The sequence below is a fragment of the Porphyromonas sp. COT-108 OH1349 genome, from assembly GCF_000768755.1.
Taxonomy (GTDB): domain Bacteria; phylum Bacteroidota; class Bacteroidia; order Bacteroidales; family Porphyromonadaceae; genus Porphyromonas_A; species Porphyromonas_A canoris.
Genome location: NZ_JRAH01000019.1, coordinates 1 through 57,671, shown reverse-complemented (window position 1 = coordinate 57,671; position 57,671 = coordinate 1). Strand labels below are relative to the sequence as shown.

Here is a 57,671-nt window from a genome sequence, read left to right as displayed (position 1 = left end):
CTCTTGTCGGCAGTGTCTCGTCCTGCTCCATACCCTTTTATGCTTTTGATGAGATAGTGGAGAGTCTGCCGGAAGATACGCCTGAGAGAGAGGTGCGAGTAGGGCAGTTTCTGTTTCGTCTTCTGGCTCATGCTCCGAAAGGAGAGGTTTTTTACCTCACGGACAATGCCTCCACCGGAATGCCTCTATGGGGAAAGCGTGCAGCCCCCGACAGCATACACACTGAAGTGAAGCGTCCCGAAGAGATAGCACCGACCGCTTCTCCGCTGCTGGTTTATGCGCCCACCCCCTCTCTTGCTGCGGATCTTCTTGAGACCAACGAGGGATTGCTGCACAGAAGTGAAGCGTCTATTCATCGTCCCATGCTCCTTATCGACGGCATCCGTCGTAACAAAGAGGAGTATCGGATATGGAGAGAGTGTCTCAGGAAGCGGGTCTCTCACTGCATTGTCCTGGATCTCTACCATTGCGCATTGGTCATTGGCGGACACCGAGCGGAAACACAGCTTTTTCGAGGCTATCTGAATCTGACCTGAAACCGGATTTTCTCCCTGTCTAAATATAGAAAACTCTCTTTTGAGAGCCTCTGTTTTGGAGCTCTTGAAAGGGAGTTTTTATATAAAAACAGAGCATCGGTCGGAGGGCGAAAAAGCTCTTTTTGGATCGCTTTTTCTACTCCGGATTTTTGCTTGACCCTTGCAATCTTTTTGTAATCAGACTCTTATGGGAAATCGCGAATTTGGAAAAATTTTTTTCTCAGTCCATTTCATGGGGCTTTTTCGCGTTAATTGGTGTGAATTTTAACGCCTGTCTCTGTAAACGTTTCTTAATAAAGAAATCTGCCTTTTTAGGTGCATTTTGGGGTGGAGATATGTATGTGATTGATTATTAGCGTTTTAATGGTTTTGGCTAAATGCTTTAATCGAATCCGGTAAACGTATTAAATGAAATCGGTAAACGTGTTCGTTGAAAAATTAAACACGTTAAGCCGAAACAATATGCTCGTTTACTGTTTTGGATGAACAGGTATCGGAATTTGTGTTAATAAAACAGCCCGAATTTAACAATTCTCTCGTGCTCTGAAAACTACCCCTCCGATCAAAATAGAGAACAAGAAAAAAGGGAGCATTTTTCGGGGCGGAATGTATAAAAATCTCTTTTGAAAAGAGGCGCGGTATGGGGAGAAAAAGGGGATAAAAAGAGTAAAAGAGAAGAGCAGTAAAAGTATCTCATATCTTAAAAAAAATCAATTTCTTCGGCAAATGTGGCAGAGATAAATGCAATTTCTTGTATGTTTGCACTGTGAAACCTTTCCACAGCTTAGAACCTGTAGCGCATCACATCGACAGAATAATGAGAAAACATATCTTAATTACCTTACTTTTAGCTGCTTCTCTCTTCTCTTTTTCCTTATACGGACAGGAAGTTTACGATGTGGAAGATGTCCCCAATGTTCATCTTCAAGATAAAGATCAGTATGTCAGCGATCCGTTGGAGACGATGTCCTCATCTATGAGAGAGCGCCTCAATGCTGCCATTGCAAAAGTAATGAAGGAAAGAGACGTTGAGATAGCTGTCGTGGTGATACCGCGGATAGATACTTCAAAGTATCCGTCCGAAAGAGATTTTGCAAACAAGCTGTTCAATACCTGGAAGATTGGGAACAAAGAGACCGATAGAGGATTGCTGATGGTTTATATCACCGATAAAAGCCAGAGGAGTATCACCTTCGAGGTGGGGTACGGATTGGAAGCCGACCTCCCGGACGGACTCTGTTATCTCATTCAGCAAGAGGCTATGATCCCTCTACTGAAAGAGGGTAACACAGCCGAAGGGCTTATTGCCGGTGTGGAAGAGGTGGATAAGGTCTTTGGCGGGGAGTCATCCCTGAAAAAAGAGTACGAGGAGTCTGCCGGGGATGACTGGATCGGAGAGGTTATGATGTGGGCTTTTATTGTCATTTTACTGCTTGTCGGAGGGGTTCTTCTTTATGGTATGAGCATCGAATTGGTACTTCGAGAGATGAAAAAATCTGTTCACGATCCTTACCTTACGATGGTCAAGCTCAGAGAGTCGCCATTTTACTTCTCCACAATAGTTTGGAGCATTATTTTGTGTTGTTCTATTCCGGCTCTGATTGTAATGGTGGTATGGTTTTGGGTCATTAAGATCCGCTTCCGAAGAGCTTTTGTCTGTGAGGCTTGCGGAAAAGCAGGAACAACCAAGTATGTGGGCAATTCCGTCCCGAAAGAACCCTCTGCTGCCTCTTCGGGAATAAAGATACACGAGTTCAGGTGTACCGCTTGCGGACACAATCATATAGAGCAAACCGCCATCAGACTCTCGGATAAAAAACTCTTTGGAGGAGGGTATCGGGACGGAGTGGTGGATTACCGCAGGCAGATTTCTGCTGTTAGAAGCTCTTATAGAGATGGTTGGAGCGGAGGCGGAAGCTCAAGCAGTGGAGGCTCTTGGGGGGGCGGCAGCTCCGGAGGAGGCGGTTCTTCGAGCAGGTTTTAAGCCGGGACATAAAATATTAACTTCTAAAATCATAATGAAAAATGAGACATTCAATTTACATCTTTATTGTTGGCATACTGCTCTGTTTGGCTATGCCTCTGTGTGCTAATGGTCAGATCCTTCGCGGAAACAGCAATGAGCAGATCGGAAGTATCAGCTCAAGCGGAGAGATAAGAAGTAAAAACGGAGCCTATGCAGGGAAGATTGCTTCCGACGGGAATATCTATGATCGTAGCAATAAGCAGATCGGCAAGATAGGGTCTGACGGTACAGTGAGAGATCGCAGTGGCTCCAATATAGGGAGGATCAACTCTGACGGAACAGTGAGAGACTCCGGAAACAGATATTTAGGCAAGATAGAGTCGGATGGTACTGTACGCAACAGTAGCAACTCCAGCATTGGTCGTGCATCGGGAGTGAAGAAAGAGTGGGCTGCGGTCGCTTTCTTCTTTTTCTCGTTCTAAGGAGACCATATTAGTGTAGCACAGAAGTAAAACGGAAACAGATATGCTAAAGAGATACATTGGCTTGGCTATCGTATTTTTATTGATAGCATCCTGCGGTAAAACCAATAAGAGTCATGAATCCGAGCAAACGACTCAAGAAGAGGTCGTGAAGGAGGATTCTATTCAAGTCTATACGGAGGAAGATCATACTCCTACCAATGAATACATGGTAACCATGGCGGTTGGGAGCGATGACGGAAAGCAGTTCATTGCACAGAATAACGGTAAAGGTTCTTCGTTCTTTAAGCATTTTACCCACTCGATATATGAGGGTAAAACTTATCCGATACGCTTCGTCAAAATGAAACGGCAGCATCCGGGAGATAACGGAAGGGAAACGACCCAGAACTTCTACTATATGAGTGGAGCTTTGTTCGAGACTACAAAAAACTTCATAAAGGTAGATGAGTACGAGTGGGTCTATGCTCTGCTTTGTAATGATGCTTTTATGAGAGACTTTGAGCTGGTTAATGTGAAAACAGAAGAGCGAGAAGGATCTTCTTCATTGGCTGAAGTGCGGGAAGATTTGACTTCTGCCGAAAGAAAGGTAAAGAACGTATTTGAAGAAGAGTACGAACGCCGCATCAAAGGAATCTCCTGCTATCAATCCATTCGGGAGAAAGGAATTTACTTTTATGCGATGCAGTTTGAAGTGGAAATGGGACAAGCACTCGGCGTCATTGCAATAGAGACCCCCGATGGCTTCGCTGTCTTGGAAGAACACAGATCTTACGATGAAGTCTCTACTTGGCGTGTGGATGATGAAGGATGCTACTATCCTAAATATGTAGTAGAATGTTTTTTGAAAAAAAGTGATAACACCCTTGTCTTTCTTCTGAAGGATGGTGGCGCTGAGGGTATAAACTTTGATATGTGGACCATAGAAGGAGATGAAATTGTCCCATACGTTTTGAATAAAAAAGCCGTAGATCCGAACCGCTCAAAAGCCAATGAGGATGAGGAGGAGCAGGAAAATAGAGCTTCTTGGAGCTTTTATACTGCTCCATTATAACCACTAAAAGTTTTTAACAATAAAAATATTATGCTTATGACAACTCTTTTTTTATCCATAGCCTTAGTGCTTCTAAATCCTTTTGTACAGGATAACAACAATGGGGAAAACTCTTCCAATGCGGAACGTAATGCCCGAAAGGCGCAGACAGAACGAGTAGTATCTGACATAAAAGTCTCGATGGAGGGGACAATAGACCATAATACCTACACGGAAGGACAACGTGCATCTGTTACTTTCAGCAGATTTCCTCGAACAGTGGAGGAGTTTCAAAAGGTTAGAGAGGTGCTCGCAGTAGAACCTCATGGTGCCGTTGCTCTCCAGATCATGGCATACGAAATGTACCGGAGAAACCCGGAAACAGGATTGGAGTGCATACGTTTGAACAACACACTATCCAACTCAGGGAAAAACAGTAGTGCCGTAAGGCAGTTGGACCAAATCTTTAGCAAGGACAACTCTTCACGTCCTTATCAGATGGCAGCCTACCTAAAGGGCGCAACACACGAGAATGGGTACAATCCCACAGAGCCTTATACCGTAGAAGTAACAGTAGACAAAGGACGCCGATACGGTTATTCCAACGACTATCAAACCACTGTTCTCTATCTTTATGTGCTTACAAAAGGTAAGAGCAGTCCGGATGTCCTCTATGTTCTTAAAACCAAGAAACCCGATGAGACGAGCGAACGCGGAAAGTATTTCATCGTAAACAATTCGCCCGGACTCTATTCTCGTGTTCGTGAGATCTCTTTTGATGCAACATTTAACGGACTGAAGTAGTAAAAGATGCTTATGATACATAGAATAACATACATTTTTATGCTCCTCCTTTTGGTTTCAAGCTGTGGCAAAAAGGCAGGAAACGGATCCGATAATGAGGGCGGAATAGATAGTGTAATGGTGTCTCACGATACGAAGGTTTCGGTACTGAAAGAGCTGTATTACTCTGAAGATATTACAACTCCTCCTACGGACAGAGTGTTGGAGATGAAAAATGCTCTCCTTTCCAATATGGACAAACTTATACCAACGGATGCAATCCATTGTCTTTACTTCTTGGAAGGGTGTGTCGAAGGAGAGCTGTTCTCTGTTTCTGAACGTGAAGCTTCTTTTCTTGAAGCCTATTCCAATGCAATGTATGATCAGAAAGAGAATGGAATAGCACCTCAAGACTCTATCTTGCAAAAGGAGAAGCATTACAAAGAGATGGGGCTGGAGATTGTCTATACCGGAGAAGGCAACTATGAGATCTCTGCCGGTGAGAAGTTCTATGAGGAGATCGTGAAACATCTGCCCGAAGAATACCGGGAGATTTGGTCTCTTTCATTGAAGTCGAGAACCTTTTTCAACGATGCCGGAGTGATGGTTCCATGGAAAGAACTTGGAGAACTTCTTGCAAAGTATGAAGCTTATGCCGCCGAAAATAAAGATCTCTTTGATGTGATTGTTTCCATGAGTAGAAGTTATGCTCTTGTTCAGGCCGCTTATATTTATGGTTTGGATAACAGCCCTATTACAGAATTTGAAAACAACGAACGGTTGAACTCCGAAGTGAAAGCAGAGTACGAACGCTTCGTCAGCAGCTATCCCGATAGTCCGACAGCGAGTTTGGTACGTATATTACTTGCCGAACCGAAAATCACGGAAGAGACTTTTGAAAAGGTGAAAAAGGCAAGACAGGAACTGACTTATCCTCTTCTTACCGCGGATATGATGCAGTACAGCCAAGAGTAGACGGCACTGCTTGTCGGACGAATAATCTGAATAATTTACTTTCAAACGATAATGGTATGAAGAAATTGACTTTTACACTATCACTTTTGCTCGTTCTGCTGACCGGCTGTTCCGGAGCAGGCAAAAAGAAGATCGAGCTACCTCCTCTTGAAGATGGACAGACAATCTGTCTTGAAAACGAAGACGTGCGTCTTTTGGATCATGAAACCGATAATACATTCTATATTATAGTACAATCCAAATACAAGGACGGAAAGAGTTTTGAGACTCCGGAGGGTACAATATTTGAGACCATCATGGGAAATTCTCTTGTCGTAAGTCAGGGAACAGGCAATATCCGAACTCTTTTGGTCTATAATCTTCAAACAGGAGAGGAGAAAGCAAGAATAGAAAATTTCTTTAGTGGAATTGCCCCTGTACCGGAAGGAGATTCGGCAATGACATTCTATATCTACAATGAAGATACTGCAGGGATGGCATGGGACGCTTCCTCGGAAGAGTGGGTACTGTATGGCGATCTTGAAGAGGGTATGCAGAATAGTACGATAGACGAGGCAAAACGCTCTTGTGAAGAACATCTATTCCCCGGTCTATGCATTGTTCCTCTACAAAAGCACCGAATGGATTTGGCTTCTTGGATCGTAACTCCGTTGAAAGAGTATCACTGGAGCTACTCGGAATAATCTTAAGAGTCTCTTTTATAGCTTTTATAATATCTCTCAAGCGTATTGGAATACCACTCCGATACGCTTGATTTTTTTTGATCAATGTGGTACTCCTCTCGCTTTGTCGATCTGTTTTGATGGATCTGATCCGTCACGAGCAAAAGAGGAGCAAGCATAACTTTAAGTCGGATAGGAGAAGAGAGACTGCGATGAATTGTAAAGTATCTGTATTCTCCTTGAAAATGTGTAACTTTGGCATCTAAAAAGAACAACAGAAGCAGAGACGGCATAGTGAACGAAATGGAACAAAAGCAGCAGCTCCCTGAGATATTTTGCTCAAGAGTCTGTTCTGTAACCGATGGCTTCGGGCAAGATAAAGGTCTTGCTCTTATTGAGGCTATTCTCCATAAACCTTCTCCTGTTTCCGTGAGACTGCATAGAAGCAAAGGTGTGGCTCTATCTTCTATGGGAGATATACGTAGAGTGCCGTGGTGTTCCGATAACGCTTTTTATCTTGAATCTCGTCCGGTCTTTACGGCAGACCCGTGGTGGCACTCCGGTGCGTACTATGTTCAGGAGGCCGGAAGCATGATGCTCAGCCGGTATATCGGACACATTGAGCCGGTTAGCGGTGTCGTGGTGGATCTTTGTGCCGCTCCGGGTGGGAAAAGCACTCTGCTTAGGGATGCGCTTCCTGCCGATACGCTACTTATCTCGAACGAGTGGGATGCTTCCCGTGTTCAGGTTCTGAAAGAAAACATGACCCGTCTCGGACATGAGAATGTAATCATCACTCATGGAAGTGTCCCAGCTTTGGCAGATTCGGGGATAGTGGCAGATGCAGTTGTCGTAGACGCTCCATGCAGTGGAGAAGGGATGTTTCGGAAAGAGCCGGAGAGTGTATCTCAATGGAGTCTGCAACTTATAGCTCACTGCTCGGAACTGCAACGAGAGATTTTGGATGCTGCCTGGAAGATGCTCAGAGAGGGTGGAGTGTTGATTTATAGTACTTGCACCTACAACAGGGAAGAGAATGAACAGATTCTCTCATACCTTTTATCCGAGTATGATGCCGAGGTTTTAGAGCCTTTTGAACCCCATTCGGCGAATGGAATCTTTACTTCCGGTGATGGCATTTATAGGGCTTTACCGTCTGAAACAGACTCTGAGGGATTCAGCATCTTTGCGGTTAGAAAATGTGGAGGAACAGAGCAAGACAACTCATTTTCTAAGGCTAAGAAAAGAGCAGCAACTTTTCGACACCCGAAAGCAGAAGTGGAAAAAGCGACATCCATACCATTGGAGATGATCTGGGAAGCAGCATCGGGAGAGATTTTTGCCCTGCCTTTGACTTCCGCCCCAATCCTTCAACAGCTTCATTCAAGAAGCAAAAGTCGGATCGTTCAAGCAGGAATACCTGTTGCGGAGTTCAAGGGTAAGGATCTTATCCCTCAGCACTCATGGGCACTGTCTTCTCGCTTGTCTCATCCTTATCCTATGGTAGATATAGGAGAGGAACAGGCATTGGACTATCTTAAAAGAGAGAATATCTCCGTAGATGCTCCTAAAGGAATGGTGCTTCTTACCTATAAAGGTCTTCCTTTGGGCTGGATAAAGCAGTTGGGTAATCGTGCCAACTCTCTTCTGCCAAAAGGGATGGCTATTTTTAATAAGTCTCTGCAACCGGAAGCTTGGAAGTGGAGCAATTTTTTAGTAAAGCTGTAATGAAGAGTATCATAATGCAATATCCGGGCGTTGATGCAAGGTGGAGAGTGTGGCTCTTGGCTGTATTTTTTCTGCTTTTGCTCTCTTTCCCCTCTTTGGTGAAAGCGCAGACAGAGGAGACTATGGGTGAAGAACTCCCTGCCATACCGAGGTATGAGATTTCTGTGATCACTGTATCTCCAAGTCCGGAAGCTCCTTATACACTCTACGGACACACTGCGGTAAGAGTGATAGACCATATTGCCGGAACGGATGCGGTGTATAACTACGGTGTCTTTGACTTCAATGACCCCAATTTTACGCTCAACTTCATTCAGGGGAAGCCGGAATATTGGGTGGATAAAAGGAGTTATGGCGATTTTTTCTACGAATATACCTACTTCAACAGAGGCTTTGGTCAGCAGATCTTGAACCTTACAGATGCTGAGGCAGAACTTATTGTGGCAGCTTTGGAAGAGAATATCTTGCCTGAAAATTGCCGGTATCTCTACAACTTCATTTTTGATAACTGTGCCAATAGACCCATGATGCTGTTCGAGTCAGTATTGGGAAAGATAGAGCTGGTTCCATTAAAAAATAATGGAACCTTTAGAGAGTGGATAGAGGAGTGTACTAAAAATAACCCTTGGCAGATTTTTGGGATCAATCTTGCACTTGGTGCAGGTACGGATAGTTACCCTGATACTTTAGCAGATCGCTTTTTGCCGGTAATGGTAGAAGAAACTCTTAGAAACGGGAGGTGGATGGATCGTGGAGAGAAACCTCTTATCGTTCGGGAGGAAGTCCTTTTTACTCCCGATCCATTGTTTCAAAATGCCACCCCGAAGACGTGGACAGATATCGTTACACCCACTGCTCTCTTCTCTTTGCTGTTGCTTCTGCATCTTGTTATTCTTGTGGTAAGCTATCGTAAAAACTCTTTTACGGTGGTGAAAAGTGTAGAAACTCTCTTGCTTATCGTTGCCGGTATAGCTGGTTGTGTTATTTGGTATATCTCTTTGTTATCAAATCATCCGTTTACTTTTCCCAACTACAATATGCTTCTGTTGCATCCGTTCCATTTTATAACCGTTTGGATGATTTGGAAAAAGGATAACGGCTCACAACTTGTTCGGAGGTGGACTATTCTCCTTGCCGGTCTCATCCTTCTCTGCATACTTATCACTCTCCTCCTTAGAGTACAATCTCTATCCGTTCCCATATATTTATTGGCATTTCTGTTGCTTTTGTGCTACTCTCACAGAGAATTGGCACAGAATATGCGGAGACTATACAAGAAAGCTAAAGCATAGATTACTCCCGGAATGAAGAAAGCAATAGTCCCTCTCATAGCCTTTTTGACGCTTTGTCAGGCACAGGCACAAGTCTCGCTGCCTCGCTTAGTTGTCTGGCTTACAGTAGAAGATCTCCGAACAGATTATTTGGAAACTCTTCTACCGGAAATGCGTGAGGATGGTTTGACAAAGCTGATCAAAGGAGGGGTCTATTACCAACAGCTGAAGTCTCCCCTTGCTGAAAGCAATGTCTTAAGTGCTATGGCTATGCTTCAGACCGGGCATACTCCGGCGGATCATCACATAACACATCGCTATCCGACTACTATTGTCGGCAACGGAAGAGAGCGTAGCAGATCTGTCTTTTACGACGATAAATATATCGGATATGCAACCAATGACAAACTCTCGCCATTGGCTCTGAATGTCTCCACGCTTGGGGATAAACTGAAAGAGAATTGGAGTGGAAAGAGTCTTGTCTATGCTGTCGGCATTCAGCCGGAAGAAGCACTTGTAATGGGCGGGAGGCGAGCAGATGCTTCCTATTGGCTGGATGGCAATTCCGGGAAATGGGCTTCCACAACCTACTATAAACCGGGCTCTCATACGGTGCAGAATGCCGTAGATCGGTACAATAACGGAACATCATCCCTGAATAGCAGGCTTTCCGGACTCAAATGGGAGTTGCTCTACAACGCTTATCCCACAACGTACAGGCATCTTCCGGCGAAGAATAAGAGTGGAGAGGTCAAGCTCGCTGTTGGCTTCGGATCGGATGTAGATGCTGTTAGGAGGTTCAAAGCATCTCCCATGATCAATGAGGAGATTGCAATGCTGACCAATGTTATACTGCGAAGTAGTGAATTGGGAGCAGATGAAATTCCCGATCTTCTCAATATCCAACTTTCCGTTGCACACGATTACGAAGACAATCCTCTCCTTGCCACACAGGACGCATACTTCCGATTGGATAAGGCGGTTGCCGACATCCTAAGGGCGGTCGAGTATAAGCTGGGTTACCATAAAGATCAGGTGGTTTATATGCTTTCGGGTACCGGAGTGGCAAGAGACAGAGAGAGCCTCAGACATTCCGTAGGAACATTCTTCATAGACCGCTGCAAGACACTTCTTAACCTCTATCTCAATCCGAAGTATGGGCGTGCAGATTGGGTTTTGGATGTATCCGACAGGGGAGAAGTTTATCTTAATCTGCAAGCGGCAAAGCAGTACAATGTTTCAGTAAAAGATTTGGAAGAAGATGCCGCAGACTTTTTGAGAGAGTTTTCGGGCATTAAAGATGTCGTTACATCCACTCAGATAAAAAACGGACAGCTCTCTTCCCGTCAATCTTATCTCTATCACCACTCCGTATCAAAGAACAGACCGCAGCTGTTATACTCCCTTTTGCAAGGATGGGCATGCGGTACGGAAAATGGCAGACAGCGCAATGCGTCGGATCACGAAAGGGTTACAGCCGTTGCCTCTCCGCTCATTTTAGTATGGAGAGATATTAAGAAACCGGAGGTTATAGGCGATGCCATTTCTACCCTGTCCGTCTCTTCTGTTTTGGCTTATGTGCTCCGCATAAGACCTCCGAATGCCGAACCGGACATTCCCAAGCAGATACCACTATTATTACACACGAACAAAAAAGAAAAATAACAAAAACATAATATTCAATGGCACTGGTAAACATATTGTCCAAGATATTCGGCAACAAAGCACAACGGGACAGAAAAGAGATAGAGCCCTATGTAAAGCAGATTCTTGAAGCACACAAGGGGATGGAGAAGCTATCCCATGATGAGCTGCGAGCCATTTCGCAGGAGATGATGAACGATCTGCAAGCACATGTGGCAGCAGAAAGAGCAGAGATAGAAGCTCTTAAAGCAAAGATCGAGGAGCTTGAAATAGATGCTCGGAAAGAGGCATGGGAAAAGGTGGATAAGATTAACGATACCATCCTGTCCAAGCTGGAAGATAAGCTTAATGAGCTTCTTCCCAAAGCTTTTGCCCTCATGAAAGAGACAGCAACTCGCTTTACACGCAATGAAGAGATTGTTGTAACGGCAACCGATTTTGATAGAGATCTTGCCGTATCGCACGATTTTATTCGCATAGAAGGAGACAAAGCAATCTATCTGAACCGCTGGATCGCCGGTGGAAACGAGATTGTCTGGGACATGATTCACTACGATGTGCAGCTCTTTGGCGGTGTCGTTCTTCATAAAGGTAAGATTGCCGAGATGGCTACGGGGGAAGGAAAGACACTTGTAGCTACCTTGCCGGTCTTCTTGAATGCGCTTACCCACAACGGGGTGCACGTTGTTACCGTGAACGATTACCTCTCCAAGCGTGACTCGGAGTGGATGGGGCCTTTGTATATGTTCCACGGACTTTCGGTGGACTGTATCGACAAGCATGAGCCTAACTCTGCCGCCAGAAAGCGTGCCTATAACTGCGACATCACATTTGGTACCAATAACGAGTTTGGTTTCGACTATTTGAGAGATAACATGGCTTCTTCGCCTGACGACTTGGTGCAACGCATGCACAACTACGCTATTGTCGACGAGGTGGACTCTGTTCTCATCGACGATGCACGTACTCCTCTCATCATCTCCGGACCGATAGAGTCTTCCGGCGATAAGCTCTTTGAAGAGTACAGAGGTTTTGTGGAAGCTATTGTCGAAGCACAAAAGAAGTTGGCATCAGAGCTTTTGTTGGAAGCAAAACAGAAGATCAAGAGCGAAGACAAGAAAGAACAGGAAGAGGGCTTCCTACTGCTTTATCGCAGCTTTAAGGCACTTCCGAGAAACAAACCTCTCATCAAGTTCCTTAGCGAAGAGGGCATGAAGGCGGGCATGATCAAGACCGAAGAGTTTTACATGCAGGACAACAACCGTCAGATGTATATCGTTACCGATCCGCTTTACTTTGTTATAGACGAGAAGAACAGCCAGATAGACCTTACCGACAAGGGGTTGGATTTCCTTGCAAAGCTTACGGGTGATGCGCAGTTCTTCGTCCTTCCGGATATTGCATCGCAGATGTCGGAACTGGAAAACCTTGCCTTGACGGAAGAGGAAAAGAGTCAGAGAAAAGACGAACTGCTATCCAACTTCTCCGTGCAGGGTGAAAGAGTGCACACCCTGAACCAGTTGATGAAAGCATACACCCTGTTCGAGAAAGACGATCAATACGTCGTGATGGAGAACAAAGTACTTATCGTGGACGAGCAGACAGGGCGTATCATGGATGGCCGTCGCTACTCGGACGGTCTTCATCAGGCGATAGAAGCCAAAGAGCGAGTGCGTGTAGAGTCTGCATCACAGACTATGGCGACTATCACTCTTCAAAACTACTTCCGTATGTATAAGAAGCTGGCGGGTATGACCGGTACGGCAGAGACGGAAGCAGCAGAGTTTTGGGACATCTACAAGCTGGATGTGGTGGTGATACCAACCAATAGACCCATCCTCCGAAACGATATGAACGACCGTGTTTACAAGACCGATCGTGCCAAGTATAACGCTGTGATAGAAGAGATCGTAGGGCTTGTGGATAAGGGTCGTCCCGTACTTGTGGGTACGACATCGGTAGAAATCTCCGAGCTTCTCAGCCGTATGCTCACGCTTCGTAAGATTCAGCACAATGTTCTCAACGCCAAGCTGCACCAAAAAGAAGCGGAAATCGTTGCACTTGCAGGGCAGAAAGGTACCGTAACCATCGCTACCAACATGGCGGGTCGTGGTACCGACATCAAGCTCTCACCCGAAGTAAAAGCTGCCGGAGGTCTGGCCATCATCGGTACGGAAAGGCATGAGAGTCGTCGTGTAGACCGTCAGCTCAGAGGACGTGCAGGTCGTCAGGGAGACCCCGGCTCATCTATCTTCTTCGTTTCATTGCAAGACAAGCTCATGCGTCTGTTTGCATCCGAGCGTTTGGCTCCGATGATGGACAAGCTCGGCTTCGGTGAAGATGATGTATTGGAGAGTGGTTACCTTTCCAAAGCTGTGGAAAACGCACAGAAGAAGGTCGAAGAGAACAACTTCGGTATCCGTAAACACCTTTTGGAATACGATGATGTGAAGAACTCTCAACGTAAGGTGATCTACACCCGAAGACATCACGCACTTTTGGGAGAGCGTATCACTCTGGACGTGATGAACACCATAAACCAGTGTGCCGACGCTATTGGCGAGCAGTTTGCCGGTAGCGGACGTTACGAAGACTTCACTGTGGAGGTGCTTCGAGTGTTTGCCATCCAAAGTCCTATCACGGAAGAGCAGTTCAAGAAAGCCTCTCCGCTCGAGATCGGAGACTATCTGACAGATGCCGCATTGGAGGCTCTTAAGAGAAGATCGGAGAAGATAAAGTCCGATACCTACCCTGTTATTCATCGTGTATTCGAGGAACAGGGACACGCCATACGCACTGTTCACGTACCTATATCGGATGGAAAGAGCGTGTATAACGTGCCTGTCGATCTTGCGGAAGCAGATTCCACACAATGTCAGGCTATCGTTAAGGCATTCCAAAAGACCATTCTGCTCTATACGATAGACGAGGCTTGGAAAGAACACTTGCGTGAAATGGATGAGCTCCAACGTGCCGTAAGAAACGCATCGTACGAGAATAAAGATCCTCTTGTCATCTTCAAAGTGGAGGCATACGAGCTTTTCAAGACCATGGTAGAGGATATGAACAAGAAAGCCACTGCCATCATCATGCGTGGTAAGCTGCCTATCCCTCCGCAGGAAGAGGGACAGCCGGAGGGTGCAGCCGCACTGAGACAAGCTCCGGATAGAGATATGCCGAAGCCTCGCACCCGCTACACCGAGCACAAAGATGATGTACAGCAGGCGCAGGATGCCCAAAGAGAAGCCGGAATGGCAGCATCTGCGGCAGGACGTGAACGTGTTCAACCTTATGTCGCACCGGAGCGTATCGGTCGCAACGATCCTTGTCCTTGCGGTAGTGGTAAGAAGTTCAAACAGTGCCACGGACGCAACTTGTAATCGTTTAAGCAACGATACAGCTTCCCCGGCTAAGGGATGCTTGAAATCCATAAAGCGGAAGCCCGATATTTCAGATCGGGCTTCCGCTTTTTTATATCCTTTTCGCTACTTTTTCGGGAGCAAAACAGAGAGGCTTTCCAATCCTCATTTTTATATATTCCATCCCGAAAAATGCTCACTTTTTTTCGGCTCTCTATTTTGATCGGAGGGGTCGTTTTCAGAGGGGTACCAAATTTGTTAAATCAGTCCGTTTTATTAACACAAATTTCGATACCTGTTAAGCAAAAACGGTAAAGGAGCATATTGTTTCGGCTTAACGTGTTTAATTTTTCAGTAAACACGTTTACCGATTTCATTTAATACGTTTACCGGATTCGATTAAAGTGTTTAGCCAGAATCATTAAATCGCTAACAATCAGCTATCTATGCATTTTCACCCTAAAATGCACCTAAAAAGGCAGATTTCTTTATTAGGAAACGTTCACAGAAGTGGGCGTTAAAATTCACACCAATTAACGCGAAAAAGCCCCATGAAACGGACTGAGAAAAAAATTTTCCCGAATTCGAGCTGATTTGTAATGATCTTATTGTGAGCTGGTTACTCTCTCAATCTTCTTTTTTCTCCGTTTCTTCGAGAGAAAACAGACCCTTTTGGGGAGAAATCTCAGAGCTTCGTTTTTATATAAAAGTACCTCTCGTGAGTGGGAGATTTCAGGGTGAAAAAGGGAGACTTTTGGGTAAAAGCCGGAAGATAATCTTATCAAAATCATCCTGCCGTTACGGGATAGAATCCTCTTTGAACAACACCATGCAAATCGGCTAAAAATTGCTATTTTTGTCTCTTACTTAATATATGTGGCAGGGAATGCTCCTTCCGCTTTTAATCTTTACGTTATAAACGACATGATTCTATCCTTTTTTCGCCATCCTGAGGGGGATGTTTATGCGCTCAGACACCGAGACGCTTTCAGTGCCGAACAGATATCAGGCCTCGAATGGCTGTTCGGAGGTGCCAAGTATTTGCAGGAAAAGTCGGTTGCCGGACCCTTTATAGGACCAAGACCGGAGCTTATCACCCCTTGGAGCACGAATGCAATAGAGGTGCTTCAGAACATGAACCTTTCGGGCGTCGATCGTATAGAGCGATTCACTCCGGGCGCAAAAGACTTTGATCCTCTTTTGAGCAGCTGCTATGAAAGATTGGATGAGGAGCTGTTCCGTGTGGATTGCGAGCCTGAACCGATACACTACATCGAAGACATCGAGGCTTATAACGAACAGGAGGGGCTGGCTTTGAGCGAAGAGGAGATCGTCTATCTTAAAGGCGTTGTAGAGCAGCTTGGCAGACCGTTATCAGATTCCGAGCTGTTCGGATTCTCACAAGTCAATTCCGAGCATTGCCGTCACAAAATATTCGGAGGTCGTTTCGTGGTGGATGGCGAAGAGAAAGAGATGTCTCTCTTTTCCATGATAAAGGAGACCTCGAAGCAGAATCCAAACAATCTTGTCTCTGCTTACAAAGACAACGTAGCATTCAACCGTGGCCCGAAAGCCATGCAGTTTGCTCCCGAAAAAGCGGATCGCGCTTCTCTTTTCAAGACTAAAGAGATAGAGACCGTACTTTCTCTCAAGGCAGAGACACACAATTTCCCTACAACCGTAGAGCCTTTCAATGGTGCGGCAACAGGGTCGGGAGGAGAGATTAGAGACCGTCTTGCCGGAGGGCGTGCCAGTCTTCCGCTTGCAGGAACAGCGGTCTACATGACCTCTTATACCCGTCATCCGCAGAGCCGTCACGGTTGGGAAAAGAATATAGCAGAGCGTAAGTGGCTTTATCATAGCCCTTCACATATTTTGAGCAGAGCATCGGACGGAGCTTCCGACTTTGGAAACAAGTTCGGACAGCCGCTTATCTGCGGATCCGTTCTCACCTTCGAGCATGAAGAGCAAGGGCAACCCTCTTATGGTTATGACAAAGTGATCATGCTCGCCGGAGGTATCGGCTTTGCCAATAAACGCGATGCCCTCAAGGGAGAACCGAAGCCGGGCGAGAGCGTTGTGGTGATGGGCGGAGACAACTATCGTGTCGGTATGGGCGGTGGAGCGGTATCCAGCGTGGACACCGGACACTATGTCGGAGCCATCGAACTGAATGCAGTGCAACGCTCCAATCCCGAAATGCAAAAGCGTGTAGCCAATGTCGTGCGTGCAATGGCAGAGGCAGACTCCAATCCTATAGTATCTATCCACGACCATGGAGCCGGCGGACACCTCAACTGTCTATCCGAACTGGTCGAACAGACCGGAGGTAAAATCAACGTGGACAGGCTTCCCGTTGGAGATCCTACACTTTCGGCGAAAGAGATCATCGGTAATGAGAGTCAGGAACGTATGGGTCTTTTGGTCGGCAAGGAGGATATAGCAGAGATGAAGAAGATAGCAGAGCGCGAGCGTGCTCCTTTCTATGTCGTGGGCGAAACGACCAATGACATGGCATTCATCTTTGAAAAGGATAATGGCGAACGCCCTATCGACCTGATGCTTGAACATATGTTCGGCTCTGCACCCAAGACCGTGATGACGGATAACAGCGTAGAGCGCAAGTATGCCAACGCTTCTTACGATGAGAAGAAGTTCATGGAGTATCTGCCGGAAGTATTGGCGATGGAAGCGGTAGGATGTAAAGACTTCCTTACAAATAAAGTGGACCGCTCGGTTTCGGGTAAAGTGGCTATGCAACAGTGTGTGGGCGAGCTACAGTTGCCGTTGGCGGATCTCGGAGCCATGGCTATCGACTTCAAAGGAAAGGCAGGAGTGGCAACATCAATAGGTCATGCACCTCAAGTGGCACTTATCGACTCTCGAAAAGGCTCTGAAATGGCTATCGCCGAAGCCTTGACCAACATCGTGGGAGCACCTCTAAGGGACGGGCTCTCCTCTATCTCTCTTTCTGCCAACTGGATGTGGCCCTGCAAGCATCCGGGAGAAGATGCACGCTTATACAATGCGGTGGAGGCTTGTGCCGAGTTGGCAATAGATTTGGGCATCAATATCCCTACCGGTAAGGACTCTCTCTCCATGACCCAAAAGTATCCCGACGGCAAGCAGGTACTCTCTCCGGGAACGGTTATTATCTCTGCCGCAGGAGAGGTGTCGGATGTAAGAAAGATAGTCTCTCCGGTTATACAAAATGGTAAGAAGGACTCCTCCATACTCTATATAGACTTCTCGTTTGCTCCGTTGGCATTGGGCGGCTCTGCTTTCTATCAGTCGCTGAACGCTCTTGGTACGGATGCACCGGAAGTGGGATCTGCAGAATATTTTGCAGATGCCTTTGAAGCAGTGCAGTCGCTCGTGAAAAAAGGTCTCATAGATGCCATTCACGATATTTCTGCAGGTGGTATCGTTACAACATTACTGGAGATGTTGTTTGCCAATAGCAAGGGCGGGCTTAAGGTTAATCTCACTCAGCCCGAAGGATGCGATGCCATAACCAGACTGTTTGCCGAGAATCCGGGTGTCGTTGTACAGGTCTCGGATTTTGCGAAAGTGGCTTCGATCCTGGACGAAGCAGGTGTGGCATACGAAAAGATAGGCTCTCTGATAGAAGATAGAAAGCTCGAAATCTCTGTCGGTAAGGCATTCTCTGCTTCAATTCCTGTGGATGAGATGCGAGCTGCATGGTTTGCACCATCGTTCAGTATGGAAACACTTCAAAGTTCTAAGGCGGAAGCCGAGTCGAGAGCACGCAATCTGGGCTTCCAACCATTGAAATATAAGTCCGGTTCAAACTTTAAGGGAACATTCGATAGCCTCGGTATCGTTCCGGACAGAGAGAATAAAGCTTCCGGCATACGTGCTGCCATCGTGAGAGATAAAGGTACCAACGGAGAGCGGGAGATGGCTTATGCCCTCTACACTGCCGGCTTCGACGTCAAAGATATACACATGACAGATCTCACCTCAGGATGTGAAACGCTGGAAGATATAGACTTTCTCGTGTTCTGCGGAGGCTTCTCCAACTCGGATGTGTTCGGTTCGGCTAAAGGTTGGGCGGCAGGATTTCTTCATAATCCGCTTGCAAAAAAAGCTCTTGATGCCTTCTATGCCAGAGAAAATACCCTTAGTCTGGGTATCTGTAACGGCTGTCAGCTGATGGCGGAACTGGGTGTACTTTATCCGTCTCATACGGAAAAGCACCGGATGGAGCACAATCGCTCCGGACGTTTTGAGTCTTCATTCGTGAGCGTAGACATTCCGGCGAATAAGAGTGTTATGTTCGGCTCTCTCTCCGGCAGCTCTATCCCCGTCTGGGTAGCACATGGAGAGGGACGTTTTGCCCTGCCTCTGCCGGTGAGCGAATACAACGTGGTGGCACAGTACAGCTATGCCGAGTATCCCGGTAACCCTAACGGTTCGGATCATAATATCGCTGCGCTGGCGTCTCCATGCGGAAGACACCTCGCGATGATGCCTCACCCCGAAAGATGTGTCTTCCCTTGGCAAGCGGCGGACTACATTGGCGAAGGGTATGGAGCAGATGTAACGCCTTGGATGGAAGCATTTGTCAATGCTTACAACTGGATCAAGGAGAGAAAGTAGAGAGCCATGACATACGATATAGCCATTATTGGAGGCGGTCCTGCCGGTTCTAATGCTGCGGAGTATGCTGCTCGAAACGGTCTTCGTGTGCTTCTTTTTGAGAAGAAGCACTACGGAGGAACCTGTCTGAATGAAGGGTGTATCCCCTCGAAGATTCTGCTGCACACGGCGCATCTTTATCACTCGTTGAAGAGTGCAAAGGTGCATGCGCTGGAGATAGACGCACTTTCCGTGAACATGAAAGCTCTTCAGAGGCGCAAGAAGTCTTATGTGAAAGATTTCGGAGCAGGTATCGAGGAGTTTTACAAAGAGATGGGTGTGGAGCAGTGCTTTGGTCACGCCTACATAGATAGCCGTCTCAAGGATGGAACGTTCGTGATCGGAGTAAAAGGCAGAAAGGAACGCTACCAAGCCCATAAGGTGATGTTGGCTACCGGATCCCGTAACTCTGTCCCGACTTTTGAGGGTATAGAGACCTGCCCATACTGGACAAGCAGCGATGTGCTCATGCTCGAAGAACTTCCCAAGTCTGTTTCCATTGTGGGCGGAGGCACTATCGCGGTCGAGATGGCTTCGTTCTTCGTAAACATGGGCGTAAAGACCACACTTATCCAACGCTCTCAGCATCTTCTCAAAGAGATGGATAAAGATATCCGTACCGCTGTCGAGGAGGAGCTTGTACGGCATGGGGTGAAGCTCTATACCGGAACCAAGCTGAAGAAGTTTCAGGGTCATACCATTACATTCGAGCATCAAGGCAGGCAGAAGAGCGTTACTTCCGAAGCCACTCTTATAGCCATGGGCAGAAGTGCAAATGTGGAAGAGCTTGGTTTGGAAGAGCTTCGTCTGAAGCACAAGAAAGGCTATATCCTTGTGGATAAACATTTGGAGACCTCTCTCAAAGGGCTTTACGCTTGTGGAGACATCAACGGACTTTCTCTCTTGGCGCATTCGGCACGTAGAGAAGCCCAAGTAGCCATCAATCATATCCTGAACATCAAAGACGGCATGAGCTATAAGGATATTCCTCAGGTGGTTTACACTCATGCCGAAGCCTCCGGAGTGGGGATGACGGAGCAGGATACCATCGGGCGAAAAGGGTACAACATCCACAAAGTGCCCATTGCGTACGCCGGTCGTCATCTTATAGAGTTTGGGGAGAACGAAGGTTTTTGCAAGATCATCACTTATGGCAAGAGAGAACGTATCGTCGGAGGGCACATCTTCGGGCATCTCTCTTCCGAGTACATCACGCCTGTTGCCATGGCGGTCTCTTTAGGACTCACGTTGGATCAGCTTACCCGTATTCCGTTTCCGCATCCTACCGTAGCGGAGGTTGTGCATCATGCTATCTTCCCTCACACCTATTCCAAGCAGTGAGTAGGGAAAAGGTAATCGCAGAGAGAGCAGGTTCTCTTCACGATGGCGGTTGAAAGCATCGTAGAGCAGCTCCAACTCCTCCCAAGATATAGGATGATATTATAAATATAGTCTCATATTCGGGCAGAATGAGGGTGTTTTTCTCTCATTTTGCCCGAATTTTTATATAAAAGTGCCACTTGAAAAAAGTGCCTCCAAAGGCTCCCTTTTCTCTGTTTTTTCCGGCAAGCGTTGAGGTTCTGTTTTATAATGGTCTTGTATTTAGATTGTTATGGGAAATCGCGAATTTGGAAAAATTTTTTTCTCAGTCCATTTCATGGGCGTTTTTCGCGTTAATAGGTGTGAATTTTAACACCTATTTCTGTGAACGTTTCCTAATAAAGAAATCTGCCTTTTTAGGCACATTTTAGGGTAAAAATACATAGATGTTTGATTGTTAGGGTTTTAATGGTTTTGGCTAAACACGTTAACCGAATCCGGTAAACGTGTTTAATGAAATCGGTAAACGTGTTCATTGAAAAATTAAACACGTTAAGCCGAAAGAATATGCTCGTTNAAACACGTTAACCGAATCCGGTAAACGTGTTTAATGAAATCGGTAAACGTGTTCATTGAAAAATTAAACACGTTAAGCCGAAAGAATATGCTCGTTTACTGTTTTTGCTTAGCAGGTATCGGAAATTGTGTTAATAAAATAGCCCGAATTTAACAGTTCGGTCATGCTCTGAAAACACTGCCTCTGATCAAAATAGAGAGCGGAAAAATAGGAGGAGGCGAAGGGATGGAATATATAAAAATAAAAGAATCGTCCCCTCTCCCCAACGAGAGCCGTGTCCGAAACTCCCTATTTTTTCTTAACTTTGAAGAGATAAACCATTATAGAAGGAGGAAGTAATGTTACAGTCTATGACCGGTTTTGGTAAGGGAACAAGCCAAAACGATGGTGTGAAAATCTCAGTAGAAATAAGAACGCTCAACTCTAAGCAGCTCGATCTTTCCGTTCGTATGCCGAACTTATTGAGAGAGTTTGAGATAGAGTTGCGTAAAGAGGTTGCAGCACAGGTAGTAAGAGGAAAGGTAGAGGTGGCTGTCTCGATGGAAGGACAGCAAAAGAAAGGATCTGCCACACTGAACAGAGAAGTGATACTTCAGTACTGGGAGGAGATCTCTGCCCTGTGTCAGGAGACCGGTATGCCCCATCCTCTGGATGTAACAGCTTCTATCATGCGTATGCCGGACGCTATTTCCGTCAATAACGAGACGGCTCCGGAGGAGACCGCATCTTATCGTGATACGCTCTTTGAGGCATTGGCTCTTGCCATAGAGGCGTTGCAGGCTTTCCGTACGCAGGAAGGGGAGATGCTGGAGGGAGTGTTACGTGGAAATATCGAGAATATTCGCCGGCATTACGATGGTGTTTCTCTCTACGAAGAGCAGCGGGTAGCCGATATTCGAGCCCGACTCACAGAGTCGCTCGAAAAGCTGCAGAATGTCTCTTATGATGCCGGAAGGCTGGAGCAGGAGCTTATCTACTATATAGAGAAGCTCGATATTACGGAGGAGAAAAAGAGACTGGAGAACCATCTGGCATACTTCCTGAAAACCATGGAAGAGCCTGCCGCAGGTAAGAAACTCGGCTTTATAGCTCAGGAGATCGGTCGGGAGATCAACACAATGGGATCTAAGTCCAATCAAGCAGAGATGCAACAGATTGTTGTAAAGATGAAAGATGAGTTGGAACAGATCAAAGAGCAGGTTTTGAATGTTCTCTAAACAGAAAAGTATGGCAAAAAGAGGCAAAATAATCATCTTTTCCGCTCCGTCCGGAGCAGGTAAGTCCACCATAATCTCGGCATTGAGGGAGAGAGGTATTCCGTTTGTTTTCTCTGTTTCAGCCACTTCTCGTCCTCCACGAGGCGAGGAGAAAGAGGGCGAGCACTACTATTTTCTGACCCCCGAAGAGTTTGAAGCCAAAATATCTGCCGGGGAGTTTCTCGAATATGAGGAGGTTTACAAAGGACGCTACTACGGTACGCTGCGCAGCGAAGTGGATAGAAAAGTGGCTGCCGGTCTTAATGTCGTTCTCGATATAGATGTAGTGGGCGCACTCAATGTGAAGAAAATCTACGGCGATGAAGCAAAGACTATCTTCATTATGCCGCCAAGCATAGAGGCTTTGGAGCAGCGACTCTCCGCAAGAGCCACAGATGAAGCGGACAAGATAGCCGAGCGCGTAGCCAAGGCAGAGTGGGAGATCGGGCATGCAGGCGGATTCGATGCCGTTGTTGTCAATGATGACCTCTCCACCGCTTGCAATGAAGCGGAAGAGATTTTCACCCGTTTCATAGCATCATGAAGGATAAAACCATACTTTTTCCCGGCTCTTTCAACCCGATGCACATGGGGCATCTTGCGCTGGCAAACTATGTTTGCGAGTGTATGGATGAGGTTAAGGAACTGTGGTTTATGGTATCGCCGCACAATCCGCTCAAGGAACAGAATCATCTGTTGCCCGATGAGCTGAGAAAGGCTTGGGTTGAGAGTGCCATAGCAGGCTATCCCCGATTCGGTTTATCACTCGTGGAGGATACGTTGCCACGACCGAGCTATACCCTGCATACCATCAGGGCATTGAAGCAGAGCCATCCGGAGCGGTCGTTTGTGCTTCTTGTCGGTACGGATAATCTGGAACAGCTTCCACGTTGGTACGGAATATCGGATCTGCTTGCAGAGATTGAGATATGGGTCTATCCGCGTCCCGGATATTCCGGAGAAGTACCTGCGGAGCTGAACCACCTTGCTCACGGAATCCAACTTATAGATGCTCCGATGATGGAGATCTCTTCGTCGTTTGTACGAGAAAGCCTGCGCAAAGATCGGGTTATCCCATATTTCCTGCCGGCAACCATTTCCGAAGAGCTGTTTGAACAGGTTGTGTCATGGCTCAAGAGGGGATAACAGGAAAATTCCTAAGAGAAACCAACGGACTGGTAGAGGATTTTTACCTCCATTTGAGAGCGGAAAGGCAGCTCTCTCCAAATACATGCGACTCCTATCTTTCCGACCTTAAACATCTTTACGAGTACGCACAATCCCTTTCTCTGAACCCTTTATCTCTCTCCTACGAAAATCTACAACACTTTCTTGCCACTCTTTACGATCTTGGTATTCACGTTCGTTCGATAGCTCGTATAGTGGCCGGAGTGAAGGCTTTTTACAGATTCCTTTTTCTGGAAGAGCTTATCACGGAAGATCCTACCGAGCTTTTGGAAGCTCCTAAGATAGGTATGCGTCTGCCCGAAGTGCTCACAACGGAGGAGATAGACCGTATGCTTGCTACGGTAGATCCGGAAGAAGATCCTTACGGACGGCGAAACCTTGCCATCATGGAGCTTTTGTACAGCTGTGGATTGCGGGTCTCGGAGCTGTGTGCACTCACTTTCTCGCAGCTTTTTCTGGAAGAAGGGTATCTCCGCATTCTGGGTAAAGGTTCCAAGGAGCGTCTCGTGCCTGTCTCTCCTTTAGGTATCTCACGTTTGGAAGAGTACTTGCAAAAAGATCGCTATGCACTTGAACCGAAAGCCGGATACAGGGATCATCTGTTTATCAGTCGCAACAGACAAGCACTCACAAGGCAGATGGTGTTTGTCATTGTCCGCAAGATCGCAGCCACGGCAGATATTCAGAAGCCGATCTCTCCGCATACTTTTCGCCACTCTTTCGCTACTCATCTTCTCGAAGGCGGTGCTCATCTGCAAGCCATTCAGGCAATGCTCGGACATGCCGATATCACTACGACCGAAATCTATACACACATCAGCCGGGAGTCTCTCCGTGAGGAAATTCTGCTGCATCACCCTATGAATAAGCAGAGATAGAAGAGGATGCCTGTTCTGCTTGGATTGAAAGAAAAATAGTAACTTTGTATGAGGTCTTGGTTTGCTCTTTTGCGTAGTACGGCAAGAGGCAACAGCCGGACATACGAATGAGGAAGAATAGGTCATGATATCTCAACAGGAACTTCAACAAGTCAAGCAAAGATTCGGAATTATAGGCAACTGTGATGCTCTCAACAGAGCCATAGAGGTGGCTCTTCAGATTGCAAAGACGGATGTCTCCGTACTTGTCGTGGGAGAAAGTGGTGTCGGGAAAGAGGTTTTTCCACAGATCATACACCAGAATAGCGCACGTAAGCACGGGACTTATATAGCAGTAAACTGTGGTGCTATACCCGAAGGGACGATAGACTCGGAGCTTTTCGGGCATAAGAAAGGCTCGTTTACGGATGCGGTTTCGGAGCGTAACGGCTACTTTGAAGTGGCTAACGGCGGTACGATCTTTCTGGATGAGGTGGGAGAGTTACCGATGCCGACACAAGCCCGTCTGCTAAGAGTGTTGGAGTCCGGAGAGTTTATGAAAGTGGGTTCTTCCGAAGTAAAACGAACCGATATCCGCGTTGTGGCGGCAACCAATGTAGAGTTGGACAAGGCGATAAAGAAGAAAAAGTTCAGACAGGATCTCTACTATCGTCTCGATACGGTTACTATCGAGCTTCCTCCTTTAAGGGATAGAGGGGAGGATATCCCGTTGCTATTCCGGAAATTTGCCTCAGACTTTGCAGACAAGTATCGTATGCCTCCCATCCGCTTGGACGAAGGAGCGCAACGAGCCATCATGCTCTACTCTTGGCCCGGGAACATTCGCGAGCTGCGCAATCTGGTCGAACGCATCAGTGTGGTCTCTAATGAGAGGCAGATTACGAGAGATATGCTGCTCTCTTATCTGCCGTCCAATGCTCTTACGAGACTGCCTGCCGTGGTGGAGCAACACTCCAAGATGGAGGAACAGAACGGCTGGGATATACCTCCATTCGGGCAAGGGCACACGGGTAACAGCGAGATCCTCTATAAGATGCTTATAGACCTGAAGATGGAAGTGGCAGAACTCTCCCGGATGCTAAAGGACAGCATGGCAGGAGCAGCATCAGGTGGAATAAGCGGTATGCCTTCACACTCCGGTTATGCACATGTCTCTCAGGCTTTGCTCCCGACCAAATCTCCCTCGATGACTGTTCCGCAAAACAGCTTCCTCCATGAGGTGGAGGATGTAGAGGAGATACCGGAAGCGGAAACTCCTCCCACGCTGGATGAGATGGAGAGAGAGTATATCCTTCAAGTGCTCTCCAGAAACGGAGGAAACAGAAAGAAGAGTGCAGCAGATTTGAAGATTTCGGAACGAACACTTTATAGAAAACTCAAAGAACACCGGATAGAGTAAGAACCGGATAGAATGCGATATGAAACAGATAGCCGAAAAGAGGATTGTTTTCTCTCTCTTTATACTATTGATCTCGGTGGCTTCTTTTGCCGTGAGCAGCTGCATCCCCTCGTATAAGCTGAGCGGAACAAGTATAGACTACACCAAGATAAAGAGTATCTCCATAAAGGATTTTGGAAATCTTGCTCCAACCGTTTATCCTCCTTTGGCAACAAGGTTTTCGGAAGAGCTTAGAGACCAATTCCAGAAGCGAACCCGTCTTACACAGAACAAGGACAGGGGAGACCTGGAGCTTGAAGGCGAAATAGTAGGATACGATCTTACGGCAGAGGCGATACAGGAAAATGCTTACGCAGCAAAGACACGTCTGACAATGAGAGTGAAGGTGCGCTACGTCAATAACAAAGAGGAGAAAAAGAGCTTTGAAAAAGAGTTTACGGCATACGCTTCATTCGACAGCGGACTCATGTTCAACGATGTGCAGGATGCGTTGGTGGACGACATCTCTAAAGATATTATCAATCAGATCTTCAATGCTACGGTGGAAGACTGGTAAGATAGAACGATTGATATGACCTTAGACCAACTCTACTCTCTACTTAGAAATCCGGAGGAGATACAGGCAGAACATATAGAGGACTTGTACTCTCTGTCTGCCACTTATCCGTATGCTACTCCTCTGCACATGTTGCTGCTGAAGGCTCTTTACAAGTGTAAAGATCTCCGGTTTGCATCCGAGCTTCGCCGGAGAAGCATTCATATCTCCCGTCCGGAGCGACTCTTTTTCCTTTTGAAAGGGCAGGAATATGGCTTGACATGGTATGGCGAAGAGCCTCAAGCCCATGGGGATAAAAGTAAGAGTATTTCCGCCTCTCAAGATGAGACTTGGGATGTGATAACTTCCCTTATCCAAGAGACGGTTGCAGAGAGTAATCTTGCCGAAAGTCCGGTAGAATCGTTGCCTTTATACGCGATACCGGAATACGATCTATCCGCTCCGGTGGAACATCCGGCAGAGGAAAAGAGTGCGACTGAAAGCATCGTCAAGAATGATGATGCCACTTTGCCCGAAGAAGATGAACTCCTTACGGAAACTCTGGCTAAACTATATATAAGACAAGGTAAATATGAGCAGGCGAAGAAGATAATTTCTTCTCTGCGTTTGAAATATCCGCAAAAAAATAGTTACTTTGCAGAGCAAATTCGGTTTCTGAATAGATTAATAACAAATAATAGAACTTAAATGTACACATTCTTATCTATCTTAATAATTGTATTGGCTCTTTTGCTGATTGCTATTGTAACCATACAAGAGTCTAAAGGTGGTGGCTTGGCTGCCGGCTTTGCTTCAAACAATCAGATCATGGGTGTGCGCAAGACAACAGATTTCCTTGAAAAGGCGACATGGACTCTTGCCGGACTTTTGGTATTCTTCTCTATCATTGCAGCAAGATACGCTCCCACAACACAAAGTACAAGAGAAGTATCCGACATTGAAGAGATGGTAGAAAAGGCTCCTATGCCTACTCCTGCAGAAGCAACTCCTTTTAGCGCAACTCCTGAAGAGACAGCTACTCCGGCTACAGAGACTACAACACCGGGAGATACTGCTGTACAATAATAAGGATAGATTATAAAATAGAGATAGTGATGTAGCTACTCTTCGGAATAGCCATCTTTTTATAGCATCGAAGGATCTTCCCCGGTTTTTGATTCCGAGGGTGAGATCCTTTGTTCTTTTTATTAAACAACAGACTGCATATGTCCGACAATATCAATAAGCGTAGAAGATTTATTCCCGAATTTGAACCTCAGGATGCCGTGCTGCTTTGCTGGCCTCATAAGAGTATGGATTGGAACTACATCCTTTCCGATATAGAGCATTGCTATGAGCAGATTGCCAAAGCGATTTTGAGATTTCAACCTCTGGTCATTGCCTGCATAGAGCCTACGGAAACTCTTCTCCATCTTCAGGAGTTATCTTTCCCACACACGTTGCGGATAATTACCGATATTCCTTTGAATGATACATGGGCAAGGGATACAGCTCCTTTATCTTTGATGGAAGATGGTAAGCCTGTGCTTCTTGACTTTGCTTTCAATGGCTGGGGCTTGAAGTATGGTTGGGATAAGGATAATGAGATCGCAGCCTCACTGCAGAAACATGGCGTGTTTGCCCCGAATGTCGTTTGTCGCAGAAAGAAAGATTTTGTCTGCGAAGGGGGGGCGGTAGAAACGGATGGATGCGGTACGCTGCTTACAACAAACTCTGTACAATACGAGCCCAACAGGAATAGCAAACTCTCCAAGCATGAGATCCTTGATGTCTTGAAGGAGGAGTTTGGAGTGGAACAAGTGGTCTCTCTTTCTGTCGACGCAATGTCCGGAGATGATACAGATGGACATATAGATACATTGGCAAGATTTTGCAGTCCGGATACCATAGCTTATGTCGGTGCTCCTAAGGATAAAAGTGATATTCATTTCGATTCATTGGTGCGGATGGAGCAAGAACTTCAAGCCATGAGAAATACTAAGGGAGAGCCTTATCGCTTGGTAAAGCTGCCTTTTGTCTCTCCTGTTTATGACCCTCTACGAGGAGAGAGACTGCCGGCTACGTATGCAAACTTTCTTTTGATCAATGGAGCGGTTTTACTTCCAATATACGACGTACCCGAAGATGAGGAAGCGATAGCGGTCATAAAAGAAACTTTCCCGGACAGGGAGGTGGTCGCAATAAATTGTTTCACTGTTGTGCGTCAGCACGGATCATTGCATTGTATCACGATGCAGTTTCCTAAAGGTTTTGTTCAAAACATCTAAGATATGAAAGTAGCACTCATACAGCAGCACAATACTCCCGATAGAGAAGAGAACAAACAGCGTTTACGTGGCAAAATATTGGATGTCGCCCGGCAAGGAGCCGAGTTGGTTGTCTTGCAAGAACTGCATAATGGTCTTTACTTCTGCCAGGAAGAGGATGTGAACATCTTCGATCAGGCAGAACCTATACCGGGAGAATCGACCACATTCTACGGGGCTATCGCAAAAGAGGCAGGCGTTGTACTGGTAACTTCACTATTTGAAAAACGTGCCACCGGACTCTATCACAACACTGCTGTAGTACATGAAAAAGATGGTTCTATTGCCGGAATATACAGAAAGATGCACATTCCGGACGATCCGGCATACTACGAAAAGTTTTATTTCACACCCGGAGATCTTGGCTTTCATCCCATAGAAACCTCTGTGGGTAAGCTGGGTGTTTTGGTTTGTTGGGACCAGTGGTATCCGGAAGCTGCACGGCTTATGGCTTTGGCAGGAGCCGAAATGCTCATCTATCCAACGGCGATAGGCTGGGAAAGCACCGATATTCCACAAGAGAAAGATAGACAAAGAGAGGCATGGATTACCGTGCAGAGAGGTCATGCTGTTGCCAATGGACTTCCTGTGGTAGCAGTAAATAGAGTAGGCTATGAAGAAGATCCTTCCGGACGTACAAATGGTATAACATTTTGGGGTTCTTCTTTTGTTGCCGGACCGCAAGGAGAACTTCTGGCAATGTTTTCCAATACAGAAGAAGAGGTCAGAGTCGTTGATGTGGACTTACGCCGTTCAGAAAATGTCCGTCGTTGGTGGCCCTTCTTGAGAGATAGACGAATAGATGCTTTTGCAGACCTGTCATTGAGATATAGAGACAACAAAAGATTTTAGAGCAGACGTATGAATCTTCCGATAATAGAGAATGATCCTTGGCTTAAGCCTTATGCTGATATAATAAACAAAAGAAATCAGAACATAAAGAGTAAGAGAGAAGAGCTGACCTCTAACGTGTCCGGCTCACTTTCTCGCTTTGCTGACGGATATTTATATTTCGGTCTTCACAGAGAGAAGACCGGTTGGGTTATCAGAGAGTGGGCACCTAACGCCACAGCTCTCTACCTTCTTTGCGATGGCAATGGCTGGAAGATAGAGGAGGCTTTCAAGTTTCATCCGTTAGATCATGGTATATGGGAGCTTTCTCTTCCCTTGGATGCTCTCAAGCATGGAGATCATTTCAAACTCTTTGTAGAGTGGAACGGTGGTAGTGGCGAGCGCATACCTGCTTGGGCGAAGTATGTTGTCCAAATGCCGGATACTGCTATCTTTTCTGCGATGGTCTGGGAGCCGGAATCTCCTTTTACCTTTAAGTACGGCAGACCGACATCCAATCATCAGCCACTCTTAATTTATGAGTGTCATGTCGGAATGGCTACCGAAGAAGAGAAGATCGGGACGTACAACGAGTTTAGAGAGAACGTTCTTCCGAAGATAGCCGAATCGGGCTATAATGCCATACAGTTGATGGCGATACACGAACACCCCTACTACGCCTCTTTTGGTTATCAGGTCTCCTCTTTTTTTGCTCCATCTTCCAAGTATGGCACGCCCGATGAGTTGAAAGCACTTATTGACGAAGCGCACCGATTGGGCATAAAAGTGATAATGGATATTGTTCACTCCCATGCCGTAGCCAATGAAGTGGACGGACTGGTTCGTTTTGACGGATCTGAAGAGCAGTATTTCTATCCCGGAGGAAAGGGAGAACACTCCGAGTGGGGCACGAAACTTTTCGATTATGGTAAGAATGAAGTCCTTCATTTCTTACTCTCCAACTGCAAGTATTGGCTGGAAGAGTTTCGCTTCGATGGTTTCCGCTTCGATGGCGTAACCTCTATGCTCTATCTGCACCATGGTATCGGAGCTTCTTTCTGTACCTATGGAGACTATTACAACGATATGCAGGACGAGAATGCTCTTACCTATCTGGCTTTGGCAAATGAACTTGTGCATGAAGTCTATCCCGAAGCTGTTACCATTGCAGAAGATGTCAGCGGTATGCCCGGTCTTGCTTTACCGGTAAAGAAAGGCGGATATGGCTTCGATTACAGAATGGCTCTTAATATCCCCGATTTCTGGATAAAGATCATCAAAGAGTATCCGGACGAACATTGGACACCGGGTTCTATCTGGTGGGAATGTACCAATAGGAGAGGAGATGAGAAGACAATAAGCTATGCTGAAAGCCATGACCAGGCATTGGTAGGAGATAAGACCATCATCTTCCGCCTTATAGATGCCGATATGTACTGGCACATGGATAGGGCGGACTCCAATATGAATGTGGAGCGTGGTATTGCGTTGCACAAGATGATACGTCTGGTTACCGCTACAACCATAAATGGAGGTTACCTGAACTTTATGGGAAATGAGTTCGGACATCCCGAATGGATAGACTTTCCCCGTGAAGGCAACGATTGGAGCTATAAGTATGCTCGTCGCCAATGGTCTCTTCGAGAGAACGGATTTCTAAGGTATCAACTTCTGGATGAGTTTGACAAGAAGATGATACACTTTATCTCCGGCATCAGAGACTTTGCTTCTCTTCCTCTAAACTCTATTTGGGAACAGAATGAAGAGCAGGTATTGGCTTACACAAGAGGTGAGTATATGTTTGTTTATAACTTCAGTCCGTCCAATTCTTATACAGACTATAACATCATAGCCCCTTCCGGTGAGTACGAAGTCCTTTTCTCTTCCGATGACACAGCCTTTGGCGGATACGATCGGATAGATAAAACGGTACATCACTTTACCGCTCCCGATATAAGCTATACGATAGAGGGCAAGGGGATTTTGTCTTTATACTTGCCGGCTCGTACGGCTATGGTTCTTAGACGAATAGAGAAAAAATAGGTATATCAATATTATACAGCGCGGAAAGATGAAACTATTAGTCGCTTTTAATATGCTTAGAGAGGGCTGGGATGAGCTTCAACAACACTTTGAAGTCGTATTCCCTCCCGAAGGTAGAGACTTTACACACGATGAGATTGTAGAACAAGTGGCAGACTGCGATGTGCTCTGCTCGGTATTTGATATCCCCGTAGATAGAGAGATAATAGATGCCGGAAAGAAGCTCAAACTTATTTCCAACTACGCCGTAGGCTATAACAATATAGATATAGAGTATGCAGCATCTAAAGGGATTGCCGTTACCAACACTCCTCGATCGGTAGTAGAACCCACTGCCGACCTTGCTCTCTCTTTGTTGTTGGATGCTACACGAAACATCTCTCGCTGGGATGCGCTGATGCGGAAAGAGCAGCACGCCTTGAAGATTTCCCGTTTGACCAATCTTGGGACGGGCATCCATGGCAAAACGCTTGGCATTATCGGAATGGGTAATATTGGAAAAGCCTTTGCTCGCAGGGCACAAGCGTGTGGCATGAAGATTCTCTACAATAAGCGTACACGCTATACCGAAGCCGAAGAAGCCGGACTTGCATTTACTTATGCCTCCGTGGAGGGGATCCTGCAGCAGGCAGATGTGGTTTCTCTTCACACTCCCTATTCCAAAGAGACGCATCACCTCATAGATGCTAAAGCATTGAAGATGATGAAGCCTACTGCTATTCTGATCAATACAGGCAGAGGAGCATTGGTGGACGAAGCAGCTCTTGTGGAGGCTTTACGCAGTGGCACTATTGCCGCAGCCGGGTTGGATGTATTTGAAAATAAAGATATTCCCTCATTGGAACTCTATTCTCTGCCCAATGTATCTCTTACTCCACACATTGGAACACAGACCGTGGATGCCCGTATGGAGATGCTCAAAGAGCTGTCCGATGCCGTTATCGGATTTTTCCACGGAGGACGAGAAGTGCCTCGCGTTGTATAGATCGCTGTGGACATCCTCAAATTATAACAACTCAGAACAACAATGGATATAACATCACTCATAGATACCGATAAAGTCATTTTAGGGATAGAGTCTTCCTGCGACGACACTTCTGTGGCAGTACTTAGAGGGGATACGATACTCTCTAACGTCATAGCCGGTCAGGCTGTTCATCAGGCGTATGGAGGCGTAGTACCCGAACTCGCCGGACGTGCTCACATGCAGAATATTGTACCGGTTGTCTCGGAGGCTATCAAGCGTGCCGGTATAGAGAAAGAAGATATAGACGTCATCGCTTATACGAGAGGACCGGGACTTTTAGGCTCTCTCCATGTGGGCACTTCGTTTGCAAAAGGGATGGCAATGGGGCTTAAAATTCCTATGGTAGATGTCAATCACTTGCAGGCACACGTTTTGGCGCACTATATCCAGACTCCCGACACTCGTGTAGCTGTTCCGGAGTTTCCTTTTCTCTGCCTTCTCGTCTCCGGGGGCAACTCTCAGATCATTTTGGTAGAGTCTCCCTCCAAGATGGATATTGTGGGTAAGACTATCGACGATGCAGCCGGAGAAGCATTCGATAAGTGTGCAAAGGTTATGGGACTCGGTTATCCCGGCGGTCCTGTTGTGGACAGGTTGGCAAAAGAGGGAGATCCGAAAAGATTTGCTTTTGCAAAGCCTCAGATTGCTGGACTCGATTACAGCTTCAGCGGACTCAAAACCTCTTTCCTCTATACACTGAGAGACGAGCTGGGAAAAGACCCTGACTTCATTGAGAAAAATAAAGAAAATCTCTGCGCATCACTTCAACACACCATCATAGAGATATTGATGCAGAAACTGGTTAAGGCTGCCAAGCAGTATGGAGTCAAGGAAGTGGCAGTAGCCGGAGGTGTTTCTGCCAACTCCGGTCTTCGTTCGGCATTTGTAGATTACGGTAAACGCTATGGCTGGAACATCTATATTCCTCCGTTTGCATACACTACGGACAACGCCGCAATGGTAGCCATGGCAGGAGCTTTTGCTTATAAAGCAGGAGAGCGAAGCGGTTTCGACTTGGAGCCTTACTCCAGAGTAAGCATTTAGATGAATACACTAAAACAGGTGCAAGAGATAGCACAACTTCTCTTGAAACATGGTTACACCCTTCGGGTCGCCGAGAGCTGCACCGGAGGGAATATCTCTCACCACCTTACGGAAACAGATGGATCTTCTCTCTGGTTCGGTGGTGGCATGGTAACCTATACGCCTGAAACCAAAAGAGAATGGCTGTTGAGCGAATGGCGCGAAGAGTGGCACAGCGATCTTGTAAGAGAGGATGTTGCTGTGGCTATGGCACTATCTCTCTGGAAAAAAGGCTCTTCATCGCCATCTCTTATAACACTATCTACTACCGGAGTAGCCGGTGATTCTCCATATTGTGGGCATCAACCCGGAGAGATGTGGGTAGCAGCTGTGGTGTGTGGAGAGATACACACGCTGAAAGTAACCTTACCACCTCAAGAGAGCAGGCAGGAGCGCATCCAAGCTCTAACTGAAGCAGCTCTCAGCTTTTTACTCTCTTTGTTGAGAAAGTTATGGTAGGAAGATTGTCAAGTAATGTGTGTTACCGGGTGCTGTACATGTTTATTATACAACTATCTAAATCTGATTTGGAGGTTTAGCTTTATGAAGTACTCTCCGTTCTCGCAATAAATCTTTCCAAATTCATGGCGATTCTTACTGGGAGTATCAAAATAGGTATTGTAGAAGAGGTAATCTTCAAGATCATTTCGGTCAAAAAAGTGATAGCAGACAACATCTCCATCTTGTTTTACTATGATATACCCTCCATTTGCGTGAAATTTTCCATACCAAGGTGTTGTACTGGTCATCCCTAAAGCAAAGGCAAGTAAAAATTGTTTTACTTTGTAAGCATACATCGGCTGTCGTACATCATTCATTATTCCGAGAGGATCTTTTTTAGAAATACAATCTGTAATTTCCTTTATGTTCGATCCTTTTCCGGAATAATATAAATAGAGAGCCTCTGCGATAATCTTTTCAAGACCTAAATCAAGTAAAAGAAGATTATTGTGCAGAATATCACCGGCAACCTTGTAGTACTCAATCGAGGCTCCGATAGACTCTAAATATTTAAATTTTTGTTTGAAGTATTTGTAAGAGTTGCACTTTTCTATTTGTTGTCCTGAAAATTTGATTCCCGTAACCTTAAAAATAAAATTTGTTCCATTCTTATTTGCATTGATTAGGGTGGGGTCCCCTCCAAGTTTCGATTTGATACTATAACCTAATTCCGGCTTTGAGCCGGTCACTAAATTATGGATGACGATTCTGATATCGGCTTTATCCGAAGATTTGGCTTTGATGGAGTGGATGTCCATCCTATTCATGAATTTTTCAGTATCGGAGAAGTCGGATTCTTTGTTAAGGTTCTTTATAAGTTTTAATAGTTTACCGGCTTCGGCTTTAAATTCTTCTTGAGAAACTTCTATATAAATATTTTGTCCTGATATTAAGATTTTTTCTTTCTTGACTTCGTATGTATTTCGGTTTTTGTTATCATCCCGAAAGATTTTCAAGATGGGATAAAATTTATCATCATAGCGATTAAGTTCTCCATCTCCACAATAGAGACACCCGTCTGCCAATAACTTGAAGAAAGCGTACAATTCGCTCCATTCTCCTTTATTTCCCTTCAGTGCCATATTGCTTGGATTTGGAAAGATTGATTCTTTTAATTATTTCCTCTGCTGTTGCTTGAATGGCAGGTACTGCCACAGAGTTACCAAATTGTTTGTATGCGGAAGCATCTGCAACCCCGATTATAAATTCGTCGGGAAATCCCTGCAGTCGAGCCCACTCACGAGGAGTCATTCGGCGGAGACCGTCTCTATTGACTTCTCCTTTGATATTGGTTACCGGAGTGAAGTCTTTAAGTCGGTTATCTATGACAAGATTACGCTCCCGTCCCATTCCTCCAACAACAATTGCATTGGCTATTCCATCATCAGGAATTATCTCATAACCGAATCCGTTTCCTTTGGCAGCATGACGTTCCTTGTGTGCCATAAGAGTTTTTATATATTGGGTGGATAAGTAATACTTGACCGAAACGGTGTTCTCTTCCTTTATATCGGCAAATGTTTTTTTCTTACTCTTTGGTTTGGGATAGTTGAACTCATCTACGTTTTGATCTTTTCGGAATCCCACGATATATACTCTCTCGCGATGTTGTGGGACTCCAAAATTCATTGCATTTACAATTTGAGGTTCCGGGACATAATAATCCAAATCTTCTCTTAGTACTTTCAGTATGGTTTTTATTGTCTTTCCCTTATCATGAATCAGCAGTCCTTTTACATTTTCCAGAAAGAATGCTTTGGGTCGCTTACGGCGCAATATTTCTGCGATATCAAAAAAAAGAGTACCCCGAGTTTCTTCAAATCCCAACCGTTTCCCTGCCAAAGAAAATGCTTGACAAGGAAAACCTGCACATAAAATATCAAAATTGTCAGGGATGAAATCTTTTGTGGTTTCCAAGGTAATATCTCCGAAAGGGACTTCTCCATAGTTCAGGAGATATGTTTTTTTTGCCTGTGGATCCCACTCGGATGAGAATACACACTTCCCTCCCAAATTTTGCATAGCCATTCTAAATCCTCCTATGCCGGCAAATAAGTCTATGAATGTGAATTTGGGATTGACTATAGGTAGAAAAGGAACAGAAAACAAGTCCGAAAAGAATGAATATTCGACTCCTTCTTCTGCCACATGAGATATATCGGTTCTCTTCCGGTGGATATTGTAGATGTCTTTGATGAGTCCTTCAGCTTTTGTCTTATAAGTCTTGGCATGCTTAAGCCCTTTATTGTGCAGGTAATGGGAAATTATTGCCATCTGTTCTTCAAAAGGGATGATACTTCCATCTTTATTCAAAGAGTGGGGACCATATATTTGAAGAGAAACAGAATTGCCTCCACATATCTTTGTAATGGAGATTTTCTCATTGGATAAAGTTCTTGTGTTCATGTGATTCAAAATTTTGCTTAGACACTTATCCGGTTCTTTGATTATTTCTGTTTCCCAGAACCGAAAGACCTGCCATCCTTCTGCTTTTAAGTGTTCGTTGACCTCCTTATCTCTTGCGATGTTTCGCTCGATTTTGGAATGCCAGAATTCGGTGTTGCTTTTGTGATCATTCTTTCGCTTTTCCCAATTCCTGCCGTGCCAAAATTCCCCATCGCAAAATATCGCTATTTTAGACTTCTGAATAACAAAATCCGGCTTGCCAAATACTCTTCTGTCGTTCTTCCGATATCTTATGCCTGCATTCCATAAGAGTCGTCCGAATAACACCTCGATTTTGGTGTCCTTCCCTTTGTTAGCCGACATGTTTCTGTGTCGCTGTTCTTTTGTCAGACGGTCCATTGGTTGTGTTCTTTTGGAGAGTGTACACATCCTATTCTCTGGACAAAGATAATTATTTAACCTGAAAGACTTATTTGATATTTGGAGCTCTTATCCGCATTGATATCTCCCAAATCCTTTAATGGAGTTGGTAATGATCTCTTTTTTATTCTTGTACTGATTGGATGAGTGATATAATGGAAATATTAGTTGATAAAAAGATCGCTCTTCCTGTTTATTTTCTCTTCTGAACGAGTAAAAAAATAGAAAGCAAGGTTTGATTTGTAACAGACAAGGCTTGGTTTGTAGGAGTTAAGCTTTGATTTGTGAGAGTTAAGTTTTGATTTCTGTAAATCGAGCCTTGATTTACAGAACAGAATACGTTTAGAGCAAGTTTTTAATACTATCGTTTCTGTTTGGGAACGGATTAAGTTTCTTTTTGTTCTGCTTTCACTTCTCTTTTCGATGATAGACAGGAGGAGAAGCATGGAAGATGAGTTTTGTCGTTTTAGGTAAAGCGACAGTCGGACAGAGGAGGAAAGGGGGAGAAGGTGCTATTTTGAGATCTTTTGCCAAGAAGCTCTCTTTTTCAAAGGTCTTATTTTCAAGATTGACGGCTGACAGGTAGAGAGAGCCGGAGGAGTGTGCCAGGAGTGAGGGTCGGATGTGATCCGTCTCTCAATCGTGGTGATAGGGGAGACCTTTGATGATGGAGATCCAGCGATACACCTGCTCTGCAAGGAAGAGGCGTATCATTTGGTGGGAAAATGTGAGCTTGCTAAGAGAGATTTTTTCGTGTGCCACGGCATAAACTTCATCCGAAAATCCGTAAGGTCCGCCAATGATCAAGACCATTTTTTTATAGGATGATTGTATCTGTCCATCGAGCCAAACCGCCATTTCGGACGATGTTCGCTCCTTGCCTCTTTCATCCAAAAGGATTATTCTGTCCGATGTTTCGAGTTTGCTCAAAATCAGTTCGCCCTCTCTCTTTTTCTGCTCTTCGGGGTCGAGCGATTTCCTGTTTTTTATATCCGGAATGGCTATCTCTTCCACAGAGATATACCTTCCGGATCTTTTGTAGTATTCTTGTGTGGCAGACTCCAAACCTTTGTCGTCCGTCTTGCCGATGTAGAGGATGACGATCTTATTCACTCCGAAAAGATTTTGGAACCTACTCTTACGATGGTTGCGCCGTATTCGAGGGCGATCTTATAGTCGTGGCTCATTCCCATGGAAAGCTCTTTGAATGTGGCAGGCAGCTCAAGTTCGTCGGCTTTTGCCTGTACCTCTTTCATGAGATCGGATACCTGTTTGAACTCCAAGCGTATTTGTGCTTCGTCGTCCGTATTGGTTGCCATGGTCATCATGCCAGCAAACTCGACATTCTTGTATTTCAGCCACGGCTTGGAGGCGATAAGATCAAGAAACTCTTCCGGTGTGAGCCCGGATTTGGTCTCTTCCTGTGCGATATGGATCTGCAACAAGACACGGGGGGGAGCTGTGCGACCCTCTGCCTGTCCGGCTCTCTTGTCTATCTCTTCCAATAGCGACTCGGAGTCCACACTGTGGATCGTGTGGATGAAAGGCGCAATATACTTCACTTTGTTACGCTGCAACTGACCTATCAGATGCCATTCGATGTCTTTCGGTGCTACTTCGTACTTGGCTCTCAACTCCTGTACACGATTCTCTCCGAACACTCTCTGACCGGCACTCTCATAGGCTGTCATGAGAGCCTCGACCGGATAATATTTTGAGACAGCCACCAGCGTGACACTCCGATCTTGCGGAAGTGTCTGCCGGATAGCTTCTATATTTTCTCGGATGCTCATGCGTTACCTCTAAGGATGTCCATTATCATGGTTTCACTGACGGCGGCAAGCTCGTAGTCCATCATGCTTCCGCTCATTCCTTTGTGCAGTAGAGCTATGGCACCTTCTACGTCTGCTGCCTGCGAAAGCATATTGACGTACTTCTTTTTTTCTACTCCCGCTTTTTCGTCCAAAGAGATGAAGCCGACCTTCATCTTGTAAAACTTGTCGCCGTTCTCGTCCGTGAATATCTCGGCATACTTTACCTTCTTCACGCTGTCCACGATGAACGGACCACGCGGACCGAGTTCTTCGGCAAGTCTATTCTCTGCTTCGGTAAAGGAAAGAGCATCCAAAAGGTAGATTTCGGACACTTTCTTCATCTTTCCGTCCTGATTTTCTTCTTTCTCGTAGGTTACTTTACATTCAAACCAATTCATTTTCGTTGTTCTTTATATCTGTTATGCTATGTTACATTGATGTGTCTGTGCAAATTTTTCTATGGTTTCTCCGTCGTCGAAAGAGCCGATGCACTCTTTCAGTATGACGATATTCCGGGGAGGCATACCATGCTTGATGAGGTCGCTCAGCGTGGTGAAGACACAATATTCACCCGCTATGCCGCACACTTCGACAGAGGAAGAGGATTGGAGATATTCGGGCAGGCTCTCTCCGAATGCGCTATACTCATCTTTCTCTTGCAGCTTCCCTTTCTCCACAATAGTGATGCGAGGAGCAGCAGAATTGCCCTTTAGCTTGATGAGAGCCTGCATCAGCGGTTCGTATATAGCAGCTCCCACGCTCTGCTTGATGCAGTGCGGCGGCCACTCTCCGCCTTGAGCCACGAAGCTGCAGTGGTCTATCGGGTGAGCATCCACGGTAATTACGATCTGTTCCCACGCTTGGGTGGGAGCAAGAGCCTCTTTCTCTATCCGTTCCGTCAGCTTCAGCATTGCCGCTTCTGCTTTGGGGACAGCCAATGATCCCGATATGAAGTCTATCTGTGGATCTACGATCAATAGTGTTTTCATGTTCTGTGTCTGTTCTTTACGCATTGAGATTGTTGATGAGAGGGTTGGCGTACATCTCCAGAATGCGTTCTCTGAGAAATGCTTCATCCTTTTCTCCTCCCGATATTTCTATCTTCGCAATCTGTTCGGCGAAGTAACGCTCTATCTCTTCCAGCTCCTTTTCTCCATACATACTGCCTTGATACTTCTTTGTTCCGTTGAGAAGATCATAGGCGATGTAGTTTATTTCATAGAGTCTATATCTTTTGTGTATCCGCTTATCTATCTCTTCCGCCCAGGCTTGAAGTGCTTCTTTCGTGGAAAGTCCGGTACTAAAGTCGCCCATCGGATCGCATACGGAAAGATGTACACGCCCTTTCTTGCCAACGATACCCTGCTGCATGTTTTTGAGATCATCCATTTGGCTCTTTTTGTGATCCGGATTGATCTTTTTCTGTAACATCTCTTGCGCTTTGAGGTAGTCGCACGGGTCGTACTCGTAAGAGAGCGATACGGGAACGATTTTCAACTCTCGGAGGGCGGTGTCGGTATCTTTGTCCGAACTCATCGTCAGCATTTTCAGCATGGCTGTCTGCGTCCGGTCGTTGGAGTCTTTGGCTCTACCTTCTCTTTGAGCTATCCATACCGGTTCGCCGGTCTCGGTAATCGTGTGACGGATATAGGAAGAGAGCTTTTTGCTTTCGGCGAGCATCTCTCTGACGGATACCGCTCGTTTGACGATAAAAGAGTTGTTGATCCTTACAAGCTGCCTTATCCACTCCTTGATGAGAAGGTTATCGCCTATCGCGATTTGAGGGAACAGCTTGCCGTTCTGAAAGAGTAAGACGCTGAGGAAAGAGGCATCCAAGACAATGTCTCTATGGTTTGTGATAAAGGTGTAAGCCTTATCTCCCTCTATTTTACTCATGCCGGAAGCCGAGAGAGAGAAGCAACTTTTCTTGGCGATCTGCATCACGACCGGAAGAGAGATGTGTTTCTTGAAGTCGTAAATGGTTCGGATCCGCGGTTGCAACGCCTCCAAATCTTTTGCCGTATGCCCCGGCAGCATCAGAGGAATAAGGGCACGAAGCGTCTCATCCTGCAATAGCTGTGCAAATGCTTCCGGTATCTCTGTTTCGTTTAGCGGTCTTATGTCTTTGTAAAGATCGTTGGATATGTTGGTTGTTTCCATACTTTCAGTTTCGATTTTGTGTTGGTTGATCAGTGCGATAGTGTCTGCTCTATCGGGGCATATACTCAGGCGTTCAGGTTGTACAGGATGATCTCTTTCAAGACCTCTTTCATGGACAGTCCTGCAGCTTCTACCTGTTGCGGAATAAAGCTTGTGGGGGTCATGCCGGGTGTGGTATTGACTTCCACCAGATAGGGTGTGCCTTCGGGAGAGATGAAGTAATCTATCCGTATGATGCCTTTTGCATTGAGAGTAGAGTAGATGCGAACGGTCAGGTCTTGGATTAGAGCAAACTGTTCTGCCGGGATACGTGCCGGAGTGATCTCTTCAACCTGTCCGTTGTACTTCGCATCAAAGTCGAAAAACTCGTTTTTACTCACCACTTCGGTTACCGGAAGCACATGTATGCCATCGCTATCCTTGTAGCAGCCACACGTTACTTCCGTGCCGGTCAGGAGCTGTTCGAGGATCACGTCTCTTCCTTCTGCGGTGGCATCCATTACGGCTTTTTCAAGCTCTTCTGCCTTTTTTACTTTGGTTGTAGCCACGCTGGAGCCTCCGGCATTCGGCTTTACAAATAGCGGAAGCCCAAGTTCTTCGACGATTTTCTGCTTATCGTAAGTGTCTCCTTCACGAAGAAGAATCGCTTTGGAAACATTGTAACCGAGAGCGGAAAGGCTTCTGTTGCAGAAGAACTTGTTAAAGGTCAGAGCGGAAACGAAAGCAGGGCAAGTGGAATGAGGGATCCCAAGCATCTCGAAATAGCCCGGAAGAAGTCCGTTTTCACCCGGAGTGCCGTGGATGGTAATATAGGCAAAGTCGAACCGAGCCTTTTCTCCATTAGGATAGTAGGAAAAGTCGTTTTTATCTATCGGGTACTCCTTGCCGTTTTCATCCGTTGCCACCCACTTTTTAGAGGTGATGATGACCGGAGTGGCAGAGAACATCTCCTCGTCCAAAAAGGATAAGATACCCGCCTGACTCTTTAGAGAGACACCGTATTCACCGGAATCTCCTCCGGCTATAACGGCTATGTTGATTTTATTCATTTCAGCTCCTTGCTTCATATTCGTTTACTCGTGCTATTTACTACTCTATGCCCTCGTTGGCATACCGTCTCCACTTCTCCAGCAACATGGAGATGTCATCGGGTAGAGGGGCAGAAAACTCCATCTGTTCGCCTGTAACGGGATGTACAAATCCGAGAGTTGCGGCATGTAATACCTGTCGGGGACATATCGCCATGCAGTTGCTCACAAACTTTTTATAGTTTGCCGTGGACTGTCCTCTGAGTATCTTCTCACCACCGTACCGCTCATCTGCAAACAGCGGATGCCCCAAGTGCTTCATGTGTGCACGTATCTGGTGGGTTCGTCCCGTTTCGAGCCTGCACTCTATCCATGTTACGTAGCCCAGCGTCTCCAATGTTTTGTAGTGTGTAACGGCACTCTTTCCTATCTCACCCTCGTACGGATAGACCGCCATCTGCATTCGGTCTTTCGTGTCTCTCGCTATGTTTCCTTTTATTGTACCCTCTTTGGGTTCGGGGCGTCCCCATACCAACGCGCGGTAAGACCTTGTTGTGGTCTTGTCGAAAAACTGTCTGCTGAGATGCGTTTTGGCTTCAGCCGTTTTTGCCACCACGAGCAGTCCGCTCGTATCCTTGTCTATCCGATGCACCAGACCCACTCTCGGATCGTTGGGATCATAGTTCGGATCATCCTTCAAATAGTAGGCAAGCGCATTCAGGAGCGTGCCTGTATAGTTGCCATGACCCGGATGCACCACCAGCCCGGCAGGTTTATTCACCACCAGCAGCTCGGAGTCTTCATACACGATCTCCAGTGGGATGTTTTCCGGAATGATTTCAAACTCATAAGGAGGCCTTTCGAGACGAAGGCTCACCTCGTCCAGAGGTTTTACTTTATAGTTGCTCTTGACCGGACGATCGAATACAAAGATAGCGCCTGCATCGGCTGCCTGCTGTATGCGATGCCGTGAGACGTTCGGCATACGGTGGACGAGGTATTTGTCTATACGCAAAGGGGCTTGCCCTTTATCCACTTTGACGCTGAAGTGTTCGTATAGCTCTATGACCTCATCTTCTTCATCCGACAGAGGCAAGTTGTCTAAATCCAAGTCCTGCATCAGAGAAAGTCTTCGTCTATTTGTGCTTCATCTTCGCCTGTCCCCAAAGAATCTTCCGGAGCAAGCATGGCATCCTCATTGTAGAGCGAATTGATGTTATTGGAAGAGACCTCCAAGATGAGCTTGCTGTTGTATGCAACCAGCGTTCCTTCCTTGAGTTCTCGTCCCGAAGCATCTGTTACACGCAGGGCAAGATCGTTATACGGCCCACTCACATAAGCGATGGAGATGTTGGTAAAACCGCTACTGCGGAGCAGAGCTTCGGCTTGTCTCATGGAGACTTCACTGATCTTCGGGATGCGTTTCTGTGCTATCTGGAATGTATTTATGGTAGCATAGACGGAGCGATGCCTTTTAATCTTGGCACCTCCACCGGGTGTAAACTCCAAGATAACCCCTCTCGGATGGGTGGAGCTATACACTGAGTCTGTTACGTTCAATATCAAGTCTTGCGATGCCAAAAGGGTCTGTGCTTCCTCTATCGTCATACCTTTGATGTCGGGAACCACTACCGCGTCGTTGTGATTGGTGTACACTTTCAGCAGAGCCATGATGACCCAGATGCCTGCTATGGCAAGCAGAATCATCAGACCGATATTGATGACGAACTTTGTAAGGGATTTCATTTTCTTTATCTCAGAATCTTCGCGTTGTAAACATGGTGAGACCTTTATCCTACGGCATACAGCATAAGCTTTCTCCTCTAAAAGTCCTCATACAAAAGTACAAAAAGAAAAAGGAAGAGCGGTATATGTTCGGTATAATTGCAAAAAACTGCGTATCTTTGACACCGGAAATATTTCCAATACAACAAATTCAATATCAAAGTAACACCAAATGAAAGTAGACAAAAATCTATTTGTTGAAGCACAATATAAGCTTTATGCTCAGACCAAAGGCGTAGAAGGGGAAGAGCTGGTAGAAGAGACTACAAGCGAAGTACCTTTTCAGTACATTCACGGACTGGGCATGATGTTGCCCGCTTTCGAGCAACACCTTCTTGGTTTGGAGCCGGGAGAGAAGTTCGACTTCGTACTCTCTTCAAAAGATGCTTACGGAGAGCATTCCAACGAATACATCACCAATCTTCCTAAAGAGATATTCATGGTAGAAGGTGAGTTCGATAGCGAGATGGTTTTTGAAGGAGCGCAAGTGCCTTTGATGGATGCTGAAGGTCATCAGTTGATAGGTACGGTGGTCGAAGTTGCCGATGAACACGTAAGAGTGGATCTTAACCACCCTCTTGCCGGAAATGACCTGCACTTCATCGGAGAGATAACAGAAGTACACGAAGCCACTACGGAAGAGATCGAGATGTTCTTCCCTCAAAACGGCGGATGCTGTAGCGGCGGAGACTGTGGCAGTGGTGGCTGCAGCAGCGGAGGTTGTGGCTGTTGCTAAGAAAAAGGATACTCCTTTTACAGAAAGATGATACAGAAGCGTTCGGAGCAGAGATCCGAACGCTTTTTTTGTTTCCGGATTCCCGATTTTGAGGAGTTGTTCCACGCTCCGGATGTTTCTTTCCTCCCTTTTCCGAATGTCCCGGAAAAGCTCTTTTAGCCATTACCCGGAGACGGAAAAATGGTAGCCGGCGATGTGTGCCGAGACAGTACCTTGCTTGAACAAGAATGCCGTTCAGAGTGAAATTTTTATACAAAAATGAAAACCGGTTTTTTGCTCCGATTTTTCGCTCTTTTGGACACATATTTCTTTATTGCGCTTCTTGTTTTCTCTTATCTTATTGTCCGGTAGGGGATTATAAAATCAGCCCGAATTTGGAAAAATTTTTTCTTCAGTCCGTTTGATGGGCTATTTTTGCGTTAATAGCTGTGAATTTTAACGCCCTTGTCTGTGAATAAATCCTAACTCGTTTTCCGGTCAAAAAGTGGCAAAAATAGGGTGAAAAACCTCAAAGTCTTAATTGTCAGCGTTATAAGTAAAAATTCTAAACACGTTAATCGAATCCGGTAAACGTATTAAATGAAATTGGTAAACGTGTTCATTGAAAAATTAAACACGTTAAGCCGAAACAATATGCTCGTTTAGTGTTTTGAGTGAACCTGTATCGGAAATTGTGTTAATAAAAAGGGGTGGATTTAACAATTTGGTCGTGCTCTGAAAACAACCTCTCCGATCAAAATAGAGAGCACAATTTGGGCACAGACGGAGAGGGATGGAATATATAAAAATCTCAGCCTGGAAGGGTGGGCGTTCAGCTCAACTTTTTCAAGACAAAGAGTGTGTAGAGAGCATTGGCATAGGACACCGCACTATTTGCTTTGTCGTGCCACTCTGCGCCAAAGAGTCGGGAGAGTTGCTTTAGAGAGAAGAAACGCCCTTGCGAAACCTCTTCCGGCAGCTTCTCCAAGGCAAGAGCCATGGTGCAGAGCTGCTCTTTCTGCTCCATGAGAGTGTGCAGAGCTTCGTGCCGAGGCAGTGCGTGGCGGAGTACAGCCAGATCGAACGGCAGATTGTGCCCGACAAGAATATCCGCCCGCTCCATATACCGGAGCAGGACAGGGGCAAGAGCGTCTATGGGCAAGCCGTATCGCCGGACACGTTCCGCAGAAAGCCGGTGTACGCTTACGGCTTCGGGAGAGCCAATGGTCTCCTGGTAGATCAGAGAGGTGTGCGAACAGATGGGAGAAAGCTCGCCATCGGCCAACAGCAGGGTAGCTTCCAAAGGCAGGGGCGGATCCGTATCGGGGTGCTGTTTATCGAATAGTCCGGTTGTCTGCACATCTATGATAAGGTATTTTCCTGCCTTATCGGGGTTGTCGCTTTGGGGCAGAGAGCGGAGAAGCGTTCGGGCAGAGAGAGCGGAAGAAGGTGTTCCCGGTTCGGGATAGAGCCTACTGCCCTTTTTGAAAGATGCGGAGGCTCTTCGCCTTTTACCGTAGAGGTACAGGCGGTAGAGGAGTGTGGCGACCAGGGAAATGGGTATCACCACCGTTATCAGGTATTTTAGATAGAGCATCGTCCAAAAATAGTAACTTTGTCCGGATAATAATGGAAAATATGAAATCTGAATCAACGATAATTTATCCCGACTTTTCCGATCTTTCCACGGCATCTCTCAGCCGGAAGATCACGGAAGGGATAGAAGCACATAAGAGAGAAGTGGCGGAGATAAAGAGCGTAGCGGAAAAGGATGCTACGTTTGAAAACGTGATTCTTGCCCTTGAACGGAGCGGACAAGCACTCGAACAGGCAAGCAATCTTTTCTTTAACCTCCTGCATACGGACAGTACCGATGAGCGTCAGACAGAGGCAGAGCGTCTTGTGCCCCTCTTGACCGAATGGAGCAATGCCATGAAGTATGACGACGATCTGGCGCGGCTCATCAAAACAGTGTATGAGAAACAACCTCACCCCGAAGACGAAGCAGACCGCAGACTGCTTCAACGCACCTACGAGGGGTACAGAGACAGCGGTGCATACCTCGAAAAGGAGAAGAAGAGAGAGCTGGAAGAGATCAAGTCTGCCCTTAGCAGCCATACACTTGCATTTGCCAACCATGTGCTGGTAGAGCAGAACGCTTTCATTTTTCGTACGGAGAACGAAGCGGATCTTAAGGGTATCCCTGCCACGGCACTTGCCATAGCTCACGAGAAAGCCAAGAGCAAAGGGCTGAACGGCTGGGTTTTCGACCTTTCCGCACCCTCTTTCCTTGCCGTGATGAGCTACGCCGAGGATAGGGAGCTGCGCCGTAAATTTTATATGGAAAGGCAGACGCTGGGCAATCATCCCGAAAAGTCGGAGACTTACAACGGGGATCTCCTGAGAGAGATAGCCCGACTGCGACTCAGAATGGCACAGATACTCGGAGAGCCGACCTACGCTCATCTCTCTCTGAGAAAGAAGATGGCACACTCTCCGAAAGGGGTCTATAAAATGCTCGACAGCCTCAAAGCGGCATATAAACCGAAAGCGGAAGCAGAGCTGGAAGAGGTGAGACGCTTCTTTGTCTCGGAAGGCTTTATCGGGAAAGAGGATCGTCTTCAGCCCTGGGACTGGGCTTTTGCTTCCGAAATGTATCGCCAACGTATGTTGAAGTTCGATGCCGAAGAGCTTCGCCCCTATTTCTCATTGGATAAGGTGATAAAGGCGGTGTTCGGACTGGCTACGACACTCTTCGGCATAGAGTTTCGCCCGGACTCCGATGCTCCTGTTTACAGAGAGGATGTGGCTGCATATCGAGTGGTACGCACTTCTACCGAAGAGGTCGTGGGTATTCTGTACACGGACTTCTTCCCCAATCCGGGTAAGCAAAACGGGGCATGGATGACCAACTTTTCGGAACATTGGATGGATGCAGAGGGTATTGCCCATCTGCCGGTGGTGAGTATCGTCATGAATTTTACTCCTCCCACTTCCACTCAGCCCTCTCTGCTCACCTACGATGAGGTGAATACGTTCCTGCATGAGTTCGGACACGCTCTTCACGGACTACTGACCCGAGTGAAGCATGGATCTTTAAGCGGAACGAATGTAGTACGGGATTTTGTGGAGTTGCCCTCGCAATGGATGGAGAATTTTCTGCGTCAGCCGGATTATGTGGCATCGTTTGCGCATCATCACGAAACGGGCGAGCCGCTTCCGAAAGAGCTTTTGGAGAAGCTGCTGTCTACCCAAAACTTCCTTTCCGGATATGCAGGGCTTCGTCAGCTGAACTTTGGGTATCTCGATATGTTCTGGCATACGCTGTCGGACATAGAGGCTATCCCGACGGTGGCAGAGGCAGAAGCCGAGGCTTGCAAGGCTACCACTTTGATAGATACACCCTCTGAGGTAGCAATCTCAACGGCATTCAACCACATCTTCAGCGGGGGATATGCTGCCGGATATTATGGCTACAAGTGGGCGGAAGTGCTGGATGCCGATGCGTTCGACTACCTCTTGGAGGAGGGTTTATGGAGCGGAACGGTGGCTTCAAAGTTTCTACATCACATTTTGGAGCAGGGAGATCTTCGGGATCCGGATATTCTTTACAGAGAGTTTAGAGGTCGGGATGCCAAGATAGATGCGCTGCTCAAAAGAGATGGCGTGGAGCAATAGAGTGAGTATAACATCATACATATATAATTAGGAACATGAACAGAACGATCCAAAGGGTAAATACCCTACTGCTTCTCATGGTTGTCTTTCTGGGTTTTACCGCTTGTCAGAAAGGAGATGAGGAAGCACAGAAAAATCTGGCAGGCAAATGGAGTGCAACCGAACTCAAACTGGGTACAAAAAGCATTGAGGTGTCCGACAGTCCGAGCATAGACCTGAAGGCAAACGGTACGATAAACATTGCCAACATAGACTTGAACAAGATCTTCCCGGACCTTCCGGTGCTTAAACAGATGAATATCATGCCGGAAGAGTGGACGCTCAACTGGAAGATTTTGGACGGTGTCTTCTCTCTAAGTGCCGGGATGGCTTCGGCAAAGTTTGACATCATCTCTTCGACAGAAGAGGATTTGGTGCTCAAACTGACCGATGCAAGTATATTGGGAGACCGCTCTGCAATGCCGGATGAGGAGGTTGTCATTACCCTGAAACGCATTGGCGATAATTGAATAATGGCGGGGAGGTTTGTCTATTCCGGCTATTTTATCTAACTTTGTGCCTCGCGTGGCAGGATATAGCCCTGCCGGTACAAAAATATTAACGTATAATTTATTTATAGTAAACGTTTTATGAACAATTACGAAGCCGTTTTCATTTTAACTCCCGTTTTGTCTGAAGTTCAGATGAAGGAAGCGGTAGATAAGTTTACAGACCTCATCAAAACAAACGGAGGAGAACTTGTAAACCACGAAAATTGGGGCCTAAAGAAGTTGGCTTACCCAATCCTTAAGAAATCTACCGGTTTTTATCAGTTTGTAGAGTTTAAGGCAGAGCCTTCTTTTATTGAGACATTGGAATTGCAATTCCGCCGTGACGAACGTGTTATACGTTTCTTGACTTTCCGCCAAGACAAACACTTCGCAGAGTATGCCGAAAAGAGAAGAAAACTCAAAGGCAACAAGAGCACAACAGAAGCTCAAGTAGTAACCCCTAATGAAGAACAAACAGAAGCTTAATATTATGGCATCACAATCAGAAATCCGTTATCTTACTCCACTGTCTGTGGACGTTAACAAGAAGAAGTATTGCAGGTTTAAGAAAGCCGGTATTAAGTTTGTAGACTACAAAGATCCGGAGTTCCTAAAGAAATTCCTTAACGAACAAGGAAAGATTATTCCTCGTCGTATCACAGGTAACTCACTCAAGTTCCAACGTCGTGTGGCTCAAGCTGTGAAGAGAGCTCGTCATATCGCGTTGTTGCCTTACGTGACAGACCTTATGAAATAAGAGTTTTTGTAGTAATAGTAAGAAACAACTAATATAAAGGAGACAGAATATGGAAGTTATTTTGAAAGAAGACGTGCAGAACCTTGGCTTCAAGGACGATATCGTTACGGTGAAGGATGGTTATGGCCGCAACTTTCTAATCCCTAGAGGTATGGCTGTGATAGCATCAGAGTCTGCCAAGAAAGTACTAGCTGAAAACCTTAGACAAAGAGCGCACAAGCTTGCTCAAATCAAGAAAGACGCTGAGGATTTTGCTCAAAAGCTGGATGGTGTTTCTCTAACCATTACGGTTAAGACAAGTGCACAAGGAACAATCTTTGGATCTGTAAACAATATTATGATCGCTGAAAAACTTGAAGAAAAAGGTTACAGCGTAGATCGTAAGAAGATTTCAGTTCCGGGTAATATCAAAGAAGTTGGTAGCTATATCGCTAAGATTGCTCTTCACAAAGAAGTTAGTGTGGAGATTCCTTTTGAAGTGGTATCTGAGTCTGCGCCTGTGGCAGAAGCTGCTGAACAAGAGGTTGCAGCTACACAAGAGTAATATTCTCTTTGGCTATCCTCTGAAACACAATCTTCAAAACAATTTTATGTAGAAGTTTTTGGTGTTAATAATAATTTGTGAGAGATCTCGTCCTCTGAATAAGAGGGGCGAGATCTCTCTTTTTATTCCCTCCGCATGCTCCCTTTCCGTGTCTGCTTTTCCCTCTTCCCGTTTAAGGGTGTTCCGGTAGAAACATTACAGCCGAAAGAGATACAAAAACCGCGTTAGTTGCAGCCTTGACATCTTTTGACTTTAGTATATTATTGTTACCTTTGTCCCGCCGATAAATCTAATAAGAACCTTACAACATTAACATTATATACTTGAAAGAGTCAAACTAAACTTAGGTCTGAATTATGGAGTGGTTTACTCAGTTATTTACGGTGCAAAGTGTCGCTCAGTCTGTTCTTATTATAGCGCTGACGATAGCATTGGGCATCCAGTTGGGTAAGATCAAGGTTGGTGGAATCAGTCTTGGTGTTACTTTTATTCTTTTTGTGGGAATACTCTTTGGAGAGTTAGGATGGCATGTCAATCATGAAGTCCTTCATTTTTTCAAAGAGTTTGGTCTCATTCTTTTTGTTTATTCGATAGGTATGGCGGTTGGACCGAGTTTCTTCTCCAACTTTAAGAAAGGGGGAGTTACCTACAACCTGCTGGCGGCTTCGATTGTTTTGCTGGGAGCCATTACAACCCTTGCCATACATTATATGACAAAGATTCCCGTTCCTACGATGGTCGGGATTATGTCCGGTGCCATTACCAATACTCCAGGTTTGGGAGCTGCTCAACAAGCTTATTCCGACGTTACCGGAGCTGCGGATCCTACCATTGCCATGGGGTATGCGGTAGCTTATCCTTTAGGTGTTGTCGGGATTATTCTCTCTCTTATTCTGATAAGGGTCGTTTTCAGAATCAATCTTGAAGATGAGAAGAAAAGCAGAACAGTAGGAGCGGAGGAAGAAACTCAAACTCTCGTTCCGTTGTCTTTGCTCGTTACAAATCCGGCTCTGAATGGTCGTACTATCATTGATATAGTAAAAGCATTGGAGGGAAGAGATTTTGTTGTCTCGCGTCATCTCTCCGGTCAGACCGGAAAGATAGAGGTGGCAAACGGACAAACCGAGCTGCATACCGGAGATAAGCTCTTTGTGATCGCACAGAGAGACGATGTCGATGCCATCACAACCATCATAGGAGAGCAGATCGTCATGGATAGAAAGCAGTGGGTTCCGGCTCATGCGGAGTTTGTGAGCCGCCAAATCCTGGTAACGAATGGCAGACTGTCCGGAAAGAAAATCGCTGATCTGCAGTTGAGAAAACTTTATGGTGTGAATCTTACCCGACTTACACGTTCCGGTATAGACCTTGTAGCTTCTCCGGACTTGCATATTCAGGTTGGGGATAAGCTTACCATTGTTGGTAGTGATCCTGCAATAGCTCAAGTGGAAAAGATGATGGGGAATAAGGTAAAGCATCTTCACGAACCCAACTTGTTCTTCATATTTATAGGTATTGCTTTGGGTATTATTCTCGGCTCTATTCCTATTCTTGTTCCAGGTATTCCTCAACCTATTAAGTTAGGATTGGCAGGCGGTCCATTGGTTATTTCCATACTTATTAGTAGCTTTGGATACAGATTTAAGATGGTTACTTATACCACCCACAGTGCTACTTTATTGATGCGAGAGATTGGTATAAGCATCTTTTTGGCTTGCGTTGGTATCGGAGCCGGTAACGGATTTATAGATACGATCGTAAATCAAGGAGGTTGGCAGTGGATAGGATATGGTTTTATCATAACCGTCTTACCGCTACTCATTGTTGGAGCTATTGCGAGAGGAGTCTTCAAGGTGAACTATCTAAAGTTGATGGGACTTATATCGGGTAGTACCACAGACCCTCCTGCGCTTGCTTATGCCAATGCAACTGCCACAAATGATGACCCCGCCATTGCATACGCAACCGTTTATCCGCTGACAATGTTTCTACGAGTAGTGGTCGCACAGCTGATGATCTTGCTGTTTATATGATAAATTAGAGGTAGAATAAAACTTCAGATGGGACGAATAGACAAACAAACTCAAGTACCGGAGCCAACACTGCGCAGATTGCCGTGGTATTTGGCTCATGTAAAACTGATGCAAGCAGAAGGACTCAAAAGTATTTCCTCTACTGCCATAGCAAAGTGTATAGGTATAGATCCGGCTTTGGTAGCCAAAGACCTCTCTTACGTGGATATTTCCGGTAAGACACGTGTCGGTTATGGGGTGGATCAGATGGTTTCTGTCTTAGAGTCTTTTCTGGGTTTCACTCAGACTCACAAGGCTTACGTGTTCGGGGTGGGCAACTTAGGTGCTGCTCTTTTGGCGGATAAAGGATTGAGTCAGTACGGCATGGAGATTGTCGCAGGTTTTGATGTCGATCCGTCTATCTGTGGAACGATCATTTCGGACACTCCTATTTATCATTTGGACGAGTTGGATCGGGTGATGAAAGAAACTCCCGGCTCTATCGGAGTGCTTACCGTCCCGATCTCTAAAGCGCAAGAAGTGACGGATATTGTAGTGAGCAAAGGTATCAGAGCCGTTTGGAACTTTACCCCATTTCGGATAAAAGTTCCTGAAGATATTGTAGTGCAAAATACCTCCATGTATGCACATCTTGCAGTGATGTTCAACAGACTCAAGAGTTGACACTGTACAGACTGCCGGTGTACAAGGCAAGGTATAAACGGATAATAAATGAAGATATTCAGTCTTTCGGGACATTTGTATTCGGGTAAGAGAACACAGTCTGAGTTTTCGGATGATGCTGTGGTTCTCCTACCCGATTCTGCTTATGTAAAGAGCGGAAAGCCGGTTTTCCCTCCCATTGAAGAGGGCGAACCTGTTGCCGTAATGCCCGTGTTGGTATTGAAGATGAATCGTATAGGCAAGAGCATCGCTCCCAGATTTATACATCGTTACTACTCTGCCATAACCGTTGGTTACTCTCTTCTATTGCCTGAGCTGCTCGACACACTCTCTTCCCAAGGAGTACCGACCTTCTCTGCTTACGGCTTCGATGGCGCTTTGGTTTGGGGCGAGACAGGATTCTCTCCCGAACTCATTAGGAAGAATGGTGCGGTGAAAGTTTTCCATCAAAAAGGAGAAGCGCAAGAAGAGATTCATATCCCGGTCGAGCTTTTGACCAAAGCAGAAGAGACTCTTGCACGTCTAAGCAGGTATCACACCATTAAGATTGGAGACATCTTCCTGCTCCCTCTCCGGCAGGCATTCTACACGGCAGCCATAGGAGACAATCTCTGCCTCTCATTGGAGGACACAAATCAAAAAGAAGAATCACAGTTTTTGACCAGACTGTCGCTTCGGTAAAGAACACATTAGAACTTAGCTAAACAATGAATATATTATCGCCCGATGCCATAGTGATGGCTGCAAAAGATCTGGGTATTTCAAAAGCAAACTATTCGCTCATAAAGACACTTCTGTTGGGCTTTCTCGGTGGAGCTTTCATCGCAATGGGAGGGACGCTTTCCGTTCTTGTCTCCGGAGGAATGCCGGCACTTACTGCCGAAAATCCCGGACTGCGAATGCTCCTGTCGGGAATGACTTTTCCCGTGGGCATTATCCTTGTTGTCATTGCAGGAGCAGAACTCTTCACCAGCAACAATGCTGTTTTGATGCCGGGGTTTTGGAATAAAGACTTTGGTCTGAAAAAGCTTCTTCGGAACTGGACACTGGTCTTCATCATGAACCTTGTAGGTGCAGTTTGCTTTGCATATCTCTTGGTCTATCTCGTGGGACTCTTTGCGCAAGACCCTTGGCATGGTACGATCGTCGGAATAGCGGAGTATAAAACTTCCGCTCCCTTTTGGAAAGTTTTCGTGAAAGGGATTGGTGCCAACTGGCTGGTCTGTTTGGCTATCTGGATGGGGCTTAGTGCTACGACCACGATAGGCAAGATTTGGGGACTTTGGTGGCCGGTAATGACATTCGTGGCGCTGGGCTACGAACACTGTGTCGCCAATATGTTCTACATCCCTCTCGGTATGATGGAGGGTGCGGATGTTTCTCTCACAGACTTCCTTTGGGGTAACCTTCTGCCGGCAACCCTTGGTAATATCGTGGGAGGAGGGCTTATGGTTGGCACTTGGTACACCTCTTCTTTTTTGAAAAAATATTGACACTATACAGCATACGTTATGAGACAGCGAGCTTACTTTGTAAATCCTTTCCTGCTGATCTTTTTGGTCTCATTCCTGAGCATCAATAAGCTCTCCGCCCAAACCGCTTCATCGTCGGATGTTTATCTGCCGGCTCTCTCTCCCATTGTTACTGCCGCATCTTCCTTATCCATAGTCACGGATGCTCGCAGTGCGGCATTAGGAGGTCTTGGTGTCGCAACGGAAGCGGACGCCGTCTCTGCTTACTTCAACCCCGCAAAGCTCTCTCGTGCCGGTAACTCCTATGGCGTTTCTGTCGCTTATCTCTCGTGGCTGAGTGCAATAACGGATGGAATCGGTATAGCAGACCTGACCGGATATTTCCGTCCTTCCTTTTTGGGAGCGGAGCGGAAGCATACTTTCGGTGTTTCCCTTCGTAGAATGAACATCGATGATGTGCATGTCTTTGGGAAGTCCGGCTCTATCACACATACCTTCAGCCCTTTTGAAGCATCGGCACAGCTCTCTTACGCTTATGCTCTTTCCGATAAGTGGTCTTTTGGAACGGGGTTGAGATATTTCTATACCGCAGGATCATCGGGGCATCTCTCCTACTATCCCTCTGTGGGTAATTTTACTTTCGATTTGGGAGCACTTTTCACCGACTATCTGGATGCCGAAAAGAAGCACAAACTGACCGCCGGAGCATCTCTCCTGAATATCGGTCCGAAGCTGAAAATAGGCGAGAGCCGTAAATCTCTTTTCATGCCCACCATGTTGCGCGTAGGGGTCGGGTATCAGACCCGATTTGCCAAAAATATCTCCTTGGCATCTTATCTGGAGCTGGAAAAACTGCTTGTGCCATCTTATCCTATCGGGAAAGACTCGGACGGAACCACGGATCTCATAGACGAGTATTACTCCACCACCGCACTTCAAGGCATATTTGCCTCTTTCTCTGATGCTCCGGAAGGGTTTGGAGAAGAGCTTAGAGAGTACACACCGGCACTGGGTATCGAGGCAGGGTACAACGATCTGGCCTTTCTTCGTCTCGGTTACAAGTATATGCATCCCTCGAAAGGATCGGACAGCGGATTCTCTATGGGTGTCGGTGTAAAGTACAAGTTCGTCCGTTTCGACTTTGCCTACTTTGCTGCCATAAGCGCACGCAATCCTCAGAATGGCACTCTTCGCCTTTCGCTTACCGGCTCGTTTTAATCCATTCATCCACAGAAACAAAAAAGATAAGACTATGGGAGTGAACATAAGGGTAGGATTCGGGTACGACATTCACAGGCTTGTCCCGGATAGAGATCTTATCATCGGAGGAGTTCGCATACCTCATTCGATCGGACTTTTAGGGCATTCCGATGCGGATGTTCTCCTTCATGCCATCTCCGATGCGCTTTTGGGGGCGGCAAACCTAAGGGACATCGGCTATCATTTTCCCGATACAGACCCGAAGTACAAAGGGGCAGACAGTCTCTTTTTGCTCGGAGAGGTCGCAGCCCTTCTCAAGGAGAAAGGATACGCCATAGGCAATATAGACTCCACCATTATAGCTCAAGCTCCGAAGATGAACCCGCATATCCCGGAGATGCAAGCCAATATATCGAGAGTCCTGAATATCCCTCAAGAAGATATTTCGATCAAGGCAACCACTCACGAAAGGCTCGATGCCACAGGGAACGAGGAGGGTATTGCCGCCATGGCTACGGCTCTTATATATAGGGACTAAGGTATGGAAGAGCCTATTGTCGCTCTCCGCTTTTTTCACTACTTTTGAACAGAACATTATATCAATCCATTTATATATGAAGTTTTTTGTAGATACAGCGAATCTGAACGAGATCAAGAGAGCCCACGAACTTGGTATTTTGGATGGGGTTACTACCAATCCGTCCCTAATGGCAAAAGAGGGAATCTCCGGAAAAGATGCTGTCATGAAACATTACAAGGCTATCTGCGACATAGTGGAAGACAAGGTTAGCGCCGAAGTTCTCTCTACTACATACGAAGAGATGATGGCAGAAGCCGAAGAGCTTATTGCGATATGTCCGGAAAAGATTGTCATCAAAGTTCCCATTATTAAGGATGGATTAAGAGTGATCAAGGAGCTGACAGAAAAAGGTATCAGAACCAACTGCACTCTTATATTCTCTCCGGCACAAGCGCTTTTGGCGGCAAAAGCAGGAGCTACCTATGTATCTCCATTCTTGGGACGCTTGGACGATATTAGTCAGGATGGGCTCAATCTTATAGAAGATATCCGTGTGATCTTTGACAACTACGGATACACTACTGAGATTTTGGCGGCTTCCATTCGTTCTCCACTGCACATAACACTTTGTGCAAAGATCGGTGCGGATGTCATCACATCGCCTTTGGACTCTATTCTGAAGTTGCTCAATCATCCTCTTACCGATACCGGCTTGTCAAAGTTTATCCAAGACTCAAAACAGCTGGTTTAGTTCGGCAGAATTATTTTAGGAACAAGGTAGAAGACCGATGTGCTTTTGGAGGAGCGCGTCGGTCTTTTTATATAAAAACGTCATGCGGAAAACGGAGGGGTGAAGGGGTGATTTTCGGCTTGGAGGAGGCGAATTTGTCAAGTCGTTTTAAGATAAGATCTTTTGAATGAAAGCGATATGGCAAAATCTCATCTTCGGAGAAAAAATTTTCTCAGTCCGTTTGATGGGGCTTTTTACGTTAATAGGTGTGAAATTTAACACCTTTATCTGTAAATGTTTCCTAATAAAGAAATTTGCCTTTTCGGGTACATTTTAGGGTGAAAATACATAAAATACTGATGTGTAGCGTTTTAATGATTTTGGCTAAACGCGTTAATCGAATCCGGTAAACGTGTTTAATGAAATCGGTAAACGTGTTCATTGAAAAATTAAACACGTTAAGCCGGAAGAATATGCTCGTTTAGCGTTTTGGGTGAACCTGTATCGAAAATTGTGTTAATAAAACGGGTTGATTTAACAAATCCGGCACTCCTCCGAAAACGACCCCTCCGATCAAAATAGAGAGAGAAAAAACCGGGAAGAGGTATCGGTATGGAATATATAAAAATGACCTTCAGGGTTGGAGAGAAATGTGTCCGAAGAGGGGGATACATTATTTATATATATAGGGGAGAGCAGTTGGGGAGAGGAAATAGCGGTTTTCGATAAAATGTTTGATTCTCTTCAGGCTTGAAAACAAGCGGATTAAGTGCTGTTTTGGGAGTGCTGTTTGATATGATTCCATATCTTTTGTTAGTAAAGTTTGGTAGAATGAAAAACTCTTTCTAACTTTGCACCCACGAAACGGGAGAGCGGATCTCCTGTGAGGAATACGAGATCATAGACATATCGGAAGAGAAGAATATAGTAGCATTGTCCTGTATGGAAATACGGGATGGTATAAAACTACAATAACCGTATCATGCCGTTAACGGTATGATATGCGAGAGCAAAAAAATATAAGCAAAAGAAGGGCAGACGGTGGATGCCTTGGCTCTAAGAGGCGACGAAGGACGTGATAAGCTGCGAAAAGCTGTGGGGATCGGCAAATACGAAATGATCCACAGATATCCGAATGGGGCAACCCGGC

The 57,671-nt window shown here is 45.9% G+C and carries 51 protein-coding genes and 1 rRNA gene (1 of these 52 running past the window's edge); 41 read left to right on the top strand and 11 right to left on the bottom strand.

From position 1 onward, the window contains the following. The 27 genes from JT26_RS04300 to JT26_RS04165 all read left to right on the top strand — a co-directional run. Window positions 1-536, top strand: partial view of a hypothetical protein gene (locus JT26_RS04300; RefSeq protein ID WP_036846718.1) — the 3' portion only. It extends 97 nt beyond the left edge of the window; the window shows 536 of its 633 coding nt (coding positions 98-633); its start codon lies beyond the left edge, outside the window; the stop codon is at window positions 534-536. Window positions 537-1,353: 817 nt separating this feature from the next. Next, window positions 1,354-2,520, top strand: coding sequence for a YgcG family protein (locus JT26_RS04295; RefSeq protein WP_036846715.1), 1,167 nt, complete (start codon window positions 1,354-1,356; stop codon window positions 2,518-2,520). Window positions 2,521-2,561: 41 nt separating this feature from the next. After that, window positions 2,562-2,984: a 5-fold beta-flower protein gene (locus JT26_RS04290; protein WP_036789679.1), complete on the top strand. Its 423-nt coding sequence runs from the start codon at window positions 2,562-2,564 to the stop codon at window positions 2,982-2,984. Window positions 2,985-3,027: 43 nt separating this feature from the next. Beyond that, entirely contained in the window at window positions 3,028-4,038 is a 1,011-nt protein-coding gene (locus JT26_RS04285; protein WP_036846712.1) for a hypothetical protein, read from the top strand. Window positions 4,039-4,074: 36 nt separating this feature from the next. Further along, entirely contained in the window at window positions 4,075-4,821 is a 747-nt protein-coding gene (locus tag JT26_RS10150) for a hypothetical protein (protein WP_152566988.1), read from the top strand. Between the two features lie 12 nt (window positions 4,822-4,833). Further along, window positions 4,834-5,775 carry a hypothetical protein gene (locus tag JT26_RS04275; RefSeq protein WP_152566987.1) on the top strand — a complete coding sequence of 314 codons (942 nt, stop codon included), beginning with the start codon at window positions 4,834-4,836 and terminating at the stop codon, window positions 5,773-5,775. A 56-nt stretch (window positions 5,776-5,831) separates the two neighbouring features. Then, window positions 5,832-6,458 carry a hypothetical protein gene (locus JT26_RS04270; RefSeq protein WP_036846703.1) on the top strand — a complete coding sequence of 209 codons (627 nt, stop codon included), beginning with the start codon at window positions 5,832-5,834 and terminating at the stop codon, window positions 6,456-6,458. A 234-nt stretch (window positions 6,459-6,692) separates the two neighbouring features. Further along, window positions 6,693-8,165 carry an SAM-dependent methyltransferase gene (locus JT26_RS04260; RefSeq protein WP_152566986.1) on the top strand — a complete coding sequence of 491 codons (1,473 nt, stop codon included), beginning with the start codon at window positions 6,693-6,695 and terminating at the stop codon, window positions 8,163-8,165. Then, window positions 8,165-9,457, top strand: coding sequence for a DUF4105 domain-containing protein (locus tag JT26_RS04255; RefSeq protein WP_081966382.1), 1,293 nt, complete (start codon window positions 8,165-8,167; stop codon window positions 9,455-9,457). The genes JT26_RS04260 and JT26_RS04255 overlap by 1 nt, the downstream gene beginning before the upstream one ends. A gap of 12 nt (window positions 9,458-9,469) precedes the next feature. Continuing rightward, a complete protein-coding gene (locus tag JT26_RS04250) occupies window positions 9,470-11,101 on the top strand; it encodes an alkaline phosphatase family protein (protein ID WP_036846691.1) in 1,632 nt (543 codons plus the stop codon). A gap of 17 nt (window positions 11,102-11,118) precedes the next feature. After that, complete coding sequence (secA, locus tag JT26_RS04245) at window positions 11,119-14,460, top strand: preprotein translocase subunit SecA (RefSeq protein WP_036846685.1); 3,342 nt, start codon at window positions 11,119-11,121, stop codon at window positions 14,458-14,460. 906 nt (window positions 14,461-15,366) lie between these two features. Next, entirely contained in the window at window positions 15,367-19,062 is a 3,696-nt protein-coding gene (gene purL / locus JT26_RS04240) for a phosphoribosylformylglycinamidine synthase (protein ID WP_369794006.1), read from the top strand. A gap of 6 nt (window positions 19,063-19,068) precedes the next feature. Beyond that, on the top strand, window positions 19,069-20,442 hold the full coding sequence (locus JT26_RS04235) for an NAD(P)/FAD-dependent oxidoreductase (protein ID WP_036846682.1): 1,374 nt from the start codon (window positions 19,069-19,071) through the stop codon (window positions 20,440-20,442). Window positions 20,443-21,336: 894 nt separating this feature from the next. Then, a complete protein-coding gene (locus tag JT26_RS04230) occupies window positions 21,337-22,215 on the top strand; it encodes a YicC/YloC family endoribonuclease (protein WP_036846678.1) in 879 nt (292 codons plus the stop codon). A 10-nt stretch (window positions 22,216-22,225) separates the two neighbouring features. Further along, on the top strand, window positions 22,226-22,798 hold the full coding sequence (gene gmk, locus JT26_RS04225) for a guanylate kinase (protein WP_036847060.1): 573 nt from the start codon (window positions 22,226-22,228) through the stop codon (window positions 22,796-22,798). After that, on the top strand, window positions 22,795-23,400 hold the full coding sequence (gene nadD / locus JT26_RS04220; RefSeq protein ID WP_036846677.1) for a nicotinate (nicotinamide) nucleotide adenylyltransferase: 606 nt from the start codon (window positions 22,795-22,797) through the stop codon (window positions 23,398-23,400). The genes gmk and nadD overlap by 4 nt, the downstream gene beginning before the upstream one ends. Further along, window positions 23,382-24,320 (top strand): tyrosine recombinase, encoded by a 939-nt coding sequence (locus tag JT26_RS04215; protein WP_052110348.1) that lies wholly within the window; start codon window positions 23,382-23,384, stop codon window positions 24,318-24,320. Before nadD ends, JT26_RS04215 begins: the two co-directional genes overlap by 19 nt. A gap of 127 nt (window positions 24,321-24,447) precedes the next feature. Next, window positions 24,448-25,719 (top strand): sigma-54-dependent Fis family transcriptional regulator, encoded by a 1,272-nt coding sequence (locus JT26_RS04210; RefSeq protein ID WP_036789852.1) that lies wholly within the window; start codon window positions 24,448-24,450, stop codon window positions 25,717-25,719. 19 nt (window positions 25,720-25,738) lie between these two features. Further along, window positions 25,739-26,275, top strand: coding sequence for an LptE family protein (locus JT26_RS04205; protein ID WP_081966380.1), 537 nt, complete (start codon window positions 25,739-25,741; stop codon window positions 26,273-26,275). 15 nt (window positions 26,276-26,290) lie between these two features. Further along, window positions 26,291-26,962 carry a hypothetical protein gene (locus JT26_RS10145; protein ID WP_052110347.1) on the top strand — a complete coding sequence of 224 codons (672 nt, stop codon included), beginning with the start codon at window positions 26,291-26,293 and terminating at the stop codon, window positions 26,960-26,962. Then, a complete protein-coding gene (gene secG / locus JT26_RS04195) occupies window positions 26,963-27,340 on the top strand; it encodes a preprotein translocase subunit SecG (RefSeq protein WP_036846676.1) in 378 nt (125 codons plus the stop codon). 140 nt (window positions 27,341-27,480) lie between these two features. Beyond that, window positions 27,481-28,542 (top strand): agmatine deiminase family protein, encoded by a 1,062-nt coding sequence (locus JT26_RS04190; RefSeq protein WP_036846673.1) that lies wholly within the window; start codon window positions 27,481-27,483, stop codon window positions 28,540-28,542. A 3-nt stretch (window positions 28,543-28,545) separates the two neighbouring features. After that, a complete protein-coding gene (locus JT26_RS04185) occupies window positions 28,546-29,433 on the top strand; it encodes a carbon-nitrogen hydrolase (protein ID WP_036846668.1) in 888 nt (295 codons plus the stop codon). Window positions 29,434-29,442: 9 nt separating this feature from the next. Beyond that, window positions 29,443-31,455: an alpha amylase C-terminal domain-containing protein gene (locus tag JT26_RS04180; RefSeq protein ID WP_036846665.1), complete on the top strand. Its 2,013-nt coding sequence runs from the start codon at window positions 29,443-29,445 to the stop codon at window positions 31,453-31,455. Between the two features lie 28 nt (window positions 31,456-31,483). Next, window positions 31,484-32,440, top strand: a complete 957-nt coding sequence (locus JT26_RS04175) for an NAD(P)-dependent oxidoreductase (protein WP_036846662.1) — start codon at window positions 31,484-31,486, stop codon at window positions 32,438-32,440. A gap of 42 nt (window positions 32,441-32,482) precedes the next feature. Next, the gene (tsaD, locus tag JT26_RS04170; RefSeq protein ID WP_036846659.1) at window positions 32,483-33,526 is read left to right on the top strand and encodes a tRNA (adenosine(37)-N6)-threonylcarbamoyltransferase complex transferase subunit TsaD; all 1,044 of its coding nucleotides are present in this window, start codon (window positions 32,483-32,485) and stop codon (window positions 33,524-33,526) included. Then, window positions 33,527-34,024, top strand: a complete 498-nt coding sequence (locus tag JT26_RS04165; protein WP_036846656.1) for a CinA family protein — start codon at window positions 33,527-33,529, stop codon at window positions 34,022-34,024. Window positions 34,025-34,077: 53 nt separating this feature from the next. Here JT26_RS04165 and JT26_RS04160 read toward each other — a convergent pair whose 3' ends face one another. The 10 genes from JT26_RS04160 to JT26_RS04115 form a co-directional block, all read right to left on the bottom strand. Continuing rightward, window positions 34,078-35,148, bottom strand: coding sequence for an HpaII family restriction endonuclease (locus tag JT26_RS04160; RefSeq protein WP_036846653.1), 1,071 nt, complete (start codon window positions 35,146-35,148; stop codon window positions 34,078-34,080). Then, window positions 35,129-36,871: a DNA mismatch endonuclease Vsr gene (gene vsr / locus JT26_RS04155; RefSeq protein WP_160217632.1), complete on the bottom strand. Its 1,743-nt coding sequence runs from the start codon at window positions 36,869-36,871 to the stop codon at window positions 35,129-35,131. Before vsr ends, JT26_RS04160 begins: the two co-directional genes overlap by 20 nt. Before the next feature lie 657 nt (window positions 36,872-37,528). Then, entirely contained in the window at window positions 37,529-38,005 is a 477-nt protein-coding gene (rlmH, locus tag JT26_RS04150) for a 23S rRNA (pseudouridine(1915)-N(3))-methyltransferase RlmH (protein WP_036846651.1), read from the bottom strand. After that, a complete protein-coding gene (locus JT26_RS04145) occupies window positions 38,002-38,685 on the bottom strand; it encodes a YggS family pyridoxal phosphate-dependent enzyme (protein WP_036846649.1) in 684 nt (227 codons plus the stop codon). Before JT26_RS04145 ends, rlmH begins: the two co-directional genes overlap by 4 nt. Continuing rightward, window positions 38,682-39,104: a DUF4494 domain-containing protein gene (locus JT26_RS04140; RefSeq protein WP_036789726.1), complete on the bottom strand. Its 423-nt coding sequence runs from the start codon at window positions 39,102-39,104 to the stop codon at window positions 38,682-38,684. Before JT26_RS04140 ends, JT26_RS04145 begins: the two co-directional genes overlap by 4 nt. A 21-nt stretch (window positions 39,105-39,125) precedes the next feature. Next, window positions 39,126-39,695, bottom strand: a complete 570-nt coding sequence (locus JT26_RS04135) for an isochorismatase family protein (RefSeq protein ID WP_036847044.1) — start codon at window positions 39,693-39,695, stop codon at window positions 39,126-39,128. 16 nt (window positions 39,696-39,711) lie between these two features. Beyond that, complete coding sequence (locus tag JT26_RS04130; protein WP_036846647.1) at window positions 39,712-40,866, bottom strand: 1-acyl-sn-glycerol-3-phosphate acyltransferase; 1,155 nt, start codon at window positions 40,864-40,866, stop codon at window positions 39,712-39,714. 65 nt (window positions 40,867-40,931) lie between these two features. Then, window positions 40,932-41,915 carry a D-alanine--D-alanine ligase gene (locus JT26_RS04125; RefSeq protein ID WP_036847041.1) on the bottom strand — a complete coding sequence of 328 codons (984 nt, stop codon included), beginning with the start codon at window positions 41,913-41,915 and terminating at the stop codon, window positions 40,932-40,934. A 40-nt stretch (window positions 41,916-41,955) separates the two neighbouring features. After that, window positions 41,956-43,014 carry an RluA family pseudouridine synthase gene (locus tag JT26_RS04120; RefSeq protein WP_036846644.1) on the bottom strand — a complete coding sequence of 353 codons (1,059 nt, stop codon included), beginning with the start codon at window positions 43,012-43,014 and terminating at the stop codon, window positions 41,956-41,958. Beyond that, window positions 43,014-43,640 (bottom strand): PASTA domain-containing protein, encoded by a 627-nt coding sequence (locus JT26_RS04115; protein WP_052110344.1) that lies wholly within the window; start codon window positions 43,638-43,640, stop codon window positions 43,014-43,016. Before JT26_RS04115 ends, JT26_RS04120 begins: the two co-directional genes overlap by 1 nt. A gap of 211 nt (window positions 43,641-43,851) precedes the next feature. On the opposite strand from JT26_RS04115, the gene JT26_RS04105 reads away from it, so the two are divergent. Further along, window positions 43,852-44,415, top strand: a complete 564-nt coding sequence (locus JT26_RS04105) for a peptidylprolyl isomerase (RefSeq protein ID WP_036846641.1) — start codon at window positions 43,852-43,854, stop codon at window positions 44,413-44,415. Window positions 44,416-45,226: 811 nt separating this feature from the next. On the opposite strand, the gene JT26_RS10625 is transcribed toward JT26_RS04105, so the two are convergent. Further along, window positions 45,227-45,991 (bottom strand): 3'-5' exonuclease, encoded by a 765-nt coding sequence (locus JT26_RS10625; protein WP_036846639.1) that lies wholly within the window; start codon window positions 45,989-45,991, stop codon window positions 45,227-45,229. 41 nt (window positions 45,992-46,032) lie between these two features. Here JT26_RS10625 and JT26_RS04095 point away from each other — a divergent pair, with 41 nt between their 5' ends. The 13 genes from JT26_RS04095 to JT26_RS04035 form a co-directional block, all read left to right on the top strand. Continuing rightward, a complete protein-coding gene (locus JT26_RS04095; protein ID WP_036847036.1) occupies window positions 46,033-48,072 on the top strand; it encodes a M3 family metallopeptidase in 2,040 nt (679 codons plus the stop codon). 35 nt (window positions 48,073-48,107) lie between these two features. Further along, window positions 48,108-48,581 carry a hypothetical protein gene (locus JT26_RS04090; protein ID WP_036789763.1) on the top strand — a complete coding sequence of 158 codons (474 nt, stop codon included), beginning with the start codon at window positions 48,108-48,110 and terminating at the stop codon, window positions 48,579-48,581. Between the two features lie 120 nt (window positions 48,582-48,701). After that, window positions 48,702-49,088 (top strand): 30S ribosomal protein S6, encoded by a 387-nt coding sequence (rpsF, locus tag JT26_RS04085; RefSeq protein ID WP_052079375.1) that lies wholly within the window; start codon window positions 48,702-48,704, stop codon window positions 49,086-49,088. Between the two features lies 1 nt (window position 49,089). Next, on the top strand, window positions 49,090-49,359 hold the full coding sequence (rpsR, locus tag JT26_RS04080; protein ID WP_200878513.1) for a 30S ribosomal protein S18: 270 nt from the start codon (window positions 49,090-49,092) through the stop codon (window positions 49,357-49,359). Window positions 49,360-49,408: 49 nt separating this feature from the next. After that, window positions 49,409-49,903: a 50S ribosomal protein L9 gene (gene rplI, locus JT26_RS04075; RefSeq protein ID WP_052079376.1), complete on the top strand. Its 495-nt coding sequence runs from the start codon at window positions 49,409-49,411 to the stop codon at window positions 49,901-49,903. Window positions 49,904-50,259: 356 nt separating this feature from the next. After that, window positions 50,260-51,936, top strand: coding sequence for a putative transporter (locus tag JT26_RS04070; RefSeq protein ID WP_036846635.1), 1,677 nt, complete (start codon window positions 50,260-50,262; stop codon window positions 51,934-51,936). Window positions 51,937-51,963: 27 nt separating this feature from the next. Continuing rightward, window positions 51,964-52,599 carry a redox-sensing transcriptional repressor Rex gene (locus JT26_RS04065; protein ID WP_036846632.1) on the top strand — a complete coding sequence of 212 codons (636 nt, stop codon included), beginning with the start codon at window positions 51,964-51,966 and terminating at the stop codon, window positions 52,597-52,599. Between the two features lie 48 nt (window positions 52,600-52,647). Further along, window positions 52,648-53,280, top strand: coding sequence for a hypothetical protein (locus tag JT26_RS04060; protein WP_036846629.1), 633 nt, complete (start codon window positions 52,648-52,650; stop codon window positions 53,278-53,280). A gap of 26 nt (window positions 53,281-53,306) precedes the next feature. Further along, the gene (locus JT26_RS04055) at window positions 53,307-54,092 is read left to right on the top strand and encodes a formate/nitrite transporter family protein (protein ID WP_036846626.1); all 786 of its coding nucleotides are present in this window, start codon (window positions 53,307-53,309) and stop codon (window positions 54,090-54,092) included. Window positions 54,093-54,110: 18 nt separating this feature from the next. Continuing rightward, window positions 54,111-55,289, top strand: a complete 1,179-nt coding sequence (gene porV / locus JT26_RS04050) for a type IX secretion system outer membrane channel protein PorV (protein WP_036846623.1) — start codon at window positions 54,111-54,113, stop codon at window positions 55,287-55,289. Window positions 55,290-55,329: 40 nt separating this feature from the next. Then, window positions 55,330-55,809 carry a 2-C-methyl-D-erythritol 2,4-cyclodiphosphate synthase gene (gene ispF / locus JT26_RS04045; RefSeq protein ID WP_036789872.1) on the top strand — a complete coding sequence of 160 codons (480 nt, stop codon included), beginning with the start codon at window positions 55,330-55,332 and terminating at the stop codon, window positions 55,807-55,809. 76 nt (window positions 55,810-55,885) lie between these two features. After that, complete coding sequence (fsa, locus tag JT26_RS04040) at window positions 55,886-56,542, top strand: fructose-6-phosphate aldolase (protein WP_036846617.1); 657 nt, start codon at window positions 55,886-55,888, stop codon at window positions 56,540-56,542. 997 nt (window positions 56,543-57,539) lie between these two features. Then, a 23S ribosomal RNA gene (locus JT26_RS04035) occupies window positions 57,540-57,671 on the top strand; the annotation flags it as partial.

Excerpts from the sequence above, each read along its gene's own strand:
- JT26_RS04060 (WP_036846629.1), top strand. The coding sequence starts at position 52,648 with ATGAAGATATTCAGTCTTTCGGGACATTTGTATTCGGGTAAGAGAACA.
- JT26_RS04135 (WP_036847044.1), bottom strand. The coding sequence starts at position 39,695 with ATGAAAACACTATTGATCGTAGATCCACAGATAGACTTCATATCGGGA.
- JT26_RS04290 (WP_036789679.1), top strand. The coding sequence starts at position 2,562 with ATGAGACATTCAATTTACATCTTTATTGTTGGCATACTGCTCTGTTTG.
- secG (WP_036846676.1), top strand. The coding sequence starts at position 26,963 with ATGTACACATTCTTATCTATCTTAATAATTGTATTGGCTCTTTTGCTG.
- JT26_RS04140 (WP_036789726.1), bottom strand. The coding sequence starts at position 39,104 with ATGAATTGGTTTGAATGTAAAGTAACCTACGAGAAAGAAGAAAATCAG.
- JT26_RS04095 (WP_036847036.1), top strand. The coding sequence starts at position 46,033 with ATGAAATCTGAATCAACGATAATTTATCCCGACTTTTCCGATCTTTCC.
- JT26_RS04270 (WP_036846703.1), top strand. The coding sequence starts at position 5,832 with ATGAAGAAATTGACTTTTACACTATCACTTTTGCTCGTTCTGCTGACC.
- JT26_RS04120 (WP_036846644.1), bottom strand. The coding sequence starts at position 43,014 with ATGCAGGACTTGGATTTAGACAACTTGCCTCTGTCGGATGAAGAAGAT.
- nadD (WP_036846677.1), top strand. The coding sequence starts at position 22,795 with ATGAAGGATAAAACCATACTTTTTCCCGGCTCTTTCAACCCGATGCAC.
- vsr (WP_160217632.1), bottom strand. The coding sequence starts at position 36,871 with ATGGACCGTCTGACAAAAGAACAGCGACACAGAAACATGTCGGCTAAC.
- JT26_RS04250 (WP_036846691.1), top strand. The coding sequence starts at position 9,470 with ATGAAGAAAGCAATAGTCCCTCTCATAGCCTTTTTGACGCTTTGTCAG.
- JT26_RS04205 (WP_081966380.1), top strand. The coding sequence starts at position 25,739 with ATGAAACAGATAGCCGAAAAGAGGATTGTTTTCTCTCTCTTTATACTA.
- JT26_RS10625 (WP_036846639.1), bottom strand. The coding sequence starts at position 45,991 with ATGCTCTATCTAAAATACCTGATAACGGTGGTGATACCCATTTCCCTG.
- JT26_RS04180 (WP_036846665.1), top strand. The coding sequence starts at position 29,443 with ATGAATCTTCCGATAATAGAGAATGATCCTTGGCTTAAGCCTTATGCT.
- JT26_RS04160 (WP_036846653.1), bottom strand. The coding sequence starts at position 35,148 with ATGGCACTGAAGGGAAATAAAGGAGAATGGAGCGAATTGTACGCTTTC.
- secA (WP_036846685.1), top strand. The coding sequence starts at position 11,119 with ATGGCACTGGTAAACATATTGTCCAAGATATTCGGCAACAAAGCACAA.
- porV (WP_036846623.1), top strand. The coding sequence starts at position 54,111 with ATGAGACAGCGAGCTTACTTTGTAAATCCTTTCCTGCTGATCTTTTTG.
- rplI (WP_052079376.1), top strand. The coding sequence starts at position 49,409 with ATGGAAGTTATTTTGAAAGAAGACGTGCAGAACCTTGGCTTCAAGGAC.
- JT26_RS04065 (WP_036846632.1), top strand. The coding sequence starts at position 51,964 with ATGGGACGAATAGACAAACAAACTCAAGTACCGGAGCCAACACTGCGC.
- JT26_RS04275 (WP_152566987.1), top strand. The coding sequence starts at position 4,834 with ATGATACATAGAATAACATACATTTTTATGCTCCTCCTTTTGGTTTCA.
- JT26_RS04090 (WP_036789763.1), top strand. The coding sequence starts at position 48,108 with ATGAACAGAACGATCCAAAGGGTAAATACCCTACTGCTTCTCATGGTT.
- fsa (WP_036846617.1), top strand. The coding sequence starts at position 55,886 with ATGAAGTTTTTTGTAGATACAGCGAATCTGAACGAGATCAAGAGAGCC.
- JT26_RS04185 (WP_036846668.1), top strand. The coding sequence starts at position 28,546 with ATGAAAGTAGCACTCATACAGCAGCACAATACTCCCGATAGAGAAGAG.
- JT26_RS04145 (WP_036846649.1), bottom strand. The coding sequence starts at position 38,685 with ATGAGCATCCGAGAAAATATAGAAGCTATCCGGCAGACACTTCCGCAA.
- tsaD (WP_036846659.1), top strand. The coding sequence starts at position 32,483 with ATGGATATAACATCACTCATAGATACCGATAAAGTCATTTTAGGGATA.
- JT26_RS10150 (WP_152566988.1), top strand. The coding sequence starts at position 4,075 with ATGACAACTCTTTTTTTATCCATAGCCTTAGTGCTTCTAAATCCTTTT.
- JT26_RS04125 (WP_036847041.1), bottom strand. The coding sequence starts at position 41,915 with ATGAATAAAATCAACATAGCCGTTATAGCCGGAGGAGATTCCGGTGAA.
- JT26_RS10145 (WP_052110347.1), top strand. The coding sequence starts at position 26,291 with ATGACCTTAGACCAACTCTACTCTCTACTTAGAAATCCGGAGGAGATA.
- JT26_RS04105 (WP_036846641.1), top strand. The coding sequence starts at position 43,852 with ATGAAAGTAGACAAAAATCTATTTGTTGAAGCACAATATAAGCTTTAT.
- JT26_RS04070 (WP_036846635.1), top strand. The coding sequence starts at position 50,260 with ATGGAGTGGTTTACTCAGTTATTTACGGTGCAAAGTGTCGCTCAGTCT.
- JT26_RS04190 (WP_036846673.1), top strand. The coding sequence starts at position 27,481 with ATGTCCGACAATATCAATAAGCGTAGAAGATTTATTCCCGAATTTGAA.
- JT26_RS04165 (WP_036846656.1), top strand. The coding sequence starts at position 33,527 with ATGAATACACTAAAACAGGTGCAAGAGATAGCACAACTTCTCTTGAAA.
- gmk (WP_036847060.1), top strand. The coding sequence starts at position 22,226 with ATGGCAAAAAGAGGCAAAATAATCATCTTTTCCGCTCCGTCCGGAGCA.
- rpsF (WP_052079375.1), top strand. The coding sequence starts at position 48,702 with ATGAACAATTACGAAGCCGTTTTCATTTTAACTCCCGTTTTGTCTGAA.
- JT26_RS04055 (WP_036846626.1), top strand. The coding sequence starts at position 53,307 with ATGAATATATTATCGCCCGATGCCATAGTGATGGCTGCAAAAGATCTG.
- JT26_RS04130 (WP_036846647.1), bottom strand. The coding sequence starts at position 40,866 with ATGGAAACAACCAACATATCCAACGATCTTTACAAAGACATAAGACCG.
- JT26_RS04255 (WP_081966382.1), top strand. The coding sequence starts at position 8,165 with ATGAAGAGTATCATAATGCAATATCCGGGCGTTGATGCAAGGTGGAGA.
- JT26_RS04235 (WP_036846682.1), top strand. The coding sequence starts at position 19,069 with ATGACATACGATATAGCCATTATTGGAGGCGGTCCTGCCGGTTCTAAT.
- JT26_RS04215 (WP_052110348.1), top strand. The coding sequence starts at position 23,382 with ATGGCTCAAGAGGGGATAACAGGAAAATTCCTAAGAGAAACCAACGGA.
- JT26_RS04115 (WP_052110344.1), bottom strand. The coding sequence starts at position 43,640 with ATGAAATCCCTTACAAAGTTCGTCATCAATATCGGTCTGATGATTCTG.
- JT26_RS04230 (WP_036846678.1), top strand. The coding sequence starts at position 21,337 with ATGTTACAGTCTATGACCGGTTTTGGTAAGGGAACAAGCCAAAACGAT.
- JT26_RS04295 (WP_036846715.1), top strand. The coding sequence starts at position 1,354 with ATGAGAAAACATATCTTAATTACCTTACTTTTAGCTGCTTCTCTCTTC.
- JT26_RS04285 (WP_036846712.1), top strand. The coding sequence starts at position 3,028 with ATGCTAAAGAGATACATTGGCTTGGCTATCGTATTTTTATTGATAGCA.
- JT26_RS04175 (WP_036846662.1), top strand. The coding sequence starts at position 31,484 with ATGAAACTATTAGTCGCTTTTAATATGCTTAGAGAGGGCTGGGATGAG.